Annotated in this window: 50 protein-coding genes and 2 pseudogenes (1 of these 52 running past the window's edge); 37 read left to right on the forward strand and 15 right to left on the reverse strand. The window is 65.4% G+C overall.

Going from position 1 to position 56,972, the window contains the following annotated elements; translation table 11 throughout:
- The first annotated feature begins 112 nt into the window (after positions 1-112).
- Entirely contained in the window at positions 113-1,234 is a 1,122-nt protein-coding gene (locus HU218_RS11350) for an ABC transporter substrate-binding protein (RefSeq protein WP_174875055.1), read from the forward strand.
- Between the two features lie 6 nt (positions 1,235-1,240).
- On the opposite strand, the gene HU218_RS11355 is transcribed toward HU218_RS11350, so the two are convergent.
- From HU218_RS11355 to ugpQ, 3 genes are all read right to left on the reverse strand, one after another.
- Positions 1,241-2,206, reverse strand: a complete 966-nt coding sequence (locus tag HU218_RS11355) for a GlxA family transcriptional regulator (protein ID WP_174875056.1) — start codon at positions 2,204-2,206, stop codon at positions 1,241-1,243.
- 28 nt (positions 2,207-2,234) lie between these two features.
- Entirely contained in the window at positions 2,235-3,002 is a 768-nt protein-coding gene (locus HU218_RS11360; RefSeq protein WP_174875057.1) for an ABC transporter ATP-binding protein, read from the reverse strand.
- A gap of 323 nt (positions 3,003-3,325) precedes the next feature.
- Positions 3,326-4,126: a glycerophosphodiester phosphodiesterase gene (ugpQ, locus tag HU218_RS11365; RefSeq protein WP_246211028.1), complete on the reverse strand. Its 801-nt coding sequence runs from the start codon at positions 4,124-4,126 to the stop codon at positions 3,326-3,328.
- 563 nt (positions 4,127-4,689) lie between these two features.
- Between ugpQ and HU218_RS11370 the strand changes: the two genes are divergently transcribed.
- The 5 genes and pseudogenes from HU218_RS11370 to HU218_RS17200 form a co-directional block, all read left to right on the forward strand.
- A complete protein-coding gene (locus HU218_RS11370) occupies positions 4,690-5,847 on the forward strand; it encodes a Re/Si-specific NAD(P)(+) transhydrogenase subunit alpha (RefSeq protein ID WP_174875058.1) in 1,158 nt (385 codons plus the stop codon).
- Positions 5,840-6,136 (forward strand): proton-translocating transhydrogenase family protein, encoded by a 297-nt coding sequence (locus HU218_RS11375; protein WP_174875059.1) that lies wholly within the window; start codon positions 5,840-5,842, stop codon positions 6,134-6,136. The genes HU218_RS11370 and HU218_RS11375 overlap by 8 nt, the downstream gene beginning before the upstream one ends.
- 9 nt (positions 6,137-6,145) lie before the next feature.
- Positions 6,146-7,516: an NAD(P)(+) transhydrogenase (Re/Si-specific) subunit beta gene (locus tag HU218_RS11380; RefSeq protein WP_174875060.1), complete on the forward strand. Its 1,371-nt coding sequence runs from the start codon at positions 6,146-6,148 to the stop codon at positions 7,514-7,516.
- A gap of 189 nt (positions 7,517-7,705) precedes the next feature.
- Positions 7,706-8,884, forward strand: a pseudogene (locus tag HU218_RS17195) (FIST signal transduction protein); the annotation flags it as partial.
- A gap of 414 nt (positions 8,885-9,298) precedes the next feature.
- A pseudogene (locus HU218_RS17200) lies at positions 9,299-9,700 on the forward strand (methyl-accepting chemotaxis protein); the annotation flags it as partial.
- A gap of 69 nt (positions 9,701-9,769) precedes the next feature.
- Here the strand turns inward: HU218_RS17200 and HU218_RS11390 are convergent.
- Positions 9,770-10,681, reverse strand: coding sequence for a DMT family transporter (locus HU218_RS11390; RefSeq protein ID WP_174875062.1), 912 nt, complete (start codon positions 10,679-10,681; stop codon positions 9,770-9,772).
- A 137-nt stretch (positions 10,682-10,818) separates the two neighbouring features.
- Here HU218_RS11390 and HU218_RS11395 point away from each other — a divergent pair, with 137 nt between their 5' ends.
- The gene (locus tag HU218_RS11395; protein WP_174875063.1) at positions 10,819-11,283 is read left to right on the forward strand and encodes an Lrp/AsnC family transcriptional regulator; all 465 of its coding nucleotides are present in this window, start codon (positions 10,819-10,821) and stop codon (positions 11,281-11,283) included.
- A 76-nt stretch (positions 11,284-11,359) separates the two neighbouring features.
- Here the strand turns inward: HU218_RS11395 and HU218_RS11400 are convergent, their stop codons facing one another.
- On the reverse strand, positions 11,360-11,956 hold the full coding sequence (locus tag HU218_RS11400) for a CBS domain-containing protein (protein ID WP_174875064.1): 597 nt from the start codon (positions 11,954-11,956) through the stop codon (positions 11,360-11,362).
- A 286-nt stretch (positions 11,957-12,242) separates the two neighbouring features.
- On the opposite strand from HU218_RS11400, the gene HU218_RS11405 reads away from it, so the two are divergent.
- Positions 12,243-12,638 carry a ribonucleotide reductase subunit alpha gene (locus HU218_RS11405; protein ID WP_174875065.1) on the forward strand — a complete coding sequence of 132 codons (396 nt, stop codon included), beginning with the start codon at positions 12,243-12,245 and terminating at the stop codon, positions 12,636-12,638.
- Between the two features lie 102 nt (positions 12,639-12,740).
- Here the strand turns inward: HU218_RS11405 and HU218_RS11410 are convergent, their stop codons facing one another.
- A complete protein-coding gene (locus HU218_RS11410; RefSeq protein ID WP_174875066.1) occupies positions 12,741-14,129 on the reverse strand; it encodes an aminopeptidase P family protein in 1,389 nt (462 codons plus the stop codon).
- Between the two features lie 137 nt (positions 14,130-14,266).
- On the reverse strand, positions 14,267-15,550 hold the full coding sequence (locus HU218_RS11415) for a benzoate/H(+) symporter BenE family transporter (RefSeq protein WP_281357164.1): 1,284 nt from the start codon (positions 15,548-15,550) through the stop codon (positions 14,267-14,269).
- Positions 15,551-15,602: 52 nt separating this feature from the next.
- Between HU218_RS11415 and HU218_RS11420 the strand changes: the two genes are divergently transcribed.
- The 3 genes from HU218_RS11420 (at position 15,603) to HU218_RS11430 (ending at position 19,339) form a co-directional block, all read left to right on the forward strand.
- On the forward strand, positions 15,603-17,081 hold the full coding sequence (locus HU218_RS11420) for an aminotransferase-like domain-containing protein (protein ID WP_174875068.1): 1,479 nt from the start codon (positions 15,603-15,605) through the stop codon (positions 17,079-17,081).
- Between the two features lie 43 nt (positions 17,082-17,124).
- Positions 17,125-18,042 (forward strand): LysR family transcriptional regulator, encoded by a 918-nt coding sequence (locus HU218_RS11425; RefSeq protein ID WP_174875069.1) that lies wholly within the window; start codon positions 17,125-17,127, stop codon positions 18,040-18,042.
- Positions 18,043-18,109: 67 nt separating this feature from the next.
- Positions 18,110-19,339 carry an FAD-dependent monooxygenase gene (locus HU218_RS11430; protein WP_174875070.1) on the forward strand — a complete coding sequence of 410 codons (1,230 nt, stop codon included), beginning with the start codon at positions 18,110-18,112 and terminating at the stop codon, positions 19,337-19,339.
- Positions 19,340-19,629: 290 nt separating this feature from the next.
- Here HU218_RS11430 and HU218_RS11440 read toward each other — a convergent pair whose 3' ends face one another.
- From HU218_RS11440 to HU218_RS11460, 5 genes are all read right to left on the reverse strand, one after another.
- Complete coding sequence (locus HU218_RS11440; protein WP_174875071.1) at positions 19,630-20,457, reverse strand: TPM domain-containing protein; 828 nt, start codon at positions 20,455-20,457, stop codon at positions 19,630-19,632.
- A complete protein-coding gene (locus HU218_RS11445; protein WP_174875072.1) occupies positions 20,454-21,050 on the reverse strand; it encodes a LemA family protein in 597 nt (198 codons plus the stop codon). The genes HU218_RS11440 and HU218_RS11445 overlap by 4 nt, the downstream gene beginning before the upstream one ends.
- A gap of 103 nt (positions 21,051-21,153) precedes the next feature.
- Positions 21,154-21,807 carry a response regulator gene (locus HU218_RS11450; protein WP_174875073.1) on the reverse strand — a complete coding sequence of 218 codons (654 nt, stop codon included), beginning with the start codon at positions 21,805-21,807 and terminating at the stop codon, positions 21,154-21,156.
- A gap of 164 nt (positions 21,808-21,971) precedes the next feature.
- Positions 21,972-22,292, reverse strand: a complete 321-nt coding sequence (locus tag HU218_RS11455) for a c-type cytochrome (RefSeq protein ID WP_174875074.1) — start codon at positions 22,290-22,292, stop codon at positions 21,972-21,974.
- Between the two features lie 51 nt (positions 22,293-22,343).
- Positions 22,344-24,116 carry a PQQ-dependent methanol/ethanol family dehydrogenase gene (locus HU218_RS11460; RefSeq protein WP_174875075.1) on the reverse strand — a complete coding sequence of 591 codons (1,773 nt, stop codon included), beginning with the start codon at positions 24,114-24,116 and terminating at the stop codon, positions 22,344-22,346.
- 196 nt (positions 24,117-24,312) lie between these two features.
- Here HU218_RS11460 and HU218_RS11465 point away from each other — a divergent pair, with 196 nt between their 5' ends.
- From HU218_RS11465 to HU218_RS11480, 4 genes are read left to right on the forward strand one after another with little or no spacing between them, the layout of a single operon-like run.
- Positions 24,313-25,539: an ABC transporter substrate-binding protein gene (locus HU218_RS11465; RefSeq protein WP_246211030.1), complete on the forward strand. Its 1,227-nt coding sequence runs from the start codon at positions 24,313-24,315 to the stop codon at positions 25,537-25,539.
- Between the two features lie 23 nt (positions 25,540-25,562).
- Positions 25,563-26,537 carry a YVTN family beta-propeller repeat protein gene (locus HU218_RS11470; RefSeq protein WP_174875076.1) on the forward strand — a complete coding sequence of 325 codons (975 nt, stop codon included), beginning with the start codon at positions 25,563-25,565 and terminating at the stop codon, positions 26,535-26,537.
- Positions 26,534-27,259, forward strand: a complete 726-nt coding sequence (locus tag HU218_RS11475; RefSeq protein ID WP_174875077.1) for an ATP-binding cassette domain-containing protein — start codon at positions 26,534-26,536, stop codon at positions 27,257-27,259. Before HU218_RS11470 ends, HU218_RS11475 begins: the two co-directional genes overlap by 4 nt.
- Positions 27,256-28,029: an ABC transporter permease gene (locus HU218_RS11480; protein ID WP_174875078.1), complete on the forward strand. Its 774-nt coding sequence runs from the start codon at positions 27,256-27,258 to the stop codon at positions 28,027-28,029. The genes HU218_RS11475 and HU218_RS11480 overlap by 4 nt, the downstream gene beginning before the upstream one ends.
- A 213-nt stretch (positions 28,030-28,242) precedes the next feature.
- On the opposite strand, the gene HU218_RS11485 is transcribed toward HU218_RS11480, so the two are convergent.
- Positions 28,243-28,791, reverse strand: coding sequence for a PQQ-dependent catabolism-associated CXXCW motif protein (locus HU218_RS11485; RefSeq protein WP_174875079.1), 549 nt, complete (start codon positions 28,789-28,791; stop codon positions 28,243-28,245).
- Positions 28,792-28,927: 136 nt separating this feature from the next.
- Between HU218_RS11485 and nosP the strand changes: the two genes are divergently transcribed.
- From nosP to HU218_RS11560, 15 genes are all read left to right on the forward strand, one after another.
- Positions 28,928-30,085 carry a nitric oxide-sensing protein NosP gene (gene nosP, locus HU218_RS11490; protein WP_174875080.1) on the forward strand — a complete coding sequence of 386 codons (1,158 nt, stop codon included), beginning with the start codon at positions 28,928-28,930 and terminating at the stop codon, positions 30,083-30,085.
- Positions 30,078-32,627 carry a hybrid sensor histidine kinase/response regulator gene (locus tag HU218_RS11495; RefSeq protein ID WP_174875081.1) on the forward strand — a complete coding sequence of 850 codons (2,550 nt, stop codon included), beginning with the start codon at positions 30,078-30,080 and terminating at the stop codon, positions 32,625-32,627. Before nosP ends, HU218_RS11495 begins: the two co-directional genes overlap by 8 nt.
- A gap of 192 nt (positions 32,628-32,819) precedes the next feature.
- A complete protein-coding gene (adh, locus tag HU218_RS11500; protein WP_174875082.1) occupies positions 32,820-34,340 on the forward strand; it encodes an aldehyde dehydrogenase in 1,521 nt (506 codons plus the stop codon).
- A gap of 162 nt (positions 34,341-34,502) precedes the next feature.
- Positions 34,503-34,892: a DUF779 domain-containing protein gene (locus HU218_RS11505; RefSeq protein ID WP_174875083.1), complete on the forward strand. Its 390-nt coding sequence runs from the start codon at positions 34,503-34,505 to the stop codon at positions 34,890-34,892.
- Positions 34,889-35,323, forward strand: coding sequence for a cytochrome c-550 PedF (gene pedF / locus HU218_RS11510; RefSeq protein WP_174875084.1), 435 nt, complete (start codon positions 34,889-34,891; stop codon positions 35,321-35,323). Before HU218_RS11505 ends, pedF begins: the two co-directional genes overlap by 4 nt.
- 4 nt (positions 35,324-35,327) lie before the next feature.
- Positions 35,328-36,155 carry a substrate-binding periplasmic protein gene (locus HU218_RS11515; protein WP_174875085.1) on the forward strand — a complete coding sequence of 276 codons (828 nt, stop codon included), beginning with the start codon at positions 35,328-35,330 and terminating at the stop codon, positions 36,153-36,155.
- Between the two features lie 346 nt (positions 36,156-36,501).
- Entirely contained in the window at positions 36,502-37,554 is a 1,053-nt protein-coding gene (locus tag HU218_RS11520; RefSeq protein ID WP_174875086.1) for a FecCD family ABC transporter permease, read from the forward strand.
- Entirely contained in the window at positions 37,547-38,326 is a 780-nt protein-coding gene (locus tag HU218_RS11525; protein ID WP_174875087.1) for an ABC transporter ATP-binding protein, read from the forward strand. Before HU218_RS11520 ends, HU218_RS11525 begins: the two co-directional genes overlap by 8 nt.
- A gap of 33 nt (positions 38,327-38,359) precedes the next feature.
- Complete coding sequence (locus tag HU218_RS11530) at positions 38,360-39,595, forward strand: MFS transporter (protein WP_174875088.1); 1,236 nt, start codon at positions 38,360-38,362, stop codon at positions 39,593-39,595.
- A gap of 140 nt (positions 39,596-39,735) precedes the next feature.
- A complete protein-coding gene (locus HU218_RS11535) occupies positions 39,736-40,974 on the forward strand; it encodes an aspartate aminotransferase family protein (protein WP_174875089.1) in 1,239 nt (412 codons plus the stop codon).
- A gap of 63 nt (positions 40,975-41,037) precedes the next feature.
- A complete protein-coding gene (locus tag HU218_RS11540; RefSeq protein ID WP_174875090.1) occupies positions 41,038-42,078 on the forward strand; it encodes an arginine N-succinyltransferase in 1,041 nt (346 codons plus the stop codon).
- A complete protein-coding gene (gene astA / locus HU218_RS11545) occupies positions 42,078-43,103 on the forward strand; it encodes an arginine N-succinyltransferase (RefSeq protein WP_174875091.1) in 1,026 nt (341 codons plus the stop codon). The genes HU218_RS11540 and astA overlap by 1 nt, the downstream gene beginning before the upstream one ends.
- A 55-nt stretch (positions 43,104-43,158) precedes the next feature.
- Entirely contained in the window at positions 43,159-44,625 is a 1,467-nt protein-coding gene (gene astD / locus HU218_RS11550; protein ID WP_174875092.1) for a succinylglutamate-semialdehyde dehydrogenase, read from the forward strand.
- A 523-nt stretch (positions 44,626-45,148) separates the two neighbouring features.
- A complete protein-coding gene (locus HU218_RS11555; RefSeq protein WP_174875093.1) occupies positions 45,149-45,652 on the forward strand; it encodes a GNAT family N-acetyltransferase in 504 nt (167 codons plus the stop codon).
- Between the two features lie 173 nt (positions 45,653-45,825).
- Complete coding sequence (locus HU218_RS11560; RefSeq protein WP_174875094.1) at positions 45,826-46,173, forward strand: hypothetical protein; 348 nt, start codon at positions 45,826-45,828, stop codon at positions 46,171-46,173.
- Positions 46,174-46,221: 48 nt separating this feature from the next.
- On the opposite strand, the gene gcvA is transcribed toward HU218_RS11560, so the two are convergent.
- Positions 46,222-47,136 carry a transcriptional regulator GcvA gene (gene gcvA / locus HU218_RS11565; protein ID WP_174875095.1) on the reverse strand — a complete coding sequence of 305 codons (915 nt, stop codon included), beginning with the start codon at positions 47,134-47,136 and terminating at the stop codon, positions 46,222-46,224.
- 149 nt (positions 47,137-47,285) lie between these two features.
- Here gcvA and HU218_RS11570 point away from each other — a divergent pair, with 149 nt between their 5' ends.
- The 5 genes from HU218_RS11570 (at position 47,286) to HU218_RS11585 (ending at position 54,081) form a co-directional block, all read left to right on the forward strand.
- Positions 47,286-48,332 (forward strand): DUF1338 domain-containing protein, encoded by a 1,047-nt coding sequence (locus tag HU218_RS11570; RefSeq protein WP_174875096.1) that lies wholly within the window; start codon positions 47,286-47,288, stop codon positions 48,330-48,332.
- A 128-nt stretch (positions 48,333-48,460) separates the two neighbouring features.
- Positions 48,461-51,037, forward strand: a complete 2,577-nt coding sequence (locus tag HU218_RS11575) for an FAD-binding and (Fe-S)-binding domain-containing protein (RefSeq protein ID WP_246211032.1) — start codon at positions 48,461-48,463, stop codon at positions 51,035-51,037.
- Positions 50,929-51,504, forward strand: coding sequence for a (Fe-S)-binding protein (locus HU218_RS16935; RefSeq protein ID WP_246211034.1), 576 nt, complete (start codon positions 50,929-50,931; stop codon positions 51,502-51,504). The genes HU218_RS11575 and HU218_RS16935 overlap by 109 nt, the downstream gene beginning before the upstream one ends.
- Positions 51,505-51,690: 186 nt before the next feature.
- Positions 51,691-53,412: a thiamine pyrophosphate-binding protein gene (locus tag HU218_RS11580; protein ID WP_174875097.1), complete on the forward strand. Its 1,722-nt coding sequence runs from the start codon at positions 51,691-51,693 to the stop codon at positions 53,410-53,412.
- 159 nt (positions 53,413-53,571) lie between these two features.
- On the forward strand, positions 53,572-54,081 hold the full coding sequence (locus HU218_RS11585) for a DUF1993 domain-containing protein (protein WP_174875098.1): 510 nt from the start codon (positions 53,572-53,574) through the stop codon (positions 54,079-54,081).
- A gap of 60 nt (positions 54,082-54,141) precedes the next feature.
- Here the strand turns inward: HU218_RS11585 and HU218_RS11590 are convergent, their stop codons facing one another.
- The gene (locus tag HU218_RS11590) at positions 54,142-54,534 is read right to left on the reverse strand and encodes a YidB family protein (RefSeq protein ID WP_174875099.1); all 393 of its coding nucleotides are present in this window, start codon (positions 54,532-54,534) and stop codon (positions 54,142-54,144) included.
- Between the two features lie 375 nt (positions 54,535-54,909).
- Between HU218_RS11590 and HU218_RS11595 the strand changes: the two genes are divergently transcribed.
- Positions 54,910-56,094 (forward strand): HD-GYP domain-containing protein, encoded by a 1,185-nt coding sequence (locus HU218_RS11595; protein WP_174875100.1) that lies wholly within the window; start codon positions 54,910-54,912, stop codon positions 56,092-56,094.
- Positions 56,094-56,972 carry the 5' portion of a methyl-accepting chemotaxis protein gene (locus HU218_RS11600; protein ID WP_174875101.1) on the forward strand. Its footprint extends 693 nt past the window's final position, so only the first 879 of its 1,572 coding nucleotides appear in the window; it begins with the start codon at positions 56,094-56,096; the stop codon falls past the right edge of the window. Before HU218_RS11595 ends, HU218_RS11600 begins: the two co-directional genes overlap by 1 nt.

Below are 56,972 nucleotides of genomic sequence, written 5' to 3' on the forward strand. Positions count from 1 at the left end.
CGGCTGGCCTGCGCGTCGGCGGCAGCCTGGGCGGCGTTGGCATTTTTTTTTGCGGCCAACGTCTTGCCCAACGTAACGCAAATAACAATAATTATCGTTTTAAGGAGAGTACATGCAATACCTGCCACGATTCAGCAAGCTGGCGCTCGGGCTGCTGACCTGCTGCCTGGCCGGCCTGACCGCCGCCAAACCGGTGGTGATCGAAGATGTGCTCGGCCGCAAGGTGACGGTGGATGCCCCGGCCAAGCGCGTGCTGCTGGGCTTCTACATCGAGGACTATTTCGCCGTTGCCGGCGACAAGGGTTACGACCGGCTGGCCGGCATGTCGCGTGGCTGGTTCGTGAAATCGCGCCCGGCTACCTGGGCGATGTATGTGGCCAGCAAACCGCAGCTGGCGAAAGTGCCGGACGTCGGCAATGTACAGGACCAGAGCTTCTCCATCGAGAAAGTGCTGGCCGCCAAGCCGGACGTGGTAGTGCTGGCCGACTGGCAGTACAAGGCACTGGGAGCCGAAGTCGCCCGTCTGGAAAGCCTGCGCATTCCGGTGGTGGTGGTGGACTACAACGCCCAGACACTGGAGCGCCACCTGGCCAGCACCCGCGTGCTGGGCGAAGTCACCGGTGAAACCGCGCGCGCCAAGCGCATTGCCGACGACTACCGCCAGGTGGTGACCACCATCACCCAGCGCATCGCCAAGGCCAAACGCCCGCAACCGCGGGTCTACATCGAGCTAGGGGACAAGGGACCGGCGGAATACAGCTACACCTACGGCAAGAATATGTGGGGCGCCATGGCGCAGCTGGCCGGCGGCAACAATGTGGCGGCGCCGTTCGTGGAAAACTGGGGCACCATCCATCCGGAGCAGCTGCTGGCCAGCAAGCCGGAAGTGATCCTGATCGCCGGCTATGAAAGCGTAACCAGCAGCAGCGCGATGCAGATCGGCCAGGACATTCCGGCCGCCACCGCGCTGCAGCGGCTGAAAGGCTTTACCGGCCGCAGCGGCTGGGCCGAGCTGCCGGCGGTGAAGAAGCAGCGCGTGTATGCCGTGTACCACGGCGCCACCCGCAGCGTGATGGATGCCGCCCTGCTGCAGTACATCGCCAAGACGCTGTATCCGGACCTGTTCCGTGATCTGGACCCGCAGGCGACCTACCTCGGCTTCTACCAGCGCTACCTGCCGATCCGTCCGCAGGGCACCTTCATGCTGGGCATCAACGGCAAGACCGCGGTGTAACAGCGCCTAGTCTTCGTCTGGCACGTCGTCGCCGGGGAAACGCTCCTCGCGCGGCGAGATGCCGAAGTAGGAACGGTAGACGGTGGAAAAGTGCGGGCCGGAGGAAAAGCCGCACAGCAGACCGATCTGCACCACCGATTTGCCGGTATTACGCAGCAGCTGGCGCGCACGCTCCAGCCGCAATTGCAGGTAGTAGCGCGATGGCGAATCGTCGAGATACTGCTTGAACAGCCGCGCCAGCTGGCGGCGCGACTGGTTGGTGAGGGTGGCGATCTCGTCGGTGGTCAGCGGTTCCTCGATATTGGCTTCCATCAGCATCACCGCCTCGGTGAGCTTGGGATGCTTCTCGCCCACCCGCGCCAGCAGCGGCACGCGCTGGCGCTCGTCACTGCTGCGCACCCGCTCGGCACACAGCACCGCGGCGATGGCATCCACCAGTTCCACGCCGTGCTGGCGACCGATCAGCGCCAGCGCGCCGTCGATCTGCGCCACGCCGCCGGCGCAGGTAAAGCGGCTGCGATCCAGTTCGTAGACATGCTGCGAGGCCACCACCTTGCCGAAGCGGTCGGCAAACGCCGGCTGTTCCGACCAGTGGATGGTGGCGTGGTGACCGTCCAGCAGGCCGGCACTGGCCAGCCACCAGGCGCCGCAATGCACGCCGCCGACCAGGCTGGCACGGGCGGCCAGACTGACCAGGGTGTTGCAGCACAGCGCGGCATCGGCAAACGGCAGCACGCCTTCGCTGAGCACGAACAGCTGGTCGCAGTGGCCGGCATCGCGCAGGCTGCCGGCCACCGGATAGCTCATGCCGCCGCCCAGCGGCAGCGGCTGGCCGTTCCAGGAATAGAATTCGAGCTGGTACAGCGTCTTGCCGGCCAGACGGTTGGCCTGCAGGAACGGCTCGGCAAAGCAGCCGATACCGAACGGCGAACACGGCGGCAGCAGCAGCACCGCCAGTTGCTGCACACTCATGCGGCCAACCTTGTGCCCATGCCAGCGCTCACTTCAGGCTGCCCTGCAGGAATTGCTGCAGGCGCTCGCTCTTGGGCTGGCGCAACACCACTTTCGGGTCGCCCTGCTCTTCCACCCGTCCCTGGTGCAGGAACACCACGTGGTTGGAGACCTCGCGGGCGAAGCCCATCTCGTGGGTCACCACCAGCATGGTGCGACCTTCTTCCGCCAGGGTCTGCATCACCTTCAGCACTTCGCCCACCAGCTCCGGGTCCAGCGCCGAGGTCGGCTCGTCGAACAGCATCACCTCCGGCTCCATCGCCAGCGAGCGGGCAATCGCCACCCGCTGCTGCTGGCCACCGGACATATGCGACGGAAACTTGCCCTCCACCTCCGGCGGCAGGCCGACCTTGGCCAGATACTTGCGTGCCCGCGCCACCGCCTCGTCGCGGCTGATGCCCAGCACGTGCATCGGCGCCTCGATGATGTTTTCCAGCACCGTCATGTGCGCCCACAGGTTGAAGTGCTGGAACACCATCGCCAGCTTGGTGCGCATCTGCTGCAGCTGCCTGGGGTCGCTGACCCGCAGCGCGCCCTTCTTGTCCTGGTGGGTGCGGATGGCCTCGTTGTTCAGCGTGATGCTGCCGGCGCAGGGCTGCTCAAGGAAGTTGATGCAGCGCAGGAAGGTACTTTTGCCGGAACCGGAAGAACCGATGATGCTGATCACGTCGCCGGCCTTGGCCTTCAGCGAGATGCCCTTGAGCACTTCGTGCTCGCCGTATTTCTTGTGCAGATCGTCTACCACCAGTTTGTACATGAATCCCTCCTGTGCGGCTGCGGCTGGAATGCGCCGGCAGCCGGATGCCGACCGACGACAACGGCCGGCGGGCAGTGGCCGGGCAGGCCCGGCTGCCATACCGGCGCGAGGGGATCATTTCAGTAATTGCGGCGCGCCACAATCACTGCGGCCAACCTTTGCCGCAGTGCAGCAGCCACGCCAAACATCCAATAACCCATTACAAATCAGCAACATGGGCTAAAAACGCGGTTGGCCAGACCGGCCGCTGCGCGACGGCATCTGTACATCGATGTCACCTTTGCGCAATTGCACCGCGCCACCGCTGCCAGCGGGGAGCCGGCTCAGGCCCAGCCCGGCTCCAGCCGGTCCGGCCGGTCAGTGCACAGCATGTCCACCCCCCACTGCCGCAGCCGCTGCATGTCTTCGCTGCGGTTGACCGTCCACGCCATCACCGCCAGTGACTGCTGGTGCAGGTTGGCCACCCATTCGGCGGTGAGCGCGCGGTGGTAGACATGCACCGCGCGGCAGCCCAGCGCCAGCGCCTGCGCCACCGCCTCGTCCGACAGTTGCGTCAGCAACAGCGCGCGTGGCAGTTGCGGCGCCGCCTGTTGCGCCGCCGCCAGCGCCGGCAGCGAGAACGACGACAGCAGCGGCGGCAACGCCGCGCCCTGCCACAGGGCGGCGATCTCCGCCACGCACTGCCGCGCCATGGCGGCGTCGTCGCCGGCCGGTTTCAGCTCCAGATTGACCGCCATCCCCAGCTTGCGGCAGCGGGTAGCCAGCTGCGCCAGCGACGGCATGGTTTCGCCGGCGAAGGCCGGATGGAAGTAACGGCCGGCGTCCAGCTGCTGCAGCGCGGCCAACGTTTGCGCGCCGAGCGGCCCGTTACCGGTGGTGCAGCGCTCCAGCTCGGCATCGTGCGCGATCACCGCCTTGCCGTCGGCAGACAGCTGCACATCGCACTCCACGCCACTCACCCCCAGCCGGTGGCTGAGCAGCAAGCCGGCCAGGGTGTTTTCCGGCGCCAGCGCGCCGCCCAGACGGTGGGCAAAACCTGCGGGATAGGGCCAATGCATGCGGTTCTCCTGGTTGCCATCTTGCTGCAACAGACTGTTGTCACCCTGCTGCGGTTCATTCGTCATAGCTGCTTTGCTGGCCGGAAGGCAGAAAAATCCGCAACGCGCTACCTTGTCCCGCCTACCGGAACAGCGGCCGAACACCAGCCAGTCGGCGTTTGCGGGGGGAGATCCCTGGTTATCCCTTAAGCGTAATCCCTCGTTTACAGCGTTGGTCGCAAAAGGTTTACTTTATTGTCAGATACAAAATTATTAATGCTTTTGGCATTAATGCCGTACCTAAGTCGCATCGCTTGCTGCGGCCGGGGTGTGCTATCAATGACATGTTGCGTCGCAACAACGTACAAAATTGGCAACAGTTCGGCCACAAGAACGCGCAGTTCTGGAAATAGTTAGTTAAATCATTTGATTAAAAAACTGTCAGACAGTATTCATAGACCAGACAAAGCACGGCCGCGCAAGATTTTCGATCAAATCGATGTCGCGTTTATGTAAAAGCGTTGCGCCAAATCAAGAGTCGTGCTTAATTACCAATTCAAACGCTCGTTCGAAATCAAGCCTCGCACGGGCGTTCGCTATCTCCGCAGTTTTTAAAATTTTTCATTCAACCTTTTGCAGAAAGGAAGACCATGCAAATCGCTATTGCCACCGAACGGCTGGCAGGTGAAAGCCGCGTGGCCGCCACACCGGAAACGGTGAAAAAACTGGTCGCCATGGGTCACACCGTGGTGGTCGAATCCGGCGCGGGGCTACGTGCCGCCGCACCGGATGCGGCCTACGCGGAAGCCGGCGCCACCCTGGCCGCATCGCGCGCCGCCACGCTGGCCGGCGCCGACATCGTGCTCACCGTGCGGCCGCTGGATGCCGAGGCCGTGGCCGAACTCAAGGACGGCGCGGTACTGATCGGCCAGCTGGCGCCGTACCACAACGACACCTTCCCGCTGCTGGCGGCCAAGCAGGTGTCGGCCTTCGCCATGGAGCTGCTGCCACGCACCACCCGCGCGCAGAGCATGGATGTGCTGTCCAGCCAGAACAACATCGCCGGCTACAAGGCGGTGCTGCTGGCCACCCACTACTATCCGCGCTTCATGCCGATGCTGATGACCGCCGCCGGTACGGTGAAACCGGCCCGCGTGCTGATCATGGGCGTTGGCGTGGCCGGGCTGCAGGCCATCGCCACCGCCAAGCGTCTGGGCGCGGTGGTGGAAGCTACCGACGTGCGCCCGTCCACCAAAGAACAGGTGGAAAGCCTGGGCGGCAAGTTCATCGAAGTACCGATGACGGAAGAAGAACGCCTCGCCAACGACGGCGTCTACGCCCGCGAGATGTCCGACTCCTACAAGCATCGCCAGGCCGAGCTGGTAGCCAAGCACGCGCGCGCCGCCGACATCATCATCACCACCGCGCTGATTCCGGGCAAACCGGCACCCAAGCTGATTGCCGCCGACATCGTGGCGGCAATGAAGCCGGGCAGCGTGATCATCGACATCGCGGCGGAAGCCGGCGGCAACTGCGAGCTGACCCGCAGCGGCGAAGTGGTGGTCACCGACAACGGCGTCACCATCGTCGGCAGCCATAACCTGCCGGGCATGGTGGCGGCCGATGCCTCCAGCCTGTACGCCAAGAACCTGCTGACCTTCCTGAGCCTGATGCTCGGCAAGGACGGCTTCACCCTGAATCTGGAAGACGAGCTGCTGGCCCATACCCTGGTAACCCATGCCGGCGAAGTACGCTTCCCTGCGGCCAACGTGGCCCCGGCTGCCAAGAAGGAGACCATCCATGGTTGATCCGTTCATCTCCAGCTTCACCATCTTCGTACTGGCGGTATTCGTCGGCTACCACGTGGTGTGGAACGTTACCCCGGCACTGCACACCCCGCTGATGGCGGTAACCAATGCCATCTCCGGCATCATCATCGTCGGCGCCATGCTGCAGGTGGTGGACATCAACGGCAGCCAGCTCACCCTGACCTCGGTACTGGGGGCGATCGGCATCTTCCTGGCCAGCATCAACATCTTCGGTGGCTTCATGGTCACCCAGCGCATGCTCGACATGTTCAAGAAGAAGAAAAAATAAGGAACCGCCATGGAAAATATCTCTGCAATTCTCTATCTGGTCGCGGCGGTGCTGTTCATCCTGGCACTGAAAGGCCTGTCCTCGCCGACTTCCGCCATCCAGGGCAACCGCTACGGCATGCTGGGCATGCTGATCGCGGTCGCCACCACCTTCCTGGTGATGGACAAGCCGGTGCTGGCGCTGATTGCCGGCGCCATCGTCGCCGGCGCCGCCATCGGTGCCTGGAAAGCCAAAACCGTGGAAATGACCGGCATGCCGGAACTGGTGGCGGCGATGCACTCGCTGGTGGGTCTTAGCGCGGTGCTGATCGCGGTGGCCGCCATCTTCCACAGCGGTGTCGAGCACACCGGCGTGCAGAAGGTGGAACTGTTCATCGGTGCCTTCATCGGTGCCATCACCTTCACCGCTTCGGTGGTGGCCTACGGCAAGCTGTCGGGCAAGTTCGGCGCCAAGGCGGTGAACTTTGGCGGCCAGCATCTGCTGAACCTGGTGCTGGCGCTGGCGATGGTCGGCTTCGGCGCCGCCTACTTCTTCACCGACAGCCACGCCGCCTTCCTGATGATGGTCGCCATCGCGCTGGTACTGGGCGTGACGCTGATCATCCCGATCGGCGGCGCCGACATGCCGGTGGTGGTGTCGATGCTGAACAGCTACTCCGGCTGGGCGGCGGCGGGTATCGGCTTCACGCTGAACAACCCGGTGCTGATCATCGCCGGTGCCTGCGTCGGCTCTTCCGGTGCCATCCTGTCCTACATCATGTGCAAGGCGATGAACCGTTCCATCGTCAGCGTGCTGCTGGGCGGCTTCGGTGCCGAAGTGGCCGCCGGCGCCAGCGCGGCTTCCGGCCCGAAGAACCACAAGTCCGGTTCGGCGGATGATGCCGCCTTCCTGATGGGCAATGCCGACAGCGTGATCATCGTGCCGGGTTACGGCCTGGCGGTATCGCGCGCCCAGCATGCGCTGCAGGAGTTCGCCGAGCTGCTGCACGAGCAGGGTGTCAACGTGCGCTACGCCATCCACCCGGTGGCTGGCCGCATGCCGGGGCACATGAACGTGCTGCTGGCCGAAGCCGAGGTGCCGTACGAGCAGGTACAGGAGATGGAGGAGATCAACTCCGACTTCGCCAACACCGACGTGGTGCTGGTGATCGGCGCCAACGACGTGGTGAACCCGGCGGCACAGAAGGACAAGGCCAGCCCGATCTACGGCATGCCGATCCTGGAAGCGCACAAGGCGCGCACCGTGATCGTGGTGAAGCGCTCGATGAATGCCGGTTACGCCGGTCTGGACAACGAGCTGTTCTACCTCGACAAGACCATGATGGTGTTCGGCGATGCCAAGAAGGTGGTGGAAGACCTGGTGAAAGCCGTCAACCACTAAGCCGGCTGGCGCCACCCCCACCCCGCCCGTCCCGCGACCGGCGGGGTTTTTCTTTGCCCGCCGCCGCTACGACTTTGGTCGCAGTGACATTGTTGTTGCGGGGCATCATGGTAATAGCACGGCGGATATGCCACGTTTAAAAGCGTCCCAGCAGGGATCTGCAGCCCCCCTTACCCCGTGGAGTGACGCATGCTGTTCTTCAACAAGAAAACCACCACACCAGCCACCAGTAACGGCCAGACCAAGCCAGCGCTGATCCGCATCATCCGTACCGACAGCAACGGTTACGAGGCCGCCCTCGCGGCGCAGGCCGGCAACAGCATCAGCCTGGTCATCGGCTATCTCAACCCCACGGCCAACCTGGAACAGGTTGGCCGCAGCGTGGCGCGGCATTTTCCGCACGCCAAAGTGTTGCTCACCACCACCGCCGGCGAACTGTGCAGCCTGCAGCCGGCCGACAGCCTGTACCTGCCGGCCAGCGGCCAGTGGCAGAGCATGGTGTTCCAGCTGTTCGACGTGGCGCTGGTCAGCCATGCCCACGTGGCGGCGGTGCCGCTGGGCTGCGAGGACATCAAGAGCGGGCAGCCGTCGCAAAGCCACGCCACGCGCATCAAGCGGCTGCAGGAACAGCTGCTGCGGCTCAACCTGCCGTTTGCCATGCGCCACGACGAAGGCTTCGTGCTGACGCTGGTGGACGGGCTGTCCAACAGCGAAAGCTACCTGATGGAAGCGGTGTACGAGGCCGGCAACCTGCCCTACCTGTTTGTCGGCGGCTCGGCCGGCGGCCCGCTGGACTTCTCGATGACACGGCTGTACGACGGCCAGCAGGTGCGCGACGGCCACGCCGTGTTCGTGTTCATCAAGCTGGCGCCGGCCTACCGCTACGGCATCTTCAAGAGCCAGAACTTCGAGGAAACCGGCACCAGCTTCACCATCGCCGAGGCCAGCACCGAGCTGCGCCATGTGCATTCGGTGCTCGACCCGCACAGCGGCGAAATCCGCAACGTGCTGGATGCGTTGGCCGCGCACTTCCGCTGCAGCCGCAGCGAGCTGGGCAGCAAGCTGCAGAGCCACAGCTTCGGCATCAAGATCCAGGGCGAAATCTTCGTGCGCTCGGTGCTGGCGATCAACGAGCAGGAAGGCTACCTGCAGTTTGCCTGCGACCTCGCCTTCGGCGAGCAGCTGTTCCTGCTGCGCAGCGTGGATCTGGCCGACTGCACCCGCCGCGATTTCGACGCCTTCAGCCGCGGCAAGCCGCAACCGCTGGGCGGCATGCTCAACGACTGCATCCTGCGCCGCCTCAACAACGCCGGCGCGCTGGCCCGCGCCAACGTCTATGGCGACATCCCCACCGCCGGCTTCTCCACCTTCGGCGAGCTGCTGGGCGTCAACATCAACCAGACCCTGACCGCGATCTTCTTCTACCCGGCCAGCGACGGTTTCCGCGACGACTTTGTCGACCGCTTCCCGGTGCATTACGCCAACTTCAAGACCTACTTCTACCGCCGCGAGCTGGAGCGCGCGCGCATGACCAGCGCGATGAAGAGCCGCGTCATCGACGAGCTGGGCGGTTACAAGCAGTTTGCCGCCCAGCTGATGGACAACCTGCCGCTGTTCCGCGACACCACCGCCGGGCTGGTGGACCATCTGGCGCGCATCGAGCGCGACATCAGCCAGCTGGGCCAGGGTGTCACCCGCGGCGCGGATTCCGCCGGTGCGGCCAACGAACGCATCAGCCACCTGGAAAAGGACGCGCAGCACATCGGCGACGTGATGCAGATGATCAAGAAGATTGCCGAGCAGACCAACCTGCTGGCGCTGAACGCCGCCATCGAGGCGGCCCGTGCCGGCGAGGCCGGCCGCGGCTTTGCCGTGGTCGCCGACGAGGTGCGCAAGCTGGCCAACAACACCCAGTCCAACCTCGACGCCACCGGTGATGCGGTGGACAACGTGATGCGCGCGGTGCGCGATGTCGGCGGCGAAGTGCGCGCGCTGGGCGAGCAGGTCGGCCAGTTTGCCGGCGAGATGGGCAATGTGGTCGGCACCCTGCAGGGGCTGGCGCAGACCTCGCAGGACAGCAAGCTGCGTCTCGACGACATGCTGGCGCAGACCGAAACGCTGTACGAGCGCATGCGTCAGGTCGACCGCGAGCTGGATGCCATCCTGAAGCTGGAAAAACAGTAGCCACCTGCCACAAACGCCATGCGGCCAACCTGCCAAGGTTGGCCGCATGTTTTTTGGAGCAATGAAGAATCAGCGCCGCGCGATCAGCACGATACCGGCACCGATCAGCAGCATGCCCAGCAGCTCGTCCGGACGCGGCCATTCGCCCAGGCTGTAGGCGGCCATGCCGACCGCGAGCACCGGAATCACCAGCGCGTTGAAACTGAGGGTGGAGGCCGGCAGCCGGCGCAACAGCCACAGCCAGGCCAGCCAACCCACCGCGCTGGAGAACACGCCGGAGTACACCATGCCCAGCACGAAGGCCGGCGACCAGCGGATGGCGGCAAAGTCGGCAAACGGCAGCAGCAGCAACATCGGCAGCAGCCCCACCAGCGCCTGCCAGCCGGAGAAATTCAGGCTGTCGAGTTGGCCGCGTTGGGTCGCGCGCTTGGACAGCACCGAGCCCAGCGCCCAGAACAGCCCGGCCAGCACCGCGCACAGCATCGGCAGCATGCCGCCATGCAGCTGCCACGGCGCCACGATCAGCATCAGGCCGGCAAAACCGGCCGCCATCGCCCGCAGCGCATTGCGCGAGAACGGCTCGGCCAGCAGCCAGCGCGACAGCAGGGCGACCCAGAACGGCATGGTGAACACCAGTACCGAGGTGCGGCCGGCAGCACCGGCCACCAGCGCCAGCGTGACCGCCAGCCCGTACAGGAGGTTGCTGGACAGCCCCACCTGGGCCGCATCGCGCAGCCGCTGCGGGCGGATGTTGTGGCCGCGTGCCAGCAGCACGCCGAACAGCGTCACGCTGCCGATGGCGGTGCGGATGATCAGGTGGGTAATCGGCGTGGCCGCCTGCAGCGTCACCTTCATCACCACGTAGTTGTACGCCCACATGGTGACCAGCCCGGCGAACAGCGCGTACGGCAGCCAGCGACTGGCGCTCAGGCTGGCGGAAAGGTTGGCCGCCAGGCGGCGGGCGGGATTGAGGGTGCTCATGCGGCGGCTCCGGTAACGGGCAAGGCCCGATGCGATGAGCACAGTGTAGAAACAGCGCCGCGGCCACCTGCTGCGTTATCATGCGTCAAACTGCAGCCAAGCTGCTTTTCAATGCCGTTTTACGCAGGAATCCTGACATGCTGGATGCTTACGATCGCAAACTGCTGGCGCTGCTGCAGGAAGACGCGCGCCAGACCCACGACCAGCTGGCCGAGGCGGTGAGCCTGTCGCCCACCGCCGTCACCCGCCGCCTGAAACGGCTGCGCAGCGAGGGGCTGATCCGGCGCGAGGTGGCGCTGGTGGACCCGGCGCTGTTCGGCCGCAGCCTGCGGCTGGTGGTGAACGTGATGATGCAGCGCGCACAGGCGCCACTGGTGGATGCCTTCAAGGCGGCGATGGAGGCGGCGCCGGAGGTGATGGAGTGCTACAACGTCACCGGCCGCCCGGACTTCGTGCTGATCGTGCTGGTACGCGACATGGGCGACTACGAGCGTTTCGCCCGTGCCCACCTGATGAACAACCCGCATGTGCGCGAATTCGAATCGCTGGTAGTGATCAATACCTGCAAATACCGCACCGCGGTGCCGCAGGACGAGGACTGAGCCCCGACAGCGCGGCAAAAGCCATGCGGCCAACCGCCACAGGTTGGCCGCAAGCCGTTTCACTGCCGCGGAGGACTCAGATTTCGTGCAGCAGCGCGTGCTCGATCTCGGAGAAGGCGCGCGGCACGCGCAGGAAGTTCAGCGAGATCCCCAGCCGGCGGGCGATGGTGGAGGTGGAGAACAGGCCGCAGATTTCCAGGTGGCCGCTATGCGGGCTGCGCTCTACCACCAGCGCGTGCTGGCGGCCGTGCTCTTTCAGCGTGGCCACCACATGGCCGACGCAGGCATGGCTGACATCGACCATGTTCAGCGCTTCCAGCTGGTTGCGCGGCGTCATCACGTCGGCCACCAGCAGGTCCTTGCGCTGCTTGCCACTGCCCTGCATGCACTTCAGCGGCCGCTCGCCCAGCACGTCGCTGGCGGTCAGCAGGCCGGTAAAGGCACCGGCGTCGTTGGTGACAAACAGCAGGCGGATACCGTGGCTGACCATGCGCGCATGCGCGTCTTCCAGCAGGGTGTCGTCGGTGATGCTGATCGGGTCGATGACGCGCAGATCGGTGAGCACCTCGACCGCCGGGCTTTTCAGTGTCAGTGGGCGCTGCGGGCGCTGTTCGACATGGATGAGGTCGGTAGCGACGGGAAGGCTGATGCCAGGGAGGGCGTGATAGTCCATTATGCGGGCTCCTGTACGGCGGGTAGCCCCCGCACCCGCGGGCGACTCCCGTGTTTTACTTTTTGCCGGCCCGCGGCACGCAGGCCGGTATGCTGCCGGGCAGTGCAGCGGCACCCCTTGGCACCTCCCGGTCTTTCTATCTAAGCACGCCACGGCGCGGCTTGCCGTCCTTTCGTGTAACCGAATTTACCCGCCCCATCCTTTTGCCCTGCCCGGCTCCTCCTTCCGGCGTATCGGCATGCCGCCCGCCAGCGCCTAGACTGGGCTTTTTGCTGCGGAGTCCGTCATGCACCCGATTACCGATTTTGCCAGCCTGCTGGCCGCCGCCCGTGCCCAGCCGGCACCGCAACGGCTGCTGTTCGCCTTCTGCAACCGCCGCCTGCACGACGACCACAGCGCGGCCGAGGCCGCACGCTTTGCTGCCGGCGAAGGCGGCATCCTGCTGCCGGCGCTGTGCGTGGACAAGTCGGTGCTGGAGCTGGACAGCTTTGCCGCGCTGGCGCAGCAGGCCGACAGCATGGACGACAGCTGGCAGGTGGTGTTCGTCGCCGCCATCGACGACAGCGGCAGTGCCGATGCCGATGCGCCGCTCAAGCGCATGGTGCAGACCATCCAGACCGGCGGCGATGTTGGCCGCTACCTGGCCTTCAACCGTCACGGCGAGTTGCTGCAGTTTCTGTAACCGTCTGCGGCCGGCAAAAAAAATCCGCCCCGAAGGGCGGCGCAAGGATTGGGGTATTGACGATGGAACTGCCGGCCGCACCCGCGGCCGGTGGCAAGGTTGTCAGCCTGCCATAACCGCCTCGACCTCATCGGCAGTACGGGCGATAGGCTCGCCCAGCACGCGGCTGCCGCTGCCGGTCACCAGCACGTCATCCTCGATGCGGATGCCGCCGAAGTCGCGGTATTCGTTGAATTTGGCGTAGTTGATCAACCCGGCGTGGCGGCCTTCGGCCTGCCAGGCGTCGATCAGCGCCGGAATGAAATAGATGCCGGGCTCCACGGTAATCACCATGCCGGCCTTGAGCGCCTTGCCCAGGCGCAGGTAACCCATGCCGAACAGCGGGCTGCGCACCGCCTCGTCGCCGTAACCGACCAGATCCTCGCCCAGGCCTTCCATATCGTGTACGTCCATGCCGATCTGGTGCCCCAGGCCGTGCGGGAAGGCGATGGCGTAGGCGCCGCTGTCCACGATCTCGCCGGCATCGCCGTGGAAGAAGCCCAGCGCCGTCATGCGCTCGACCATCACCCGTGCGGCCAATTTGTGGATAGCGAGGTAGCTGACGCCCGGACGCACCGCGTCGATGGCGGCCAGCTGCATCGCCAGCACGGTGTCGTACAGCTCGCGCTGGCGCGGGCTGAATTTGCCGCCCACCGGAATGGTGCGGGTGATGTCGCTGGCGTAGCCGCCGGCGGAGTTGGCACCGGTGTCGTTGACCACCAGATCGCCAGCCTGCAGCAGCTGGTCATGATGGTGGTTGTGCAGCACTTCGCCACGGCGCGAGAAGATGCTGGGGTAGGCCAGCTGCAGATCGTGGCGGCGCACGATGCCTTCCATCTCGCCGACGATGGCGTGCTCCACCACGCCGGGCCTGGCAGCGCGCATCGCCGCCAGATGCATGTCGCGGGTGATCTGCAGCGCCGCTTCCATCTCGGCGATTTCTTCCTCGCCCTTGATTTCACGCAGGCTCACCACCGCACGGGTCAGCGCGGTGCTGTAGCCCGCCCGGGCGTCGTCCGGACTGCTTGCCAGTAGACGCGCCAGTTCCAGCACGCTCTCGCCGCGGTAGGGCTGCAGGTAATGCACGGCACGGCCGGCGGCCCTGGCGGCAGCCAGCACATCGGCCAGCGCGGCATACGGCTGGCTGCGGCCAACCTTGACCTGCGCCGCGCGCGCGGCCAGCGTCGGCAACTCGCCGGTCCACACGATGTCGGCCACCTCCGGATCATTGCCGAACAGGGTCGCCTCGCCGCTGGCGGTATCGATCACGCCGGCCAGCCCCGGCTCGTTGAGGCCGAAGAAGTAGCGGAACGAGCTGTCCTGCACGAAGGGGAAAATATTGTCGCGATAGTTCATCGGCGAATCGACGTTGCCAAGGAACAGCAACAGGCTGTCCGGCATTAGCGCGGCCAGACGCTGGCGACGCTGCAGATAGATTTCGGGCTGGAACATGGCGGCCTTCCACGGGTGGGGCGGGAAAGTGCGCATTTTTGTATACAATCGTTCATCTGTATAGCAAAACCCCGCCAGCCGGGGTCGGACATGGCGGGGGTGTGGCGATTGTGTTGCAGCGGCGCGGCCTTGTTCGCCTAGCGGACTTCGGCCACCGGCTTGGCCTTGCGGCCAACCCTGGGCTGCCAGCGCAGGATCAGCCCGGCGGCCACGCCAGCCAGCAAGGCCCACAGCGGCGCGCCTATACCGGCGATGGTGACGCCGGACGCCGCCACCACGAAGGTAAGCAATGCCGCCTCGCGGTGGGTGTCATTGCTCAGCGCCGCAGTCAGCGACGAGGCCAGGGTGCCGAACAGTGCCAGCGCCGCCGCCGCCATCACCAGCGCCTTGGGCAGGATCAGCAGCACCGCCACCAGCGCACCGCCCAGCAACGCCACCAACAGGTAGCACACCGCCGCCACCACGCCGGCTTTCCAGCGCTGGTGACGATCCGGATGCGCTTCGGCACCGGTACACATCGCGGCGGTAATCGCCGCCAGCACCACCCCGTGGCAGCCAAACGGCGCAAGCAGCGCAGACACCCCGCCCAGCACGCTGACCGGTACCTTGGCCGGAATCACAAAGCCGTCATTCTTCAGCACCGCCATGCCCGGCAGGAACTGGCCGGTCAGCGCCACCAGAGCCAGCGGCAAGGCGATATTGGTGATGCCGGCGAGGCTGAATGCCGGCGTGGTCCACAGCGGGCCACTGGCGCTGGCCGCCAGCGACGGCGCCGCCACGAAGCCGCCCTGCAACAGCAACAGGCCGCAGCCCAGCAGCAGCGAGCCCATCAGCGCGTAGCGCGGCCACATGCGGCGACCGAGGAAGAAGGCGATGGCCATCGGCAGCACCAGCGCGGTCTGGTCGCGCATCGCCGGCACCAGCTCCACCACGAAACGGAACAGGATGCCTGCCAGCAGCCCGGCGGCCAACGCCGGCGGAAAGCGCTTCATCAGCGCGTCGAAGACGCCGCTGATGCCGATCAGCCATACCGCCAGCCCGGCGAGGAAAAAACCGCCGACCGCTTCCGGATAGCTGACGCTGGGCAGCGACGCCAGCAGCACCGCCGCCCCCGGCGTGGACCAGGCGGTGATGATCGGCATCTTCCACTTCCACGACAGCCACAGCCCGGCGATACCGGAGCCGAACGACACGGCCCACATCCACGAGGCCAGCTGGCCGGCACTGAGACCGGCCTGCTGCGCGGCGTGGACGATGATTAAAAAAGGGCCGGTGTAGCCCACCGCAATGGTGAGTACACCGGCGATCAGGGTAGAGGGAGGCAGCTTTTGCAGCATGGCGTGCTCGCGGGTAAGAAGTTGGCTGCGCGGGCAGCGGGAATGGACACAGCTTAGCCGCGGCCAACGTGGTGCGCCTGCCACAGCCGGCTATAACAGAGTGGCGCTGTTATGCCCTGTTCTATATAACAGCAAGATGAACAGTCCCGTCCTCCCCCGCTATCAGCAGATTGCCGCCGCGCTGGCCGCACAACTGGATAACGGCGACTACCCGCCGGGCAGCCGGCTGCCGGCGGTGCGCCAGCTGGCCAGCGCCCACGGCGTCAACAATCTCACCGCGCTGGCCGCCTACCGCTTGCTGGAGCAACAGCAGCGGGTGGAGGCCAGGCCGCGCGCCGGTTTCTTCGCCGCCACGCCGGCCGGAACACTACCGCCGCGCGGTAGCGATCCGGCGCTGCCGCTGCCTTCCACCGCGGCACTGGTGGATCTGAACAGCCGCATGTCCACCCTGCTGCTGCTGGCCGACGACCGCATCCCGCTGCAGCTGCACATGGCCGAGGCCGCGCCGGTGCTGTACCCATCCACCGAACTGGCGCGCCGGCTGCAACAGACGCTGGCGCGCCAACCGGAGCTGATTGGCGCCCATCTGCCCGGCAATACCCAGCGCCGGCTGACCGCCGCGCTGCAGCAGCTGGCGCAGCAACGCGGCATGGCGCTACACGCCGACGATATCCTGCCCTGCCACGGCATTACCGAGGCCATCAGCCTGGCGCTGCGCCATCTCACCCGCCCCGGCGACACCGTGGCGGTGGAAACGCCGGTGTACTTCGGCCTGCTGCAGACGCTGCAGGGGCTGGGACTGCAGGCGCTGGAGATTCCCTGTACCGCCGAGGCCGGCCTGTCGCTGGAGGCGCTGGAGTTCGCGCTGCGCCACGATCCGTCGGTGAAATGCCTGGTCTGTGTGCCCAACTTCCAGAACCCCACCGGCGGGCTGATGCCGGACGACAGCAAGCGCGCGCTGTTGCAGCTGGCGCGCCGCCACGGCATCACCATCGTCGAGGACGATGTATTTGGCGATCTGTACTACGGCAGCGAGCGGCCAACCCCGATCAAGGCCTGGGACCGCGCAGGCGACGTGATCTACTGCTCGTCGTTCACCAAGAGCTATGCACCATCGTTCCGCCTGGGCTGGTTTTCCGGCGGCCGCCACCACGCGGCGCTGGCGCGGCTGCAGGCCAGCAGCACGCTGACGGTGTCACCCCTGCTGCAGGCGGTACTGGCCGAGGTGCTGGAAAGCGGCGACTACCAGCGCACCAGCCAGCGTATCCGCCAGCAGTTGGCCGCACAGATGCATGCCACCGCCGATGCGGTGCTGCGGCACTTTCCCAAGGGCACCCGCGTGCGCAAGCCGCAGGGCGGCATGCTGTTATGGGTGGAATGCCCGGATGGCAGCGATACCACCCAGCTGCTGCAACAGGCGCTGCCGGCGGGTATCAGCTTCGCGCCCGGCCTGGTTTTTGCCGCCGGGCCGCGCTTCGGCCACTGCCTGCGGCTGAGTTGCGGCCAACCTTTTACCCCGGCGCTGGAGGCGGCGCTGGCCACGCTGGGGCGCTTGCTGGCGCAGCAACTTGCCCACCATAAAGATGTTCCGTCAGCCAGCTTTCCGCCGCGGTAAGCGGTGATACACTGACCAACCCCATCCATATCACGCAAACATCATGAGATCCGCCCAGAGCCTGCCTCCCGATGCCCTGCTGGCCTTCGATGCCCTGGCCCGCTGCCTGAGTTTTACCGCCGCGGCCAACGATCTTGGCTGTGCCAAGAGCCGCATCAGCCAGCTGGTGAAAGAGCTGGAGCAGGAGCTGGTCACCGTGCTGGTTCTGCGCAATACCCGCCGCGTGGTGCTGACCGAAAGCGGCCAGCGGCTGGCAGCGCATGCCGCCAAGTTGCGCCTGCTGCTGGCCGGCATCCGTACCGATATCGAAGAGAGCAAGGACAAGGTGGAGGGCATGCTGCGCATCGGCTGCTCCGCCGGTCTGGCGCAGCAGCTGGTAGGGCCATTGCTGGGCGAGCTGGTGGCGGAGTTTCCGGAACTGCAGATCGCGCTGCAGGTGGAAAACCGCGTGCTCGATCCGGTCAGCGAGGGGCTGGACTTTACCTTCCGCACCCGCAATGTCCATGACGACCGTCTGGTTGCCCGCCCGGTGGGGCTGGTATGGGAAAAGCTGTACGCCGCGCCGGACTACCTGGAACAGCACGGCCAGCCGCAAACACCGGAACAGTTGCCGCTGCACCGCCTGATCAGCAATACCTACTACACCGACAACGGCCGCGAATGGCGGCTGGAATACCGCGACCAGCCGTTCAATCTCAAGCTGCGCCCGGCCATCATCGTCGATCAGTACGCGGTGGTTTCCAACATCCTGCAAGACGGCCACGGCATCGGCCTGCTGCCCAGCTATATGGGGCAGCCGCTGGTGGAGAAAGGCCTGCTGGCCGAGGTCCTGCCGGATTGGCGTGCCGCCGGCTGGCCGGTGTTCCTGGTGTTTGCCTACCATCAGCCGCTGCCGCGCAAATACCAGGCGTTCATGAGCTTTATCGTGCCGCGCCTGCAAACCGCGCTGGCCAGCGTTTGACCCAAGCCAAGGCTGCCGGCCTGCCCCGCTGCTAAAGTCTGCGCTTTACCGGATACGGGAGCGCAGCATGATGGAACACGTGGATATTTTCATCGTCGGCGGTGGCATGGTGGGTACCGCCATTGCTGCGCGGCTGGGTGGCAGCGGCTTGCGTATTGCCGTTCTGGAGCAAAGCGCACCAGCGGCCTTCGATCCGGCCAGCGCGCCGGACCTGCGCGTCTCCGCCATCAGCCCGGCCTCCATCAAACTGCTGCAGGACATCGGCGCCTGGCAACACATCACTGCCATGCGCAGCGCACCCTACCTGCGCATGCAGGTGTGGGAACAGAAGCGCGCAGATGGCACGTTGTTCGATGCCAGCGAAATCGGTGCGGCCAACCTTGGCCACATCGTGGAAAACCGCATCGTGCAGCTTGGCTGCACTGCCGCGTTGGCCGCACACGACAATATCGAACTGATCTGCCCGGACGAAATCAGCCAGCTGCAGATCGGTGACGGCATCATCCAGATCACCCTGCAAAGTGGCCGCTGCTTCACTGCCCGGCTGCTGATCGGTGCCGACGGTGCACGCTCGCGCGTACGCGAAGCGGCTGCCATTGGCCTCAACAGCCACGAGTATCCGATGCATGCCTTCGTTGCCACAGTAGGCATCCGTGGCGGGGAGCGGGATATTACCTGGCAACGCTTCACGCCGCACGGCCCGCAATCGCTGTTGCCATTGCCCGGCGATTACGCCTCCCTGGTGTGGTACCAGACGGCAGCCAAAGTCCGCGAGCTGATGCAACTGGACGATAACGCGTTGATCACTGCATTCCGCGCCGAATTTCCGGATGTTTTGCCAGATCTCAGCCATATCATCAGTCGCGGCAGTTTCCCGCTGATCCGCCGCCACGCCCAGACCTACATCCGCCCCGGCGTCGCACTGGCAGGTGACGCGGCACATACCATTCACCCGCTGGCCGGACAGGGGGTAAATCTTGGTTTTCAGGATGTCGCTGCACTTTGCGACGTGATACTGGCTGCCCAGCAGCAAGGCAATGAAATCGGTGCTCTGGAAGTACTGCAGCGCTACCAGCAGCGTCGCCAACTGGCGAACCACGCCATGCAGCGCCTGATGGATCTGTTCTGCTATGGCTTCAGCAACGACATTGGCCCGCTCCGCTTTGCCCGCAACCTGGGGCTGAAACTGGCCAATCGTAGCGGACCATTGAAAAAAGAAGTGATCCGTTATGCCCTGGGGCTGCAAACGCCGGAACAGCTTTTTGTACCAGCTTTGCATCTTTTCCCCGCACGTTAGCGACCATTAGATAGCAATAAAGCCCGCGCATGCGGGCTTTATTTTCAGCGGCAAGGGCTGGTGGCGGCCCGCTGCCGCTCGTGCGTTGACGGATGTCGTCAGCACAGGACAGTGCCGCGTCGCACGAGCTACTGCTTTCCCCATGCCCAAAGCACAAAGCCCAGCTTGATTTCTCAAGCTGGGCTTCTTGTGGGGGAGTCTGGCGGTGTCCTACTTTCACAAGGCCACCCTGGTGCCCTACCGTGGCACGGGTCCGGCCCTGCAGGACCTGGTGGCAGGCAATGTCGATGTCATCTGCGACCAGCCCGTGGCCACCGGCCCGCACATACAGGCGGGCACGCCCAACGGCCCCCCCCCCCCCCCCCCCCGACCCCCCCCCCCCCCCCCCCCGGCCCCACCCCCACCGCCGGCGGAAAACCCCCGGCCGCCACCAGCGCCGCCTGCCAGCCCCAGCCCAGCTCGTACCACAACATGCTACCCACCGCGGCGGCACTGCCGGCGGCCCCCAGCCAGCGGCCCAGCGCCTGCCGCAAGGCCCCGCCGAGGATGGTGGCAAACACCACCGCGAACGGCACAAAGGTCCATGCCTCGTCGCTGCTGTCATCCACGTTGGCCGCGGGCGGCGGCAGCGGTTCACCATTGATTACTGCCATGATGCGGGTCACACCGGCATCGATGCCGCCATAGAAGTCGCCCTGCTTCAGCCTGGGCACGATGACTTCGCTGATGATGCGCTTGCAGGTGGCATCGTTCAGCGCGCCTTCCAGCCCGTACCCCACCTCGATGCGCAGGGTGTGATCGTTCTTGGCCAGCAGCAGCAGCACGCCATCGTCGACTTTGTTGCGCCCCAGCCGCCATTGCTCCACCACGCGGATCGAATATTGCTCGATGCTTTCCTCGCCGGTCGTCGGCAGCAAAAGCACCGCCAGCTGGCTGCCCTTGGCCTGCTCGAAGGCCTGCAGCTTCTGCTCCAGTGCCGCCAACTGCTGCTGGTCGAGCGTGGCCGTCAGGTCGGTGACCCGCGCATTCAGCGTCGGAACCGCCACCTGCGCCCAGGCCAGGCAACTGGCGAGCGTCAGCCACAGCGCCAGCAAGCCGTATTGCAGGGTGCGGCTCATTGTGCCGTCGATGCCGAGAAGTCCACCCGCGGCGGGGTAGCCAGCGCCTTTTCGTTATCGACGCTGAAATTGGGTTTCACCTGGTAGCCGAAGGCCATGGCGGTGAGATTGGACGGGAAGCTGCGCACGGTGATGTTGTACGCCTGCACCGACTTGATATAGCGGTTGCGCGCCACGGTGATGCGGTTCTCGGTGCCTTCCAGCTGCGCCTGCAGATCGCGGAAGCCGGCATCCGCCTTCAGCTGCGGATAGTTTTCCGATACCACCAGCAGCCGCGACAGCGCGCTGCCCAGCTGGCCCTGCGCCGCCTGGAACTCGGCCAGCGCCTGCGGGTTGGCCGCCAGCTCCGGCGTAGCCTGGATACTGCCGACCCGCGCCCGCGCTGCCGTTACCTGCTGCAATACGGTCTGCTCGTGCGTGGCGTAGCCTTTGACGGTATTCACCAGATTGGGCACCAGATCGGCGCGGCGCTGGTACTGGTTGAGCACCTCGGACCAGCTGGCCTTGATCTCTTCGTCTCCCGCCTGCAGGCTGTTGTAGCCGCAGCCGGACAAGCTGCCCAAGAGCAGCAGGGATAGCAGCTGTTTGCGCATGAAAGCTCCTTGCGAGGGTAATCGATATAAAGCATGCACCCGGACGGTGCCTGCGGCCAACCCTACGCCAAAGCAGTTGTCATGACCAGTGGCAGCAAGCCACTTATACCCGCAACAAGGCGCCGACCTTGATCACCGCCTGGGTGCGGCTGGACACCTTGAGCTTGCGCAGAATGGCGGAAACATGTGCCTTGACCGTGCTTTCGGCAATATTCAGCTCGATCGCCACCACCTTGTTGGATTTGCCGTTAACGATGTAATCCAGCACCGTACGCTCCTGCTTGGTCAGCTGTGCAATGCGGCTGGCCAGATCCTGCAGTTGCTCCGGGCTATTGCCGGGTACGCCGGTATCGCGGTCGGCCAGCAGTGGCGGCAGAAAGATTTCGCCATCCAGCACCGCGTTGACCGCCTCGCTCATCAGCTCGCGTGAAAACGACTTGGGAATGAAACCGGCGGCGCCCACCGCCAGCACCGACTCCACGGTATGGATACGTTCGTCGGCGGACACCACGATGAACGGCAGCGTCGGCGCCTGCTGCCGCAGCCGCGCGAGGCCAGTGAGGCCATCCATGCCCGGCATGTTCAGGTCCAGCATCGCCAGCTCGATGCCCGGATTGGCCCGCACCGCCGCCAGTGCCGCATCCAGCGACTCGCACTCGACAATCTCGCAGCCCTCGCCCAGCGCGCTGGATACCACCAGCCGCATTGCCTCGCGGAACAGCGGGTGGTCATCCGCAATCAGCACCGTCGCATCCATGCTCGTTCACCTGTACCTCGTGACAACCGTTCGCCGCCGGCTGTCGGATTGATCATGCGGCCAACCGCCAAGCGGCGCCGCCACGCAGTCAGGGCGCCCGGCGCCGCTGCCAGCAGCGCCCGGGCCAGGTTGCAGCCGGATCACGACGATGTGCGCAACGCGGCTTACTTGAGCTGCAGCACCCAGCTGACGATGGTACGGATGTCGTCATCCTTCAGCTGCGGGTGCGGCGGCATGCCGGCCGGACCCCAGGTGCCACTGCCACCGTCCTTCACCTTGCGCACCAGCATGTCCAGCGCGCCCTTTTCGCCATCATAACGTTCGGCCACATCCTTGTACGCCGGGCCGATGATTTTACGTTGTACGCTGTGGCAGGCAAGACAGCCGCTCTTCTTGGCCAGAGCCTCGCCGATGGTCGGTTCGGCTGCGGCCAACCCGGACAGCAGCAGCCCGGCAGCCAGCGCAATATGCTTTGCTTTGATCATGTTTGCTCCCGGCGGCGGCAGACGGCTGCCTGCCGCCGCGCAGATTAAGGATTACTGGCTCAACTTGAACACCCACAGGCTGCCGCCCTGGGTAATGGTGTTGACCTTCTTGGCCACCTCGCCGCCCCACAGCGGCACCGCGCCGCCCCAGCCGGACACCACCGCCACATACTGCTGGCCATCCATCTGCCAGGTCACCGGGCTGCCGACGATGCCGGAGCCGGTCTGGAACTTCCACAACTCCTTGCCGCTTTGCGCGTCAAACGCCTTGAGGAAGCCTTCCGGCGTGCCGGTGAACACCAGATTGCCGGCGGTGGTCATCACCCCGCCCCACAGCGGTGCCGGGTTCTTGTATTCCCACTTGATCTTGCCGGTCTTCGGATCCATGGCGCGCAGCACGCCGATATGATCCTCATACAGCGGCTTGATGGTGAAACCGGCCCCCAGGTAGGCGGCGCCTTTCTTGTAGCTGATCGGCTCGTTCCAGATATCCATGCCCCACTCGTTGCTGGGCACGTAGAACATCTCGGTTTTCGGGCTGTAGGCCATCGGCATCCAGTTCTTGCCGCCGAGGAAGGACGGTGCCGAGAACACCGGCTTGCCCTTGCCTTCTTCACCCTGGGTGGCCGGATCGAACGGGTTGCCCGGACGACCTTCGTCGTTGTAGATCGGACGCTTGGTCTTCAGGTCGAAACCCTTGGCCCAGGTAATCTTGGACACGAAGGGATAGGCGCCCAGCAGGTCGCCATTGGTACGGTCGGCGACAAAGAAGAAGCCGTTACGGTCGGCCTTGGCGCCGGCCTTGATCACCTTGCCGTCTTTTTTCAGGTCGAAGGGGATGAATTCGTTGACGCCGTCAAAGTCCCAGCCATCGTGCGGCGTGGTTTGCAGGTGCCACTTGATCTCGCCGGTATCCGGGTTCAGCGCCAGGGTGGAGGCGGTGTACAGGTTGTCGCCCTTGCGCGTCCACGAGTTCCATGGCGCCGGGTTGCCGGTGCCCATGAAGATGGTGTCGGTTTCCGGATCGTAAGTGCCGCCCAGCCAGGTCGCCCCGCCGCCGTGCTGCCACTGGTCGCCTTCCCAGCTGGCGTTCTTGACGCCAGTCATGGTGCTTTCCTTGCCGTTGAGCGTGCCCATGTGGCCTTCGATCACCGGCCGCGACCACACCAGCTCGCCGCTCAGCGCATCGCGCGCCTCCACCTTGCCGACGATGCCGAACTCGCCGCCGGAAACACCGGTAATCAGCTTGCCTTTCACCACCATCGGCGCGGCGGTGTAGGAATAGCCTTCCTTGTACTCGCCCACTTTCTTGCTCCACACCACCTTGCCGGTGTGGCGGTCCAGCGCCACCAGCCGCGCATCCAGGGTGCCGAAGTACACCAGGTCGCCGTAGATGGCCATGCCGCGGTTGATCACGTCACAGCACGGCATGATGCCGTCCGGCAGACGCGCGTTGTACTCCCACAACTTCTGGCCGGTACGGGCATCCACCGCGTAGGCGCGGGAATAGGAGGCGGTAACGTAGATCACCCCGTCGTACACCAGCGGTTGCGCTTCCTGGCCGCGCTGCTTCTCGCCGCCGAAGGACAGGCTCCATGCCGGCACCAGTTTCTTCACCGTCTTGGCGTTGATCTGGGTCAGCGGGCTGAAGCGCTGGGCCTGCGGCCCCATGCCGTAGGACACCACGTCCTGCGGGGTCTTGCTGTCGTTGATGATGTCCTTGTCGCTCACCGCAGCGCCGGCAACAGGTGCCAGCAGGGCAGCGGCCAGCAGGGATGACAGCGCGGTCAGGCGCCAGGGCCGCTGTGTCTGGGGTTTTCTCATCTCGCTCTCCTGATGTTGTAGTGGGTGCCGGCGCGGAACACCGTTGCCGGACCGGTGCGTGTCCAGCCTGCTGTTGCCGCGGCAACCGGTGGGGGAACACGCTCTGCATTCTGGGTAGCCATCTGCGGAGGGCCAATTCGACTTAAGTCGCAAATTGCCGCCGGCGGCATGCGACTTAAGTCGAATGGACGCTGCCATGCCGCTGGGCCACGCTGCAGGCAACCACCCCGTGATTGCCGCCACCATGACCGCCAACCGTAACGTCATCGCCCGTACCGTCATCGCCGGCACTGCCCTGCTGCTGAGCCTGGCGGCGCAAGCGGCCAGCACCATCCGCATCAGCTACCTGGAAGAAACCCTGCCGCCCAGCACCGCGCTGGCCAATATCGAGCCACGCCCGGCCGACCTCGGCCGCGCCGGCGCCGAGCTGGCGATTGCCGACAACAACACCACCGGCCGCTTCGTGCAGCAGCACTTCGAGCTGAACCGCATCCAGCTGCCGCAAGGCGCCAGCGGCGCCGACATGCTGGCGCGGCTGGCCAGGGCCGGCAGCAGCCTGGTGGTGCTGAATGTCAGCGCCGCCGCCATCGACCGCCTGCTGCAGCAGGCGGCGGCCAACCGCTACCTGTTCTTCAATGCCGGCGCGCCGGACGACCGCCTGCGCCAGCGCCAGTGCCGCCCCAACCTGCTACACCCGCTGCCCGGCCGCGCGATGCAGGCCGACGCGCTGGCGCAATACCTCGCCACCCGCCGCTGGAACAAGTGGTTCCTGGTGACGGGGCCCAAACCGGAAGACCGGCTGTACGCCGCCGCCATCCGCCGCGCCGCCAAGCGCTTTGGCGGCCGCATCGTGCTGGAGAAGACGTGGAATTACGGCCCGGATGCGCGCCGCACCGCGCAGGCCGAGGTGCCGGTGTTCACCCAGGGCGGTGATTACGATGTGCTGATCGTCGCCGACGAGGCCGGCGATTTTGGCGACTACCTGTCCTACCGCAGCTGGCTGCCGCGCCCGGTGGCCGGCACCCAGGGGCTGACCGCCGAAGGCTGGCACCCGGCGGCGGAACAATGGGGCGCGGTGCAGTTGCAGAACCGTTTCCGCGCGCAGAGCAAGCGCCCGATGCAGGCGGTGGATTACGCCGCCTGGGCCGCGGTGCGCAGTGTCGGCGAGGCCGCCACCCGCACCGGCAGCGGCGATGCCAGCAAGTTGGCAGCCTATATCCGCGGCCCGGAGTTCCAGCTGGCCGGCTTCAAGGGCCGCACGCTGTCGTACCGGCCGTGGAACGGCGAGTTGCGCCAGCCGATGCTGGTGGCGCAGCCGCGCTCGCTGGTCAGCCTGTCGCCGCAGGACGGTTTTCTGCACCCGCGTACCGATCTGGACACCCTGGGCTTCGACGCCCCGGAAGTCAGCTGCAAGGGCGCCTAGCCCGTCACCGCCAAGGACACCCGATGACTACCCGCCTCTTACGCCCGCTTGCCCTCTCCGCGCTGCTGGCCGCCAGCCAGCTGGGTCTTGCGGCCAACGTTTACGTCTCCAACGAAAAGGACAACACCCTGTCGGTGATCGACAGCAACACGCTGCAGGTGGTGAAGACCATCGCGGTGGGCAAGCGCCCGCGCGGCATTACCTTGTCCAAGGACGGCAAGTCGCTGTACATCTGCGCCAGCGACGACAACACCGTACAGGTGCTGGATCTGGCCAGCGGCAAGATCACCCACAACCTGCCCTCCGGCGAAGACCCGGAGCAGTTCGCGCTGACGCCGGACGGCAAGACGCTGTACATCGCCAACGAAAACAACAATGTGGTGACCATGATCGACCTCGCCAGCCGCCGTGTGGCCGGCCAGGTGGATGTCGGCGTCGAGCCGGAAGGCATGGCGGTGAGCCCGGACGGACGCTGGGCGGTGAACACCTCGGAAACCACCAATATGGCGCACTGGATCGACACCCGCAGCCGCCAGCTGGTGGACAGCACCCTGGTCGACCAGCGACCGCGTTACGCGCGCTTCAGTGCCGACGGCAAGCAACTGTGGGTCAGCAGCGAGGTCGGCGGCACGGTGTCGGTGATCGACGTCGCCAGCCGCAAGCGCATCCACACCATCCGTTTTGCCATCACCGGCATACCCAAGGACCGCATCCAGCCGGTCGGCATCCGCCTGACCCGCGACGGCCGCTATGCCTTCGTGCCGCTGGGGCCGGCCAACCATGTGGCGGTGATCGACGCCAAAACCTTCCAGCCGCTGAAATATCTGCTGGTGGGCCGCCGCGTGTGGCATGCCGAGTTTTCCGCCGACGAAAAACAGCTGTGGGTCACCAACGGCATCAGCAACGATGTATCGCTGATCGACGTCAGCGAGCAGAAAGTCATCAAGTCCATCCCGGTCGGGCGCTACCCGTGGGGGGTGGTGGTGAGCGGCTCATGAGTGCCGCGCTGCACATTGCGGGGTTGAGCCACCGCTATGGCGCCCGCCAGGCACTGGACAAGCTGGCGCTGCAGGTAGATGCCGGCCAGTGCTGCATCCTGCTCGGCCCCAACGGTGCCGGCAAAAGCACGCTGTTCGGGCTGCTCACCCGGCTGCTGGCTGTGCGCGAGGGCAGCATCCGCATTTTTGGCCAGCCGCTGTGCGCGCGGGCGCTGGCGCGGGTCGGCGTGGTGTTCCAGCAGCCGACGCTGGATCTGGATCTGACGGTGGAACAGAACCTGCGCTACTTCGGCGCCTTGCAGGGCCTGCATGGCAAACAGCTAATCCTGCGCATCGGCGCGGAGCTGGAGCGGCTGCAGTTGGCCGCACGCCGCCGCGAACGGGTGCGCGAGCTCAACGGCGGCCACCGCCGGCGGGTGGAAATTGCCCGCGCGCTGCTGCATCGCCCGGCGCTGCTGCTGCTGGACGAACCCACCGTCGGGCTGGATCTGCCCACCCGCCAGCAGCTGATCGACTACCTGCACGCGCTGGCGCGCGATGAAGGGCTGGCGCTGCTGTGGGCCACCCACCTGGTGGACGAGATCGACCCGCAACACGACCAGCTGGCGCTGCTGCACCGCGGCCGCTTGCTGGCGTCCGGCGCGGTGGCGCCGCTGCTGGCCGATGCCGGCTGCCATGACCTGGGCGGCTGGTTCCAGCATCACACCGGAGCCACCTCATGACTAGCTTGCGCATTCTGTGGGCGGTGATCGTACGCGAGATGCGGCGCTTCTTGCAGCAGCGCTCGCGCTTCTTCGGCGCGCTGGTCAGGCCACTGATCTGGCTGCTGGTCTTCGCCGCCGGCTTCCGCGCCGCGCTGGGCATCGCCATCACCCCGCCGTACGACACCTATATCACCTACGACGTGTACATCGTGCCGGGGCTGGTGGGCATGGTGCAGCTGTTCAACGGCATGCAGAACTCGCTGTCGATGGTGTACGACCGCGAAATGGGCAGCATGCGCGTGCTGCTGACCTGCCCGCAGCCGCTGCCGTTTTTGCTGTTCTCGCGGCTGTTTGCCGGCATGTGCGTATCGCTGCTGCAGGTGTATGCCTTCTTGCTGATCGCGCGGCTGTCCGGCATCGACCTGCCGTGGCAGGGCTTTGTCAGCGTGCTGCCGGCGCTGGTGCTTACCGGACTGTTGCTCGGTGCCGCCGGCATGGTGCTGTCGTCGCAGGTGCGGCAGATCGAGAACTTTGCCGGGGTGATGAATTTCGTGGTGTTCCCGTTGTTCTTTTTGTCTTCGGCGCTGTACCCGCTGTGGAAAATGCAGGAAGCCAGCGAATGGGTGTACCAGTTGTGCCGCTTCAACCCGTTTACCGATGCGGTGGAGATGATCCGCTTCGCGCTGTACGGCCAGTGGCAGCAGGACGCCATCGTCCACAGCCTGCTGGCCACCGCGGTGTGCCTGCTGCTGGCGCTGTGGGGCTACCGGCCGCGACAGCGGGCATAAAGGTTGGCCGCAAGCTGCGGTCTGCGTTTGGATGCGTCCGCTACGCGGACCATGTTTTGCTTGCCGCTGCCGCACGGCACGTCGGCAAATGAACAGCTAGCAGCAGCAAAACCCGTTGTGACCGCGCCCCGATCCCGTTGCGTCGTGCTGGCAAAAAAAGTGTCCGCAGCGCGGACACCAAAGTTGAACAACTGCACGGAGAAATAAAGCGCGCTACAGCGGTTGCGGCGCTGCATCCTGCAGCGGCAGCCCGGCCTCGGCCCAGCCGTCGCTGCCGGCCGGATACCAGAACACATTGCGGTAGCCCAGGCTCAGCGCGCGGCGGGCGGCGTTCCACGACATCCAGCAGTCGCGCAGGCAGTAGAACACCAGCGGCTGGTCGGGTTTACCGCCGCTGAGCCGTGCCAGCTCGCGCTGGAAATAGGCGGCGATGGCCGGTTCCAGCTCGCCGTAACCGGTATTGGGCAGCCACACGCTGCCCGGCAGATTCCGCCGCGGCGCGACCGGCAGCCAGTGCACGACACCGTCGGCATCGGTCACCTGCCCTGTCGCCATCACGTCCAGCAACAGCGGCTGCCGGGTTGCCAGCAGCCGCTGCAGCGCGGCGGTATCCAGCACCGTGGCACCGGGCAAGGTCGCCGGCGTCGGCGCGCGGTAGTGCTGCAGGCGGTAACCGTCGGGCAGCGCCACCGCTTCGGCATGACACAGCTGGTGGCTGCCCAGCAGCAATAACAGCGCGACACTGATGCGCGACAGACTCATGGCGGCGGCTCCTTGAAGATTCGCTGCCAGCATGGCAAGGCAACAGGGATGCCGCCATTCGACTTTCGTTTTATGCTGCAGCTCTAACAAGAACAGTGCCGGACACGGCCACACACTACAGGACGGATGGAGACCGATGATTGCCAACCAGACCCAACCGGTGCGGCGCTGCCATGTGTACAGCGCCGACCCGGAACAGGCCGCCGACGAGCTGTACCAGCAGCTGTGGCAGCCGGACTGCTCGCTGGTGCTGCTGTTCGTGGCGCCCGATTACCAGCTGGACAAGCTGGCCGCCGCGCTGACACGCCGCTTCGGCGATGTGCCGGTAGTCGGCTGTACCACCGCCGGCGAGATCAGCCCGGACGGCTACCGCTGCCACTCCATCACCGGCGCCAGTTTTGCCGCGCCGGACTTCTTCTCGGTGATCAAGCGCATCGACGCGCTGCCGGATTTCGACCTCTCCGACGCGCTGGGCACGGTGATGGCGGCGCGCTACGCGCTGGGACAGAAATGCGGCTTTCCGCTGGAGCGCCACACCTTTGCCATGCTGCTGGTCGACGGCCTGTCGGCGCGCGAGGAACAGCTGGCCGGCCGGCTGGCGCGCGCGCTGGGCGACATCCCGATCTGCGGCGGCTCCGCCGGCGACAATATGCGCTTCGAGCGCACCTATATCCTGGTGGACGGCCAGTTTGTCAGCGACAGCGCGGTACTGGTGCTGATCGCCACCCCGCACCCGTTCGAGGTGTTCAAGTCCGAGCACACCGTGCGCAGCGGCGAGCGGCTGGTGGTGACCGAGGCCGACAGCGAGCGCCGGCTGGTCACCGAGATCAACGCCGAGCCGGCCGCCGCCGAGTACGCGCGGCTGCTGGGGGTGTCGCCGGAAAAACTGTCGCCACTGTCGTTTGCCGCCCACCCGCTGGTGCTGAATGTCGGCGGTGTGCCCTATGTGCGTTCCATCCAGCGCATCAACCCGGACCTGAGCCTGAGCTTTTTCTGCGCGGTGGACGAAGGCATCGTGCTGTCCGGCACCCGCGCGGTGGACATCGTCGACAACCTGGCCAACACCTTCCAGCAGCTGCGCAGCCGGCTCGGGGCTTTCCAGATCGTGCTCGGTTTCGACTGCATCCTGCGCACCCTGCCACTGCTGAACTCCGACGCCATCGCCCGCCTGTCCGGGCTGCTGGCGGCCAACGCGGTGATCGGCTTTTCCACCTACGGCGAGCAATACCAGGCCATGCACGTGAACCAGACTTTCACCGGCATCGCCATCGGCTACGGACACGGCCATGACTGAACACGACACCGCCAGGTTGGCCGCGCTGGAACGCGACAACGCCAAGCTGCGCAAGATCAACGAGGCGCTGATGCGCCGCGTGGAGCTGGGGCTGGCCGACAACGGCAACTCGTTTACCTTTTTCCAGGTCGCCGCCGAGCTGGAAACCCGCATCCAGGAACGCACCAGCGCGCTGGAAAAAGCCATGGCCGATCTGGAGGCCAGCAACTTCGCGCTGCAGGAAGCCAAGCTGGCCGCCGAGCTGGCCAAGAACCAGCTCAATGTGGCGGTGGAAACCATTGCCGACGGTTTCGCACTGTGGGACCGCGACAACCGCCTGCTGCACTGCAATCGCAAGTTTGCCGAGATGTTCCCGCCGCTGAAGGCGCTGATCACCCCCGGCCTGCCGTTCGAGACCCTGCTGCACGCGGCGGTGGCGGCGCACCTGATCCGCGATGCCGAGGCCGACCCCGCCGGCTGGATCGCCATGCGCCTGGCGCAGCAGCAGGCGCCGCAGGACAGCCTGATCCTGGCGATGCGCGACGGCAGCTGGCAGCGCGTCAGCGAGCGCGCCATTGCCGGCGGCGGCCGGGTGGCGATCTACACCGACATCACCGACATCAAGCGCCAGGAAACCCTGCTGCGCGAGCGCGACCTGGCGGCACATTCGCAGCTGCTGCACGCCACCATGAACAGCATCCGCCAGGGCATCGCGGTGTTCGATAGCGACGGCCGGCTGATGGAATGGAACCAGCGCTTCGTCGAGTTGATCCAGCCGACGCAGGCCGAGCTGGACAGCGGCCAGCTGGCGGAATGGGCGCGCTGCTGCCCGCTGGGCGGCACGCTGGAACACCTCACTCCGGCCGGGCTGACGCTGGAAGTGCAGTACAACCCGATGCCCGGCGGCGGCTTCGTGATGAGCTACACCGACATCAGCGAACGCAAACTGGCCGAGCAGGCGCTACGCGACAGCGAGGCCAAGATCCGGCTGGTGACCGATGCCATGCCGGCGCTGATCGCCTACGTCGACAACCGCCAGATCTATCGCTTCACCAACCTCGGCTACGAGAGCTGGTTCGGCATGCCGCGCACCGAGATCAACGGCCGCGCCATGCGCGAGGTGCTGGGGCCGGAGCTGTTCGACGCCCGCCGCCACTACGTGGAACGCGCGCTGGCCGGCGAGGCCTCGGTATTCGAGCTGGAGCTGCCGGCGCCGCGCCAGCACATCGAATTCGCCCGCGCTACCTTTATCCCGCACTTCGCCAGCGATGGCAGCGTGCTCGGCTTCTTCGCGCTGATCCAGGACATCACCGAAAGCCGCCATGCCGCGCAGGCACTGCAACAGGCCAAGGAACAACTGGAAGTACGGGTGGAAGAGCGCACCGCCGAGCTGTCGGTGGCCAACGGCCGCCTGCGCGAGGCGATCCGCACCATCGAGGATGCGCAGCACAGCAAGACGCGCTTCTTTGCCGCAGCCAGTCACGACCTGCTGCAACCGCTGAACGCGGCGCGGCTATTCCTCGCCTCGCTGGCCGGCCAGGCGCTATCACCCACCGCGCGGCCGCTGGTGGACAAGACCGGCACCGCGCTGGAGGCGGTGGACGACCTGATCAATACCCTGCTGGAAATCTCGCGCCTCGATGCCGGCGCGGTGGAGACCGAGCTGCGCCACTTCCCGGTGGCGCAGTTGCTGGAGCAGGTAGCGGAGGAATTCGGCCCGCTGGCCGAGGCCAAGTCGTTGCGGCTGCAGCTGCACGCCAGCCGCGCCATCGTGCACAGCGACTGGGTGCTGCTGGGGCGGGTGATCCGCAATTTCCTGTCCAATGCCATCCGCTACACCCGCACTGGCGGCATCCTGCTCGGCTGCCGACCACAGCCGGACGGGCTGCTGATCGGCGTGTGGGATCAGGGCCTGGGCATCCCCACCGAAAAACTGGCGCTGGTATTCCAGGAATTCCAGCGCCTGCCGGAACACCACAGCCTCGGCGCCAAGGGCATGGGGCTGGGGCTGGCCATCGTCAGCCGGCTGGCGCGGCGGCTGGGGCACCGCATCGTGGTGCGCTCGCAGTTCGGCCGCGGCTCGCTGTTCGGCGTGGTGGTGCCGTACGGTGATGCCGCCGCGGTACAGAGCGCGCCGCCGGCCGAGGCGCCGGCCGCGCTGCCGCAGACCACCCAGCGCCAGGGTGCCACCATTTTGCTGATCGACAACGAGGCCAGCATCCTGGAAGGCATGTGCACGCTGCTGAGCGACTGGCACTACCGGCCGTTGGCCGCCGCCTCCGCCAGCGAGGCCATCGCGCTGCTGCAGCAGCATGATGTGGTGCCGGACGCCATCCTCGCCGACTACCACCTCGACCACGGCGCTACCGGCGTCGATGCCATCCGCAGCGTCAACCACTATCTGGGACGCGAGCTGCCGGCGGCGCTGGTGACCGCCGACCGCAGCGACGAAGTGCGCCAGCTGGCGGAAGACGGCGGCTGGGCGTGGCTGGGCAAGCCGGTGCGCCCGGCACGGTTGCGCACGCTGCTGGCGCACCTGACCCAGGCTGCGGCCAACCTCTGAGCCGCAATCCGGCGCACGCTTCCGGCAACGGGTTGGCCGCAACCCGTTGCCCCCTCCTCCTCGCCAGGCCTTGTCCTGCCTGCATCTGCGACCAAAGTAGCATGGTCGAACCGCGTTCCGATTCGCACAATGCAATCACTGCCAGGCCACTGATCGCATTGCCGGCACGTCACCAGAACCCGGAGGAAAATCATGCTGCAACAGACCCTGAACGCTATCCAGAACACCATCCCGCTGCGTAGCCAGTACGACAACTTTATCGGCGGCAAGTGGGTGGCCCCGGTACGCGGCCAGTACTTCACCAACCTGAGCCCGGTAACCGGCCAGCCGCTGTGTGAAATCGCCCGCTCCACCGCCGAAGACATCGAGCTGGCGCTGGACGCCGCGCACAATGCCGCCGACCGCTGGGGCCGCAGCTCGCCGACCGAGCGCGCCAACGTGCTGCTGCGTATCGCCGACCGTCTGGAACAATACGCGCCGTTCATCGCCGCCGTGGAAACCGCCGACAACGGCAAACCGCTGCGGGAAACCAACGCCGCCGACATCCCGCTGGCCATCGACCACTTCCGCTACTTCGCCGGCTGCGTGCGGGCCCAGGAAGGCAGCCTGAGCGAGATTGATGAGAACACCATCGCCTATCACTTCCACGAGCCGCTGGGCGTGGTCGGCCAGATCATTCCGTGGAACTTCCCGTTGCTGATGGCGGCGTGGAAACTGGCCCCGGCGCTGGGCGCCGGCAACTGCGTGGTACTGAAGCCGGCCGAGCAGACCCCGATGGCCATCATGGTGCTGATGGAGTTGATCGGCGACCTGATCCCGCCGGGCGTGCTGAACGTGGTGAACGGTTTCGGCCTGGAAGCCGGCAAGCCGCTGGCCACCAACACCCGCATCAACAAGGTGGCATTTACCGGTGAAACCAGCACCGGCCGCCTGATCATGCAGTACGCCTCCGAAAACATCATTCCGGTCACGCTGGAGCTGGGCGGCAAGTCGCCGAATATCTTCTTCGAAGACGTGATGAATGCCGACGACGAGTTCTTCGACAAGGCACTGGAAGGCTTCGCCATGTTCGCGCTGAACCAGGGTGAAGTGTGTACCTGCCCGAGCCGCGCGCTGATCCAGGAATCCATCTACGACGCCTTCATCGAGCGCGCCGTGGCCCGCGTGAAAGCCATCAAGCAGGGCAACCCGTACGACATGAGCACCATGATCGGTGCCCAGGCTTCCGCCGAGCAGCTGGACAAGATCCTGTCCTACATCGACATCGGCCGTCAGGAAGGTGCCGAGGTGCTGACCGGTGGCCGCCGTGCCGAACTGGGTGGCGAGCTGGCCGGTGGCTACTACGTGGAACCGACCATCCTGGCCGGCCACAACAAGATGCGCGTGTTCCAGGAAGAAATCTTCGGGCCGGTGGTGGCGGTAACCACCTTCAAGACCCGCGAGGAAGCGCTGCAACTGGCCAACGACACCAGCTTCGGCCTCGGCGCCGGGGTGTGGACCCGCGACGGTTCGCTGGCCTACCGCATGGGCCGCGGCATCAAGGCCGGCCGCGTATGGACCAACTGCTACCACCTGTACCCGGCACACGCCGCGTTCGGTGGCTACAAGAAGTCCGGTATCGGCCGCGAAACCCACAAGATGATGCTGGACCACTATCAGCAGACCAAGAACCTGCTGGTGAGCTACAGCCCCAACGCGCTGGGCTTCTTCTAAGCCGGTCGCTTGCAGCCACAGCGGCCCCGCCGCTGCGGCTGCCGGCAGCGACAAAGCCGGCGGCACCGTCGCCGGCTTTGTTGTCTGCGGCCCGCTGCGGCCAACCTTGTTCATCCATCACATGACACACGGCACCCCGCTGCCGTGCCACGGGAGACTCGCATGGTCAGCCGCGTCGATATCACCCCCGCTGCCGCCGACATGGTACGCATGCTCACCGTACGGCATGGCCCGCTGATGTTCCACCAGTCCGGCGGCTGCTGCGATGGCAGCGCCCCGATGTGTTACCCGCAAGGCGAGTTCCATCTCGGCGGACAGGACGTACTGCTGGGCGAGATCGCCGGCGCCCCGTTCTATATGAGCGCCTTCCAGTACGAATACTGGCAACACACCCACCTGACGATCGACCTGGTGGCCGGTCGTGGCTCGAGCTTCTCGGTGGAGGCGCCGGAAGGCGTGCGCTTCATCACCCGCTCGCGCCTGTTCAGCGATGCAGAACTGGCCGAACTGGCCAAAACCCCCACCACCACAGCGCAAGGAAACACCCCATGAAAGCCGTCACCCGCCGCCTGCTCACCCTGACCCTGCTGGTCTGTTCCGGCAGCCTCACCCTGTCCGGCCTGGCCGCTGCCCACGGCAATGTGACCCCGCAGCCGGTGGATACCGGCAACCTGGAAAAACTGGGCACGGAGTGGCGCGACGTCAATCCCTACCGCGGCAACCCGGAGGCCATCCGCATCGGCCATTCCGCCTTCGCGCAGAACTGTGCGCGCTGCCACGGCATCGACGCCATCTCCGGCGGCATCGCGCCGGACCTGCGCATGCTGCCAGCGGGCGAGGAAGGCGATGCCATCCTGCAAGGCCGCTTCCGCAATGGCTCGATCCGCAACGGCGTGACCTATATGCCGCCGTTCGAGGGCATCCTGTCGCAGGAAGCCGCCTGGGCGATCCGTTCCTGGCTCGACACCGTGCATCAGGAGTAAAGCCATGCGCCGCCGTCAGCTGTTGGCCGCGCTGCTGCTGGCCCCGCTGCTTGCCGTGCCGGCCGCCCGTGCCGCCAGCCTGGACGAGCTGAAAGCCGGCGGCGTGCTGCGGGTGGCGGTGTACCGCGACTTTGCGCCGTTCTCCTTCATCCGCAATGGCGAGCTGGCCGGCATCGATGTCGAGCTGGCGCGCGCCATCGGCAGCAAGCTGGGGCTGTCGGTGAACTTCATGCCGATCACCCCGGCGGACGATGTCGATGGCGACCTGCGCAACGCGGTATGGAAAGGCCACTATCTGGGCGGCGGCACCGCCGACCTGATGCTGCATGTGCCGTTCGATGCCGCGCTGGCGCAGCGCAACGGCAACGCCGTGCTGTTCGGCGCCTACTACCGCGAACAGCTGGCGTGGGCCGGCCACAGCGTGCCGGCCACCGCCTGGCAGATCGGCCAGCAGCGTATCGCGGTGGAAAACGACAGCCTCGCCGACCTGTATCTGTCGGCCTTGCAAGCCGGCCGCCTGCGCGACCAGCTGCAACACTATGCGGACCCGGCCGCCGCCTGCGCCGCGCTGCGCGACGGCCGCGCCGACGCCAGCTTCGGCACCCGGAGCGAGCTGGAATGGCAGCTGCACGGCAGCGACTGGCAGCTGGGCCAGCCGCAGACCCCGGGCCTGCTCAAGGCCAGCTGGGAAGTAGGCATGGCCACCAAGGAAACCCTGCGCGATCTGGCGTGGGCGGTGGGCGACATCCTGGCCGAGCTGCGAGGCAGCGGCCAGCTGGCGGCGATCTTCCAGCGTTACCACACCAGCTTCCGTCCGGCCGACGAACACTGAGCGCTACCCGATGCTAGCCGGCTCGGGAATGTCGGGCGGGCGGGTGGCCGGTGGGTGCCCGGCAGTGGGGGCAGGCTGTTGTGCGGGCGGAAATTGTTGATAACAAGAATAATTCGTAATAAATTAACGGCCGTTTTGTTGCCGCCGGTGCGCGGCGACGGTTGCTGCGAGCGGCATGGCTGGATGGCGGCAGCCGCGCGCCGCGGCCTTGTCCCGCGATGCCGCCAGCGGCCACCGACGACGCCGCGCTTCGCAGCCGGCGCCTACGGCGTCGTCACCATTACGCGCGATTTCGCGCTGCTGCCAGGCTGGCTGTGTCCAGCCTGTTGTCATTGAAGGATTCCCGATGCTGGACACAATGGCGCTGCACGGCGCCCTGGCACGTCAGCGCGCGCGCGAGCAGCGCCGCTGGCGCTATCTGTTGATTTTCGTGCTGCTGATCGGCGTCAGCCTGCTGCTGGACGTGGCTACCGGCCCGTCGCTGCTGCCGCTGCGCGATGTGCTCACCACCCTGCTGGCGCCGGGCCACGCCGACAGCATGACCCAGGCCATCGTGATGGACATGCGCCTGCCCATCGCGCTGATGGCGCTGGTGGTCGGCGCGGCGCTGGGGCTGGGCGGGGCGCAGACGCAGACGCTGCTGGATAACCCGCTGGCCAGCCCGTTCACCCTTGGTCTCGCCGCTGCCGCCGGTTTTGGCGCCGCGCTGGCGCTGGTCAGCGGCGGCTTTGGCCTGTCGCCGCTGATCGCCATCCCGCTCGGCGCCTTTGTGTGCTGCATGTTGGCCGCCGCGCTGCTGTTCGGGCTGGCGCTGCTGCAGCATGTCAGCAGCCAGACCATCATTCTGGCCGGCATCGCCATGCTGTTCCTGTTCCAGTCGCTGCTGTCGCTGCTGCAGTTCCTGTCCTCGCCGGACCTCACCACCCAGATCGTGTTCTGGCTGTTCGGCAGCCTGATGCGCACCACCTGGGACACGCTGGCCATCACTGCCGGTGTCACTGCCTTGTGTGCCGTGCTGCTGTACCGCGACGCCTGGAAGCTGACCTGCCTGCGCCTGGGCGAGGCGCGTGCCCGCAGCCTGGGGGTGGACGTGACGCGCCTGCGGCTGAAGACGCTGCTGCTGGTGGCGCTGATGACGGCCACCGCCATCAGCTTCGTCGGCATCATCGGCTTTATCGGGCTGGTGGCGCCGCACATCGCGCGCATGCTGATCGGCGAGGACCAGCGCTTCCTGATTCCGCTGTCGGCGCTGTGTGGCGCGCTGATGCTGTCGGTGTCGTCGGTGTTGTCCAAATCCATCCTGCCGGGGGCGCTGTTCCCCATCGGCATCGTCACCGCCATCATCGGCGTGCCGTTCTTTATCTGGCTGATTCTGGGAAAGGGGCGCAAGCGTGCTTGAACTGCAACAACTTAGCCTGCACATCGGCCAGCAGCCGCTGGTGCGCAACCTCGACCTGCAGTTGCAGCCGGGGCAGCTGCACGTACTGATCGGCCCCAACGGCACCGGCAAGACCAGCCTGCTGCGCGCGCTGTTCGGCGAGCTGACGCCGCAAGCTGGCAGCATCCGCCACGGCGGCGAAACGCTGTCGCGGCTGCAGCTGGCGCGCTGGCGGCGCCGTTTCGGCTACATGCCGCAAAACATCCAGCTGGAGCTGGATCTGAGCGTGCTGGAAGTGGTGGTACTGGGCCGGCTGGATAGCCTCGGCATGCGGCTGTCGGACGACGACATCCTGGCGGCGCTGGGCGCCTTGCAGGCCCTGGGCATCGCGCAGCTGGCGGACCGGCCGATGTACTCGCTCAGCGGCGGCCAACGGCAGATGGTGCTGTTTGCCCAGGTGCTGCTGCGTGACCCGCAGATCATGCTGCTGGACGAGCCGGTCAGCGCGCTGGACCTGCAGCACCAGATGCAGCTGATGGAACACCTGCACCGGCAGACCCGCGCCAAGGGCTGGATCAGCCTGGTGGTGCTGCATGACCTCAATCTGGCCGCGCAGTACGCCGACCAGCTGATCGTGCTGGCCGGCGGCGAGCTGCAGGCCTTCGGCCCGCCGGCCGAGGTGCTGACGCCAGAGCTGATCAGCCGGCTGTACCGCGTGCCGGTGGACATCCTTCACGATCGCGACGGCAGCCCGTTTATCCGCACCCTGCGCCCGGAAAGCCTGCCGGCATGATGCGGCCAACCTTGTCACCTGCCGGAAACGCCGATGGCGACGCTGGCCGCTAGCCGCGCCGCCTGGCGCGCGCTCAGCCCGGCGGCGCGTCTGCTGGTGCTCAATGGCCTGGCGTTCAATCTCGGCTTCTACATGATGATGCCGTTCCTGGCACAGCATCTGGGCGGCACGCTGGGCATGGCCGGCTGGGCGGCCGGGCTGGTGATGGGCATGCGCGTGTTCAGCCAGCAGGGTTTGTTCCTGCTCGGCGGCACGCTGGGCGATCGCATCGGCTACCGCCCGGCCATCATCGTCGGCTGTCTGGTGCGCAGTGCCGGTTTTGCCCTGCTGGGCTGGGCGGCGCAGTTGCCGTTGCTGTTGCTGGCGGCCTTTCTCACCGGCTTTGCCGGTGCGCTGTTCACGCCGTGTGCCCAGGCGTATCTGGCCGGCGAATGCCGCGATGCGGCGCAGCGGCAGCAGGCGTTTGCCTTACACAATCTGGCCAGCGAGGCCGGCATGTTGCTGGGGCCGCTGGCCGGCATGCTGCTGGGCAGCGTCAGCTACCGCATTACCGGGCTGGTGTCGGGCGCGGTATTCCTGCTGCTGGCCGTGCTGCAGTGGCGCTTGCTGCCGGCCGAGCTGCCCCGCGCCCGACGCCAGCAGCCGGCAGTCTGGCAGCAATGGCGCGCGCTGCTGCACAACCCGCCGTTCCTGCGCTTTTGCGCGCTGTCCTGCTGCTATTCGCTGCTGTTCCACCAGCTGTATCTGGCGGTGCCCGCCTATATCGACAGCCACCGCCATGCCGGCGGTCTGCTGGGCAGCCTGTTTACCGTCACCGCGCTGATCGGCGTCTGCCTGCAACTGCCGGCCAGCCGGCTGGTGCAGCGCCGGCTGGGCGCGGCGGCCGGCATGGGGCTGGGACTGGCGCTGATGGGCGGCAGTTATCTGCTGCTGCCGCTGTTGGCCGCCTGGCCGGTGGTGGCGGTACTGGGCATGGCGGTGCTGTTCTCGCTCGGCTCCATCCTGTGTTACCCGCTGTTTGCCGCCCACCTGCCGCACTACGCCGGGCAGCAGGCGCTGGGCAGTTATTACGGCTTTCAGGCCAGCGCCGGCGGCTGCGTGGCGCTGCTCGGCAATGTGCTGATCGGCGCGGCGCTGGGCCCGGCCGGCAGCGTGCCGCCGTTGCCGGTGTGGCTGCTGCTGGCGCTGGCCGGTTGTCTGGCCGGTGGCCTGCTGTACCGCCAGTTACGGCAAGAGGCGGCAAGCGGCGCGCAGCACGCTGCCGCCTAAGCTGCGGTATGGCGGCCAACGTTGGCCGCAATCGTGAAAAGCTGGCCCAAACAGGCAACTGCATGTCTTGTTTCTGGACGGAAAATTTGACCGGCGTCCCTAGAATGGCTCCATCTCAACGCCAGACGAAGGATTTCCAGATGTCCGCTCCTGTTACCCGCCAAACCTTTGATGAAGTAATGGTTCCCAACTACGCCCCGGCCGCGTTCGTACCGGTCAAGGGTGAAGGTTCCCGCCTGTGGGACCAGCAGGGCAAGGAATACATCGACTTCGCCAGCGGTATCGCCGTGACCAGCCTCGGCCATCTGCACCCGGAACTCACCAAGGTACTGCACGAGCAGGTAGACCGCCTGTGGCACCTGTCCAATACCTTCACCAACGAGCCGGCACTGCGCCTGGCCCGTCGCCTGACCGAAACCACGTTTGCCGAGAAGGTGTTCTTCTGCAACTCCGGCGCCGAAGCCAACGAAGCCGCGCTGAAGCTGGCCCGTCGTTACGCCTTTGACCATTTCGGTGGCAGCAAGACCGGCATCGTGTCCTGCAAGCAGGCCTTCCACGGCCGTACCCTGTTCACCGTGTCGGTCGGCGGTCAGCCGAAGTACACCGAAGGCTTCGCCCCGCTGCCGGGTGACCTGAACCACATCGAATTCAACAACCTGGCAGCCGCCGAGGCTGCCATCAACGCCGGCACCTGCGCGGTGATCGTGGAGCCGGTACAGGGCGAGGGCGGCGTGCTGCCGGCCACCAAGGCCTACCTGCAGAAGCTGCGCGAGCTGTGCGACAAGCACAACGCGCTGCTGATTTTCGACGAAGTGCAGATCGGTGTTGGCCGCTCCGGCGCGCTGTACGCCTACCAGGCTTACGGCGTGACCCCGGACATCCTGACCAGCGCCAAGGCGCTGGGTAACGGTTTCCCGGTTGCCGCCATGCTGACCAGCAACAAGGTTGCCGCCTCCTTCGTGGTGGGCACCCACGGTTCCACCTACGGTGGCAACCCGATGGCTTGCGTGGTGGCCGACAAGGTACTGGAACTGATCAACACCCCGGCCGTGCTGGGTGGCGTGCAGCAGCGCCATGACCTGATCAAGGCCGGCCTGGAGCGCATCAATGCCAAGTACGGCATCTTCAAGGAAGTCCGCGGCATGGGCCTGCTGATGGGCGCCGAGCTGCAGGGCGAGTTCGTGAACAAGGCCAAGGACATCGTCAACGCCGCCGCCAAGCACGGCCTGCTGGTGCTGGTAGCCGGCACCAACGTGCTGCGTATCGTACCGTCGCTGATCATCGCCGAAGCCGACATTCAGGAAGGCCTGAACCGTCTGGAAGCGGCCATCGCCGAACTGGTTGCCGCTACCGCCGCCAAAGAAGCGCAGCCGGCCTGATTGTGATGTGACACGCGGCGGCGGCCATGTCCCGCCGCCGCCTTTTGCTACAGAGGAAGATCCATGCTTCTTGTCCGTCCCAGCAAGCTGTCCGACCTGCCGCAGATCGAGCGCATGGCGCGCTCCGATGGCCCGGTCCTGCACTCCCTGCCGCCAGACCGCGAGCGCCTGCAACAGCGCGTGAATGATTCCGTGCATGCCTTGCGCGCTGAGGTCGATTGCCCCGGCGAGGAAAGCTATCTGTTCGTGCTGGAGGACACCGCCAGCGGCCAGCTGCACGGCACCGCCGGCATCATGGCGGTGGCCGGCTTCTCCGAGCCGTTCTACGCCTTCCGCAACGAAGTGCTGGTGCATGCGTCGCGCGAGCTGAAGGTGAACCACCGCGTGCACGCGCTGGTGACCTCGCACGAGCTGACCGGCCGCACCCGCCTTACCGGTTTCTACTACGACGAAGCCGCGCTGGGTCGTGGCATGGCGCTGCCGCAGCTGCTGTCCCGCGCGCGCATGATGTTCATCGCCCAGCACCGCGAACGCTTCAACAACGAGATCTTCTCGGTGCTGCCGGGCGTCACCGACGACAACGGTCGTTCGCCGTTCTGGGATGCCGTCGGCTACAAATTCTTCCGTCGCGACTTTGCCGAGATGGAGCTGGCCTCCGGTGGCCGCAGCCGCACCTTCATCGCCGAGATGATGCAGGTTGACCCGCTGTACGTGCCGCTGATCGCCGAAGAAGCGCAGCGCGTGATGGGCGAACCGCACAGCGGCGCGCGCATCAACTACCGCTGCCACCTGGCCGAAGGGCTGGAGCCGGATCATTTTGTCGACCTGTTCGACGCCGGCCCGGTGCTCACCGCGCAGCTGGATGTCTGCCGCTCGGTACGCTTCAGCCGCCTGCACACCGCCCGCCGTGGCGAGGTGGTGGGCGATACCGTGCCGCACCTGGTCAGCAACACGCTGACCGCCGACTTCCGCTGCCTGCTGGTGGATCTGCCGCCGCTGATGGGCGACGAAGTGATCCTGCCATCCGACGTGGCGGATGCACTGGAAATCGTGGATGGCGACGCCGTGCGTTGCGTCCCGCTGAATAGCGAAGGGGCCCGCTGATGTTCGTATTGCGTATGAGCCGGCCGGACGATGTCGACGCGCTGGTACAACTGGGCCACAAGGCTGGCCCCGGTCTCACCACCCTGAAACCCGATCCGGATGCACAGGGCGCGCGCCTGCAGCGCGTACAGCGCACCATTGCCGGCAGCGCCGAGCTGCCGGAACAGGGCTATCTGTTCGTGCTGGAAGACACTACCAGCGGCAAAGTGGTGGGGGTGTGCGGTATCGAAGTGGCCGTGGGCCTGGACCAGGCGTTCTGGACCTACCGCATGGATACCTTCGTGCACGCCAGCCGCGAGCTGGGGCTGTGGACGCGCATGGACAAGCTGCACATGTCGCACGGCCTCACCGGCTATTCCGAGCTGTGCACACTGTTCCTCGACCCGGATTTCCGCGTCAACGGCAACGGCTCGCTGCTGTCCAAGGCGCGCTTCATGTTCATCGGCCAGTTCCGCGAGCGTTTTGCCGAGCGTATCTGTGCCGAGATGCGCGGCTACTTCGATGAAAACGGCGAATCGCCGTTCTGGAAGGCGCTGGGTGCGCACTTCTACCGCATCGACTTCCACGAGGCCGACCGCCTGGTGGCGCTGGGCAAGAAATCCTTCCTCGCCGAGCTGATGCCGCGTTACCCGGTGTACATCGACTTCCTGCCGCAGGATGCCCGCGACTGCATCGGCAAGGTGCACAAGGAAACCGAACCGGCACGCCGGCTGCTGGAAGTGGAAGGCCTGCGTCTGGAACAGCACGTTGACATTTTCGAAGGCGGCCCGGTGCTGGAAGCGCGCATCGACGACCTGCGCGTGATGCGCGACAGCGGCCTGTGCCAGGTGGAAATCGTGGCCGAAGCTGCCGCCGACGCACCGCGTCAGCTGGTGGCCAACGGCGAGCTGGCCGATTTCCGCGTGATTCTGGCGGCGGCCAACGTGGTGGACGGCGTGGTGAACCTCACCGCCGAGCAGGCGCGTGCGTTGCAGGTGAAAGCCGGCGACAAAGTGCGCGTGATGTTGCAGAACCCTGCCAAATAAACCGAATACACACGCCGGCGGTCACGACCGCCGGCCAACAGACAGGAACACAACCATGAGCCAACTCTTCATCGACGGTGCCTGGACCAGCGGTCACGGTGCCTCCTTCGTCTCGCTCAACCCGGCCAACGGCCAGCCGGTATGGGAAGGCCACTCGGCCTCCGCCGCCGACATCGACGCCGCCTTCGCCGCCGCGCGCCGTGCCTTTGACGACTGGCGCCGCCGCTCGCTGGACGAGCGCATCGCGCTGGTGCGCCGCTTTGGCGAAGTGCTGGGCGAGCACAAGGAAGAAATGGCCCGCGCCATCGGCGTGGAAACCGGCAAGCCGCTGTGGGAATCGCGCCAGGAAGTGGCCGCCATGGTGGGCAAGATCGACATCTCCATCCGCTCCTACAACGAGCGTACCGGTGAAAAGCGCGGCGAACTGGCCGGCGACACCACCGTGCTGCGTCACCGTCCGCACGGCGTGCTGGCGGTGTACGGCCCGTACAACTTCCCCGGCCACCTGCCGAACGGCCACATCGTGCCGGCGCTGATCGCCGGCAACACCATCCTGTTCAAGCCGTCCGAACTCACCCCGCTGGTGGCCGAGCTGACCATCAAGCTGTGGGAAAAGGCCGGCGCACCGGCTGGTGTGATCAACCTGCTGCAAGGCGAGCGCGATACCGGTATCGCCCTGGCACAGCATCCGCAACTGGACGGCCTGCTGTTCACCGGCAGCTCCGCCACCGGCGTGGCGCTGCACAAACAGTTTGCCGGCCGTCCGGGCTTCATGCTGGCGCTGGAAATGGGTGGCAACAACCCGATGGTGGTGGCGGAAGTCGACAACCTGGACGGCGCCGTGCACCACGCCATCCAGTCGTCTTTCCTGTCGGCAGGCCAGCGCTGCACCTGTGCGCGCCGCCTGCTGGTGCCGCACGGCGAGTTCGGCGACCGCTTCATCGCCCGCTTTGCCGAAGTGGCTGCCAAGCTCACCATCGGCGAATACGATGCCGAGCAGCAGCCGTTCATGGGCGCCATGGTGTCGCTGAAGGCCGCGCAGGGCATGTTGGCCGCACAGGACAAGCTGCTGGCCATGGGCGCCAAGTCCATCCTGGCCATGCGCCAGCTGGAAGACGGCAAGGCCTTCGTGACCCCGGCCATCCTGGACGTGACTGACATCGCCGGCCAGCTGCCGGACGAGGAATACTTCGGCCCGCTGAGCCAGATCATCCGTTACCACGACTTCGACGAAGCGCTGCAGATCGCCAACAACACCCAGTACGGCCTGTCCGCCGCGCTGCTGGCCGACGACGCAGCGCTGTGGCAGCGCTTCAACCAGGACATCCGCGCGGGCGTGGTGAACTGGAACAAACCGACCAACGGCGCCTCGTCCGCGGCACCGTTCGGTGGTACCGGCCTGTCCGGCAACCACCGCCCGGGCGCGTTCTACGCCGCCGACTACTGCGCCTACCCGATGGCGTCGGTGGAAGCAGGCAGCCTGGCGCTGCCGGCCCAGCTGTCGCCGGGCATGACTTTCTGATTGTTGATAGTTGCTCCTGCTTGGGCCCGCCGCGTGCGGGCCTTTTTTCATTGCGAACCGTGTGCGGCTAATCTTGCTGGCATCCGGTCATAACGGCGGATCTCCCTGCCACATGTAAGTTGGCATCGAGCGTAGCGAGGCCCAACGGTTACCGCGTATGGTTTTGTATCCGCTGCGCGGATGCTGTTTGAAGTCGCCGGTTCCGCCCGGCGGACGGGCCAGGGGGCGTGCCGCCACCCCCTGGCGACCCCGCTCGCCCTAATGGTCCGCGAAACCCCGGCCAAAAAGGCATTCGCCAGGCGCCGGCAATTCGCCGTTTGCTAACGTCAAACGGCTCAGCTGCCGTCTTAAAACCTGGCGAATACCATTTTGACCGGCGCTCCCCGTAGGGCAATCTGGCGCCTCGCCGCGTTGGCCGCATGCTGTATCGGCGGCTGCCACGATGGTATCGACCGCCATAGCCCTACCTCTACCACCCGCCAACCGCTATGCTGCCGTCTTTGCCTGCCGATCGATAACCACCATGCTGCTACCGCACTACACCCTGCGCACCCCGACGCCAGCCGATGCCGACGCCTGCTACGCCATCGAAACCAGCGCCTACGAAGGCGACGAAGCCGCCACGCTGGAGAAGATCGCGCTGCGCATCCGCCAGTATCCCGAGGGCTTCATGCTGCTGGAGATTGACGGCCGCATCGCCGGCTTCATCAACTCCGGCTGCGCCGACCAGGTGGCGCTGTCGGATAGCGCGTTCAAGGAGCTGGTGGGCCATCACCCGGACGGTCGTCACTGCGTGATCATGTCGGTGGTAGTGCACCCGGATTTCCAGGGCCAGGGGTTGGCCGCGATCCTGCTGCACAATTTCATCCTGCGCATGCGCCGGCTGGGCAAGCACAGCATCCTGCTGGTGTGCCGCGAGCAGCACATCGCGCTGTATGAGCGCTTCGGTTTTGGCTATGTGCAGCCGTCCGCCTCCGCCTACGGTGGCCACGTCTGGCACGAGATGGCGTTGCTGCTCAAGGCGTGAACTTGCCGCGGCGGTAGCGGCGGGTTGCCGGCGTAGTGGCCGCGGTTTTCTGGCGCCACTTGTCGCATGGTGGTGGTGAGTCGTGTCTATAGTGTGAGCAAGGTGGCCGCCGCAAAGACGGACTACCGCGGCAAGGCGGTGCCAGCTGTCTTGCACCCGCTGGAGACACGACCATGGCCACCACACCGGAACCCGGCTTGCTGCATCTGCTGTACCTGTATTTCATCCCCTACTGGCTGTTCCGCGATGTCACCCGTGGTGACCAGTTGCTGCGCGAGCAGAACTATCGCTACAACCGCGAGCAGCGCAAATACCTGCCGGGCTATCTGCTGAAGTGGGCGATTGTTTGTGCGCTGCTGCTGGCCAGCCACCAGCTGGCCAAGGAGCTGGCGCTGCTGGCGCCGGACTGGGACCAGCTGTTCCAGCTGTGGGCGCTGTTGTCCGGTATCAGCTTTTCGGTGGGGTTTGCGCTGATGGCCAACATCATGGTGGCGTGGAGTTTCCTGACCTTCATCCACTGAGCGCACGCCGCGCCAGGGTTGGCCGCCAGTTGCCTGCGGCCAAGCTGGTCAGTCGTTGCTTTCCGCCAGTGCCGCCTGTGCCAGCAGCCATTCGCGGAACACGCGCACCTTGTACACATCGGTGCGGGTAGCCGGATGCACCAGGTAGTAGGCGTGCTGGCTGCGCACCGGCTTGTCCAGCGCCAGCACCAGCCGGCCGCTGGCCAGCTCTTCCGCCACCAGGAACTGCGGCAGCACCGCGATGCCGAGGCCTGCTACCGCGGCCTGGATCACCATGAAGAAATGCTCGAAGCGCGGCCCGCTCAGCAGGCTGGCCTGCTGCGCATCCATGTCCTGCAGCCCGGCGGCGGACAGCCAGTCGTTCCATGCCTGCGGCCGGGTGGTGTGCTGCAGCAGGGTGTAGTCCAGCAGTTCGCGCACGTCGGCCAGCGGTTTTGCCAGCAGGCCGGGGGCACACACCGGCACGATGTCCTCGCCCATCAGCCGGTGGCAGATGGCACCCGGCCACAGCGCCGGGCCGAAGTGGATCGCCACGTCGGCCTCTACCTTGTCGAAATCGAACGGCCGTACCTGGGTCACCAGATTGAGCTGGATATCCGGGTAGCGCGCGCTGAAATCCACCAGCCGCGGCACCAGCCAGCGCGAGCCGAAGGTCGGCAGCATGGCCACGGTCAGCACGCCGCCTTCGCCGCGATAGGCCATCAGCTGCAGCGTGGCGGCCTCGGCACGGTCCAGCACGTCCTGTATCGCCGCGGCGTAGGCCTCGCCGGCCACGGTGAGCACCAGGCGCTGCTTGACCCGCTCGAACAGCGGGCGGCCGATGAAGTCTTCCAGCCCGCGGATCTGCCGGCTGACCGCGCTTTGCGTCAGGTTCAGTTCTTCGGCGGCACGGGTAAAGCTCAGGTGGCGCACGGCAGCTTCAAAGCACTGCAGGGCCATCAGCGAGGGAAGGGTGCGGCGCATGATAGTTCATGAGTTTCCGGAATGAAGTCAGCAGAATACATCGCTTGAGCCACTGGCGGAAAGGCTGGAAACTTTGCCACATACCAAGCCGTCGCCAAGATGACAACGCGATGGTCTGCAAACACACACCACGGAAAAGGTATTCGCAAATGACACAAGCTCACGCCAGTATCGCCGGCAGCCAACTGAACAAACTGCTGGTACAGGTAGCCGGTGAACAAACCGCCGCCGACCTGTTCACCATGATCAAGGTGGAAGACGTGCTGCTGGCCGAACAGGCTGGTGCCACCGTATCGCGCCTGGTGCTGGCGCAGGCCATGAACATGCTGCTGTTTGCGAAGAACCTGGAAGCGGTGCCGGAAGGCAAGCGCTATGTGGAAGACAGGCTGGCCGCAGGTGGTCAGGTAGTGTTCGACCACGGCGCGCTGCGCACCGTGGCTGCGGCCAACACCGGCGCGCTGCCGCAGGGCGAGCTGGCATTCAAGCGCCTGCTGGAGCCGCTGGGCTTTGCCGTGGCCGACGTGTACCCGCTGCCGCGCCTGAAGATGACTGGCCGCGCCTACTGCCATCAGGATGCGCCGGAACAGGTGGCGCAGTTCTTCGTGTCCGAGCTGCACGTGGACCAGTTCTCGCCGGCCTTCCAGGCCGCGGTGAACAACGTGGTATCCACCTCGCGCGACCCGCTGTCCGCTGAAGACAAGGCGCTGCTGGCCACGCTGGCCGACAACCGCGAACTGCCGTTTGCCGACGCCGCCAGCCTGCTGCCCAAGCTGGTAGGCTGCTTCGATGTACAGCACGACACCCCGGCACTGGCCGACTACCACACCCTGCTGCAGGAATCCGCCGAAATGGCGTGGATCTCCACCGAGGGCAATGCTTTCAACCACGCCACCGACCATGTGCCGGACGTATTCGCCACTGCCGACGAACTGCGCGCCAAGGGCCAGCCGATCAAGGACAAGGTGGAAGTCTCCGCCAGCGGCCGCGTACGCCAGACCGCGTTCAAGGCAGCGCAGGTGGAACGCGAATTCATCGACGCCGATGGCCAGCGCGTGACCCGCATCGTGCCGGGCTCGTTCTACGAATTCATCACCCGCGACCGTTACACCGACGCAGCGGGCCACAACAAGCTGGATCTGCGCTTCGATAGCTCCAATGCGCAGGGCATCTTCAAGATGACCGCTGCCGCCTGCTAAGCGCAGGGCTAAAAATCGTGGGGGGCGCCTTTTTGCTCATCGAGCATGGTCGCCTGCTTAGGCTCGCACCCCGGTGCGGGCCATTTTTTCACCCGCGCTTGCGGCCAACCTTATAGGCCTGAACACACATGATTCCCCGTCTGCATTCCCACCCACCAGGCGATGCGCTGTACCTCGACTTCGCGGCCGAACTGGCCGTGCGCGGCTTTGCCGGCGAGATCAGCCACGCTTATGCCGACCGGACCGTGCTGTCCACCGATAACTCCATCTACCAGGTGCTGCCGCAGCTGGTGGTATTCCCGCGCGATAACGACGACGTGATCCGCATCGCCCGCCTGGCCGGCGAGCCACGCTTCCAGGGCCTGAGCTTCAACGCCCGTGGCGGCGGCACCGGCACCAACGGCCAGTCGCTGGGCCACGGCGTGATCGTCGACATCTCGCGCCACATGAACCGCATCCTGGAAATCAACGCCGCAGAGCGCTGGGTGCGGGTACAGGGCGGCGTGGTGAAAGACCAGCTCAATACTGCGCTGAAGGCGCACGGGCTGTTCTTCGCGCCGGAGCTGTCCACCTCCAACCGGGCGACCATCGGCGGCATGATCAACACCGACGCCAGCGGCCAGGGCTCCTGTCTGTACGGCAAGACCCGCGACCACGTGCTGGAGCTCGACACCGTGCTGCTGGACGGCACGCTGTGGCATTCCGCGCCGCTGGACGAAGCCGAGTTCGCCGCCATCAGCGGCCGCGACGACCGCGTTGGCGCGGTGCACCGCCTGCTGGACGACATCCAGCGCGAGGACGCGGCGCTGATCGCCGAGAAGTTTCCCAAGCTCAACCGCTGCCTCACCGGCTACGACCTGGCGCACATCCGCGACGATGCCGGCCGCTTCAACCTCAACAACATCCTGTGCGGCTCGGAAGGCACGCTGGGCTTCATCGTCGAAGCCAAGCTGAACGTGTTGCCGATCCCGCGCGCCAGCGCGCTGGTGAACGTGCGCTACGCCAGCTTCGACGCCGCGCTGCGCGATGCGCCGGCGCTGATGCAGCTGGGCGCCGCCTCCATCGAAACGGTGGATTCCAAGGTGCTGAACCTGGCGCGCCAGGACATCGTGTGGCACGGCGTGCGCGAGTTCTTCCCCGACGACGCCACCCCGGCGCAGGGCATCAACCTGGTGGAATTCCTCGCCGACAGCGATGCCGCGCTGGAGGCCACGCTGGCCGCCATTGGTGCGCAGCTGGATAGCGAAGGCAATAGCCATGGCCGTCAGGGTCACACCGTGGCGCGCGGTGCCGCGGTTGGCCGCATCTGGGGCATGCGCAAGAAATCGGTGGGCCTGCTCGGCAACGTCAACGACAGCCGGCGGCCGATTCCCTTCGTGGAAGATACCGCGGTACCGCCGGAACACCTGGCCGACTACATCGCCGAATTCCGCGCGCTGCTGGACAGCCACGGCGTGAGCTACGGCATGTTCGGCCATGTGGATGCCGGCGTGCTGCACGTGCGCCCGGCCATCGACATGAAAGATCCGGCGCAGGAAGGCCTGGTGCGCAGCATTACCGATGGCGTGGTGGCGCTCACCCAGAAATACCACGGCCTGCTGTGGGGCGAGCACGGCAAGGGCGTGCGCTCCGAGTACGCGCCAGCCTTCTTCGGCCCGCTGTACCCGCGGCTGCAGCAGATCAAGGCGGCGTTCGACCCGTACAACCAGCTCAACCCCGGCAAGATCGCCGCGCCGACGCCGGACGGGCTGTGGAAGGTGGACGGCGTTACCACCCGTGGCCAGCTGGACCGCACCATCCCCATCGCCGTGCGCCAGCACTACGACGAGGCGCTGCACTGCAACGGCAACGGCGCCTGCTACAACTTCGACCCGGACGACGCCATGTGCCCGTCGTGGAAGGGCACCCGCGAGCGCCGCCATTCACCGAAAGGCCGCGCCTCGCTGCTGCGCGAGTGGCTGCGTCAGCTCGCCGCGCAGGGTAGCGACCCGGTGAGCGCCAGCCGCGCGCTGCGCGCGCGCGGCTTTGTCGCCGGTCTGCCGGCGCGCATCGCCAACACCCTGGGCAAGCGTCGTGGCGATGCCGACTTCTCGCATGAGGTGAAGGAGGCGATGGACGGCTGCCTGGCATGCAAGTCCTGCGTCGGTCAGTGCCCGGTGAAAGTGGACGTGCCAAGCTTCCGCGCCAAGTTCCTGGAGCTGTATTACGGCCGTTACTTGCGCCCGCTCAAGGACTATCTGATCGGCGGGCTGGAACATGCGCTGCCACTGGCTGCACGCCTGCCGTGGCTGTACAACGGCGTGATCGGCAGCAAGGTTGGCCGCATGCTGATGCGCCGGCTTAACCTGGTGGAAAGCCCGCTGCTGTCCGGTATCAACCTGCAGGCCGAACTGGCGCGCCGTGGCGTGGCCGTGGCCAGCCCGCAGGCGCTGGCTGCGCTGCCGACGGCGGATCGCGCCCGCGCGGTGATGTGGTGCAGGACGCGTTTACCAGCTACTTCGAAACCCAGCTGGTGCTGGACGTGTTCGCGCTGCTGCAACGGCTGGGCTTCGTGCCGCTCTTGGCGCCGTTCCGCGCCAATGGCAAACCGCTGCACGTGCATGGCTTCCTCGCCCGCTTCGAAAAAGTGGCTGCGGCCAACGTGGCCAGCCTGCAACAGCTGGCGGCCAGCGGCCTGCCGCTGGTGGGCATCGACCCATCGATGACGCTGACCTACCGCAGCGAATACGCCAAGCTGGCACTGGCAGGTGAATTGCCCAAGGTGCAATTGCTGCAGGAATGGCTGGCCAGCCGACTGGCCGAGCTGCCGGCAGACGCGCGGGCCAGCATCAGCGAATGCTTCACCCTGCTGCCGCACTGCACCGAGAAAACCAACGCCCCGGCGGCGGCGGGCGACTGGCAGAAGGTGTTCGCCGCCTGTGGCCTGAACCTCGCCACCCGTGCCAGTGGCTGCTGCGGCATGGCCGGCACTTTCGGCCACGAGGCCGACAAGCGCGCGCTGTCGGAAACCATCTATCGCCAGAGCTGGCAGGGCATTGTGGCCGGCCAGCGTGACGACAGCCCGCTGCTGGCGACCGGCTATTCCTGCCGCTGCCAGGTGGCGCTGATGGATGACGTGGCGCTGCCGCATCCGGCCAGCGCGTTGTTGAGAGCTTTGACGCCGGCTGCCTGACATCAGGTTCTGCCAGCGCCGTTGTACTGCATTTTGCCGGTGGCGCTTCGCCACCGGCCGTGACTGTTTTGCGGTGGGCCAAGCCGGCCTGCCAGGCGGGTGCCTCGAGCATTTTCGAATCGCCCGACGCGTGGCTACTAAGGTTGGCCGCGAGATGACCAATCACCACCGACAAGGGGGTAATGCATGAACAGCAAGTTGGCAGGGCATCTGCTGGTGGAGTGCCTGGTGGCACAAGGTGTGGACATTGCCTTTGGTGTGCCGGGGGAAAGCTACCTGGCGGTACTGGACGGCTTCTATCGCAGCCGCGAGCAGATCCGCTTCGTGGCCTGCCGTAACGAAGGCGGCGCCGCCTTCATGGCCGAGGCGCACGGCAAGCTCACGCGCCGCCCCGGCGTATGTCTGGTGACGCGCGGCCCCGGTGCCACCAACGCCAGCATCGGCGTGCATACCGCGTTCCAGGATTCCACCCCCATGGTGCTGCTGGTAGGCGACGTGGGCAGCGATTGCCGCGACCGCGAAGCGTTTCAGGAAATGGACTACAGCGTGTATTTCGGCCCGTCCACCAAGGGCATGGCCAAGCGCGTGGAACGCATCGACGATGCCAATCGCATCCCGGAATACATCAGCCGCGCCTTTGCCACCGCCATGAACGGCCGCCCCGGCCCGGTCGTGCTGGTGTTGCCGGAAGACATGCTGGTGCAGCCGGTGGCCGACAGCCTGCAGCCGCTGCCGCGGGTGGAGGCGGTGACGGCGTTCCCGGATCCGGCCGGCATCGCCGCGCTGCAGCGCCTGCTGCTGCAGGCCGAACGGCCGCTGATCATTGCCGGTGGTAGCGGCTGGGATGCTGACGGTGCCGCCGCGCTGCAAGCCTTTGCCGAACGCTGGCAGCTGCCGGTGGGCAACGCCTTCCGCTTCCAGGACACCTTCGACAACCATCACCCGCTGTATGCCGGCGACGTCGGCATCGGCATCAACCCGGCGCTGGCGGCCAGCATCCGCGACAGCGACCTGATCATCGCCATCGGTGCCCGCCTCGGCGAAATGACCACCGGCGGCTATACCCTGCTGCAGGCACCGCGCAGCCGGCAGCAGCTGGTGCACATCCTGCCGCAGGGCGATGAACTGGACCGCGTGTACCAGGCCGACGTGGCGATCCAGTCCGGCGTCAACGCCGCCGCACAGGCACTGGCCGCCTTGCCGGCACCGGCCGCTGCCCCTCGCTGGCAGGCCTGGAGCCAGCAGCGGAACGCCGACTATCGCGCCAACCTGGTGCCGCAGCGCCTGGCCGGGCTGAGCGAAGGTATCAGCGGCGACATCGACCTGCCGCGCGTGATCGCCAGTCTGCAGCGCCAGCTGCCGGCCGATGCGGTCATCACCAACGGCGCCGGCAATTTCGCCAGCTGGATCCACCGCTACTTCCAGTACCACGGCGTGGCGAAAGGCCACAAAACCCAGCTGGCGCCCACCAACGGTGCCATGGGCTACGGCGTGCCGGCCGGCATTGCGGCCAACCTCGCCACCGGGCGCACCGCCTTCACCATCGCCGGCGACGGCGACTTCCTGATGAACGGCCAGGAACTGGCCACCGCGCTGCAACACGGCGGCAAATCCATCATCCTGCTGCTCAACAACGGCGTGTACGGCACCATCCGCATGCACCAGGAGCGCGAGTACCCCAACCGCATCAGCGGCACCCAGCTTGGCAACCCGGACTTCTGCCAGCTGGCCAGCGCCTACGGCTACGCCGCCGAGCGCATCGCCAGCAACGACGAGTTCGACGCCGCACTGGAACGTGCACTGGCACGCCCCAACGGCACGCTGCTGGAAATCCGCCTGCCGCCGGACATCATCAGCACCCGCGCCACGCTGTCCACCATCACCCAGGCGGCGCTGGCGCGCGGTTGAGGTTGTTCTGGTCTTGTGTGACAAAACCGGCCTGCGGGCCGGTTTTTTTGTTATCGGCAGTGGCTGGGCACAACAGCACGGCCGCCGGCGGGGCGATCGGCTATGGTGAAGTTGTTCCTGCGGCCAACCCGGGCCGCCCCACCTACCGAGAGAACCATCATGCCGCTTTCCATGTATCAGGCCGCGATACCGCCGCTGCTGCGCGGGCTGGCCAATCTGTCCGTCATCCTCGACAAGGCGCTGCTGAATGCCGAGGCCCGTAAATTTGATGCCGCGGTGTTGCTGCAGGCGCGGTTGGCACCGGATATGTTTCCGTTCATCCGCCAGGTGCAGATAGCCGCCGATACCGCCAAGGGCTGTGGCGCACGGCTGGCCGGGGTGGAGAACCCGGCGTTTGCCGATAACGAGACCAGCTTTGACGAGCTGCAGCAGCGTATCGCCAAGACGGTGCTGTTTCTGCAGGGCCTGCAGCCGGCGCAGTTCGACGGCAGCGAAGAGCGCGACATCGTGCTGAAGTTTCCCCACCAGACGCTGAATTTCCGCGGCCAGGACTATCTGCAGTCTTTCGTGCTGCCCAACTTTTACTTCCACCTCACCACCGGCTACGACATCCTGCGCCATAACGGTGTGCCGCTGGGCAAGGCGGACTATCTGGGCGGCGGCGGTTAGCCGGCGCGGCAATAAAAACGGCGGCCTGTTGGCCGCCGTGGTGTTTTGCCCCAGGCCGGATCAGGACTTGAACAGCCCGCCCAGCAGGCTGGCGCCCTGCGACAGCAGGTCGTTGCCTTGCGGCACTTCGCTATTCGGCGTCAGGCGGTCGATCAGCGTTGGCAGGTGTTCCGCCACCTGTTGCGCCAGCTGATTGCTGTCCAGCCCCAGCTTGGCCGCCAGGCCGGCAATCTGCTCGTTGCCCAGCACCGACTGGATCTGCTCGGCGCTGATCGCCAGGTTGTCGCCGGTGCCGACCCACGACGAGACAATCTCGCCTAGCCCACCCTGCTGGAATTTCTCCACCAGTCCGGACACGCCACCGTTGTCGTTAAGCAGGGTCTGCGCACTTTGCAGCAGGTTGTTGCTACCGTCGCCGCCCAGCAGGCCGCCCAATTGGTCAAACAGACTCATCGTGTGTACTCCCGTTAGTGGTTGTATCTGTCCATTAAAGCCCGAACTGTATGACAAACAAAGCTTTTATCTTCGGGATGGCTGGCGACAACGCCTTTTCGTGCGCTGCCCGCGACTTTTTGCCGTGCGCTACCTCGCGCAATGACTAGCGCCGTAATGCGGAGACTGTTGCGTCCATAACGTCGGCAAGGTGATATGTGTGTGGCATTTAAGCTGGCTTGATGCATATCAACCGGTGTTGGCCAGTTAGCGCAATAGCATGCAACCAGTTAAACATATGACAAAGAATTTATCACAAATGTTTAAATATCAACTCGGGAATCATGCGGTTGTGATGACTGGCACTATTGTCATCCGGCGGCGGCAGGAGGGCAGATGGCGCGCCTGACTCGGAGACTGGCATTTGCCGACGTACCGATGAACAAGCCGCTGGAATTTGCGATCTACGACCAGGCCGGCAATCTCATCCTGCGCAAAGGGTTTGTCATCTCCATGCCGGGCTTTGCGGAAAAACTGGTCAGCCGCGGCTATTACATTGGCGAGTCGAATGATGGCGGTATTGCGACCGGTCGCACGGAGACATCGGCAGCTCCACTTTCAGTGCAACATGCTACCAGTCCGGCCAGAAAAATCTCCGAGCCGATTTTTGTGCTGGCCAGCGACTTCATTCACGCCGTTGCGCGTATTCATAAGATCATCCTGGGGCCGCCAAGTAATCTGGCAAACATAGAAGAGCTGATAAAGGCTCGCGCTACACAATTGATCGAGCTGCTGAAAAAAGATAGCGATGCGGTTATCGCCGCGCTTTATCTAAGCCAGCTGGGGCAGGAAACGCGGGCCTGCAAACATGTCTTGGGCGCGGCCATCGCCTATCTGATTGCCGAGAAAATCGGTACCGACGATGTGCTGTTGCATTCCCTGGTTTGTGCCTGCCTGACGCGTGATGTCAGTCTTTACTACTTCGATAGTGCCATCCCCGCCCGACCGGGAATCAGCCAGCTTGATGAAAAAGGTCTGCGTGAACATACGCTTACGGCTGCCAAGCTGTTGGAGAAGCACGGGGTCAAGAATCGGGAATGGCTGCGCTTTGTGGTAGAGCACCACGAACGTCCGGATGGCAATGGTTACCCGCTGGGGAAAAAATCCGGAAATATTCATGAGTTGTCACTACTGATTGCGCTGGCGGACAGTTATGCGGCGATGGTTGTTTCCAACAAATGGCGAGCAGGCATTTTCCCGGCTAATAGTCTGAAAGATGTGTACATGCAGAAAGAAGATCGCTATCTGGAAAAGCATATTGCGATTTTGATCAAGACCCTGACCCGATTTCCCGCCGGAACAATTGTGGCGCTGAATAACGGCGAGGTGGCGGTAGTGAAGGCCACGATGCATAACAGGGCAAGCCCGCTGGTATATGTCATTTATGACGAAAAAGGTTTTCCGAAAAGCGAGTCAATCATGCGGGACACTATGCAACCCCAGTACGGGATAAAGGGGTGTATCTCTCCGGAACGCTGTAAAACGGCAATGCTGGCCATCAAACGTATTTGGATAGAGTAATGGATAATCACTGCGCCGAAGTGGAATACAAGGTTCCAGAAAATACCGCTATTGTGTCAAAAACAGACCTCAGTGGCATGATTACCTATGCCAATGACGCCTTTGTCAGCATCAGTGGTTATCGCCGGGATGAATTGATCGGGCAGCCACATAATCTGGTGCGGCATCCGGATATGCCGAGTTTTGCATTTGAGGATTTATGGAAAACGCTGGAGAGCGGCAAGCCGTGGCGTGGCATTGTAAAAAATCGCACCAAGGATGGAGGTTATTACTGGGTGCAGGCGACCGTGGTACCAATCAAGAAAACGGGCAAGGTAATCGGGTACATGTCGGTGCGCTATGCTGCGACAGCGGAACAGGTGGCGCAAGCCAGCGCGCTGTATGCCGGCAGGTCGCCAGGTAAGCGGAGCAAGCTTGGCCTGGCAGGGATATTTTCCATTCGCTCCGGCTATGTATTGGGTTCCATTTTTGTCGTGATGCTACTGGTGGTCGGCGGCATCATCGGTATCGGAACCATTGCGGAGAGCACGGACCACCTGTCCGATGCGCACCACCGCTCGCTGGGGCGGCTGGCCGTGATTGACGATATGGACCGGCAGGCGAGAGATACCCGGCTGGAGATCGCAGGCCCAGAGCTTGAGGCGATCAAGCCGTTGCAATGGCATGCCGGAGTGTTTAACGCTTCGGTAGTCTTGCAGGATATGCACGCGATCAGCGATGACATGTTGCGCATCAATACCCTGATTGGCCTGATAAACCGGCATGAGGCTGCGTCCAGCCAGCTGCGGACCGATCTACAACATCAGATCACCGCGTTTGTGCAGAAGTTAGCCGAGCGCCGTCAGCAAATCATTACCCAGTCTGCGGCGGAACTGCAG

It is taken from the genome of Vogesella oryzae (genome assembly GCF_902829295.1).
Classification (GTDB): Bacteria; Pseudomonadota; Gammaproteobacteria; order Burkholderiales; family Chromobacteriaceae; genus Vogesella; species Vogesella oryzae.

What these genes read in the sequence shown, in the direction of transcription:
- ugpQ (WP_246211028.1), bottom strand. Translation starts at nt 4,126, where the DNA reads ATGACGAATGAACCGCAGCAGGGTGACAACAGTCTGTTGCAGCAAGAT.
- HU218_RS11535 (WP_174875089.1), top strand. Translation starts at nt 39,736, where the DNA reads ATGTCCGCTCCTGTTACCCGCCAAACCTTTGATGAAGTAATGGTTCCC.
- HU218_RS11570 (WP_174875096.1), top strand. Translation starts at nt 47,286, where the DNA reads ATGACACAAGCTCACGCCAGTATCGCCGGCAGCCAACTGAACAAACTG.
- HU218_RS11595 (WP_174875100.1), top strand. Translation starts at nt 54,910, where the DNA reads ATGGCGCGCCTGACTCGGAGACTGGCATTTGCCGACGTACCGATGAAC.
- HU218_RS11460 (WP_174875075.1), bottom strand. Translation starts at nt 24,116, where the DNA reads ATGAGAAAACCCCAGACACAGCGGCCCTGGCGCCTGACCGCGCTGTCA.
- HU218_RS11395 (WP_174875063.1), top strand. Translation starts at nt 10,819, where the DNA reads ATGCTGGATGCTTACGATCGCAAACTGCTGGCGCTGCTGCAGGAAGAC.
- HU218_RS11355 (WP_174875056.1), bottom strand. Translation starts at nt 2,206, where the DNA reads ATGAGTGTGCAGCAACTGGCGGTGCTGCTGCTGCCGCCGTGTTCGCCG.
- HU218_RS11585 (WP_174875098.1), top strand. Translation starts at nt 53,572, where the DNA reads ATGCCGCTTTCCATGTATCAGGCCGCGATACCGCCGCTGCTGCGCGGG.
- HU218_RS11560 (WP_174875094.1), top strand. Translation starts at nt 45,826, where the DNA reads ATGGCCACCACACCGGAACCCGGCTTGCTGCATCTGCTGTACCTGTAT.
- astA (WP_174875091.1), top strand. Translation starts at nt 42,078, where the DNA reads ATGTTCGTATTGCGTATGAGCCGGCCGGACGATGTCGACGCGCTGGTA.
- HU218_RS11350 (WP_174875055.1), top strand. Translation starts at nt 113, where the DNA reads ATGCAATACCTGCCACGATTCAGCAAGCTGGCGCTCGGGCTGCTGACC.
- HU218_RS11410 (WP_174875066.1), bottom strand. Translation starts at nt 14,129, where the DNA reads ATGTTCCAGCCCGAAATCTATCTGCAGCGTCGCCAGCGTCTGGCCGCG.
- HU218_RS11380 (WP_174875060.1), top strand. Translation starts at nt 6,146, where the DNA reads ATGGAAAATATCTCTGCAATTCTCTATCTGGTCGCGGCGGTGCTGTTC.
- HU218_RS11555 (WP_174875093.1), top strand. Translation starts at nt 45,149, where the DNA reads ATGCTGCTACCGCACTACACCCTGCGCACCCCGACGCCAGCCGATGCC.
- HU218_RS11360 (WP_174875057.1), bottom strand. Translation starts at nt 3,002, where the DNA reads ATGTACAAACTGGTGGTAGACGATCTGCACAAGAAATACGGCGAGCAC.
- HU218_RS11520 (WP_174875086.1), top strand. Translation starts at nt 36,502, where the DNA reads ATGCTGGACACAATGGCGCTGCACGGCGCCCTGGCACGTCAGCGCGCG.
- HU218_RS11540 (WP_174875090.1), top strand. Translation starts at nt 41,038, where the DNA reads ATGCTTCTTGTCCGTCCCAGCAAGCTGTCCGACCTGCCGCAGATCGAG.
- HU218_RS11455 (WP_174875074.1), bottom strand. Translation starts at nt 22,292, where the DNA reads ATGATCAAAGCAAAGCATATTGCGCTGGCTGCCGGGCTGCTGCTGTCC.
- astD (WP_174875092.1), top strand. Translation starts at nt 43,159, where the DNA reads ATGAGCCAACTCTTCATCGACGGTGCCTGGACCAGCGGTCACGGTGCC.
- HU218_RS11445 (WP_174875072.1), bottom strand. Translation starts at nt 21,050, where the DNA reads ATGCGCAAACAGCTGCTATCCCTGCTGCTCTTGGGCAGCTTGTCCGGC.
- HU218_RS11430 (WP_174875070.1), top strand. Translation starts at nt 18,110, where the DNA reads ATGATGGAACACGTGGATATTTTCATCGTCGGCGGTGGCATGGTGGGT.
- HU218_RS11400 (WP_174875064.1), bottom strand. Translation starts at nt 11,956, where the DNA reads ATGGACTATCACGCCCTCCCTGGCATCAGCCTTCCCGTCGCTACCGAC.
- adh (WP_174875082.1), top strand. Translation starts at nt 32,820, where the DNA reads ATGCTGCAACAGACCCTGAACGCTATCCAGAACACCATCCCGCTGCGT.
- HU218_RS11390 (WP_174875062.1), bottom strand. Translation starts at nt 10,681, where the DNA reads ATGAGCACCCTCAATCCCGCCCGCCGCCTGGCGGCCAACCTTTCCGCC.
- HU218_RS11470 (WP_174875076.1), top strand. Translation starts at nt 25,563, where the DNA reads ATGACTACCCGCCTCTTACGCCCGCTTGCCCTCTCCGCGCTGCTGGCC.
- HU218_RS11420 (WP_174875068.1), top strand. Translation starts at nt 15,603, where the DNA reads ATGAACAGTCCCGTCCTCCCCCGCTATCAGCAGATTGCCGCCGCGCTG.
- HU218_RS11425 (WP_174875069.1), top strand. Translation starts at nt 17,125, where the DNA reads ATGAGATCCGCCCAGAGCCTGCCTCCCGATGCCCTGCTGGCCTTCGAT.
- HU218_RS11575 (WP_246211032.1), top strand. Translation starts at nt 48,461, where the DNA reads ATGATTCCCCGTCTGCATTCCCACCCACCAGGCGATGCGCTGTACCTC.
- HU218_RS11580 (WP_174875097.1), top strand. Translation starts at nt 51,691, where the DNA reads ATGAACAGCAAGTTGGCAGGGCATCTGCTGGTGGAGTGCCTGGTGGCA.
- HU218_RS11405 (WP_174875065.1), top strand. Translation starts at nt 12,243, where the DNA reads ATGCACCCGATTACCGATTTTGCCAGCCTGCTGGCCGCCGCCCGTGCC.
- HU218_RS11450 (WP_174875073.1), bottom strand. Translation starts at nt 21,807, where the DNA reads ATGGATGCGACGGTGCTGATTGCGGATGACCACCCGCTGTTCCGCGAG.
- gcvA (WP_174875095.1), bottom strand. Translation starts at nt 47,136, where the DNA reads ATGCGCCGCACCCTTCCCTCGCTGATGGCCCTGCAGTGCTTTGAAGCT.
- HU218_RS11480 (WP_174875078.1), top strand. Translation starts at nt 27,256, where the DNA reads ATGACTAGCTTGCGCATTCTGTGGGCGGTGATCGTACGCGAGATGCGG.
- HU218_RS11515 (WP_174875085.1), top strand. Translation starts at nt 35,328, where the DNA reads ATGCGCCGCCGTCAGCTGTTGGCCGCGCTGCTGCTGGCCCCGCTGCTT.
- HU218_RS11440 (WP_174875071.1), bottom strand. Translation starts at nt 20,457, where the DNA reads ATGAGCCGCACCCTGCAATACGGCTTGCTGGCGCTGTGGCTGACGCTC.
- HU218_RS11375 (WP_174875059.1), top strand. Translation starts at nt 5,840, where the DNA reads ATGGTTGATCCGTTCATCTCCAGCTTCACCATCTTCGTACTGGCGGTA.
- HU218_RS11370 (WP_174875058.1), top strand. Translation starts at nt 4,690, where the DNA reads ATGCAAATCGCTATTGCCACCGAACGGCTGGCAGGTGAAAGCCGCGTG.
- HU218_RS11485 (WP_174875079.1), bottom strand. Translation starts at nt 28,791, where the DNA reads ATGAGTCTGTCGCGCATCAGTGTCGCGCTGTTATTGCTGCTGGGCAGC.
- HU218_RS11505 (WP_174875083.1), top strand. Translation starts at nt 34,503, where the DNA reads ATGGTCAGCCGCGTCGATATCACCCCCGCTGCCGCCGACATGGTACGC.
- HU218_RS11495 (WP_174875081.1), top strand. Translation starts at nt 30,078, where the DNA reads ATGACTGAACACGACACCGCCAGGTTGGCCGCGCTGGAACGCGACAAC.
- HU218_RS11475 (WP_174875077.1), top strand. Translation starts at nt 26,534, where the DNA reads ATGAGTGCCGCGCTGCACATTGCGGGGTTGAGCCACCGCTATGGCGCC.
- HU218_RS11590 (WP_174875099.1), bottom strand. Translation starts at nt 54,534, where the DNA reads ATGAGTCTGTTTGACCAATTGGGCGGCCTGCTGGGCGGCGACGGTAGC.
- HU218_RS11530 (WP_174875088.1), top strand. Translation starts at nt 38,360, where the DNA reads ATGGCGACGCTGGCCGCTAGCCGCGCCGCCTGGCGCGCGCTCAGCCCG.
- pedF (WP_174875084.1), top strand. Translation starts at nt 34,889, where the DNA reads ATGAAAGCCGTCACCCGCCGCCTGCTCACCCTGACCCTGCTGGTCTGT.
- HU218_RS11465 (WP_246211030.1), top strand. Translation starts at nt 24,313, where the DNA reads ATGCCGCTGGGCCACGCTGCAGGCAACCACCCCGTGATTGCCGCCACC.
- nosP (WP_174875080.1), top strand. Translation starts at nt 28,928, where the DNA reads ATGATTGCCAACCAGACCCAACCGGTGCGGCGCTGCCATGTGTACAGC.